Origin of the sequence: Enterobacter cloacae complex sp. P38RS (assembly GCF_014930775.1) — a bacterium.
Taxonomy (GTDB): Bacteria; Pseudomonadota; Gammaproteobacteria; order Enterobacterales; family Enterobacteriaceae; genus Enterobacter; species Enterobacter bugandensis.
Genome location: NZ_JADBRS010000001.1, coordinates 115,344 through 173,014 on the forward strand (window position 1 = coordinate 115,344; position 57,671 = coordinate 173,014).

The window sequence follows — 57,671 nt, forward strand, 5'->3', positions numbered from 1 at the left end:
TTAATTGGTCGCGGTGTGTTTTACGGCCTGCATATGACGGTCGGTATGGCTATCGCCAGCTAATTTCATTTTTCGTTATAAAAAGCCGGGACATAGCGCCCGGCTTTTCTTTTTTTCATTCATGAAATTTTTCGACTGTCGTTTTGTTTTAATTTCGGTCATTAATAAATAAAAACAGATACATAATTAATATCTATAGCAGGCGCTGCATTAGCAGGATAAGTTTTTTAAATCGACAGGGAACATATTGTGCGAGCCGGTTAAATCTGTGGATTGACTTTGTTTTTGCCAGTGGCATGATGCGCACGAAATCTGAACTTCCTCACGGTTTTTAATCCATGACCACCTATACCCGGCCAGTGCTCCTGTTGCTCTGTGGCCTGCTTCTGTTGACCCTGGCGATCGCCGTGTTAAACACGCTCGTCCCGCTGTGGCTCGCCCATGAAAACTTACCGACCTGGCAGGTGGGTATGGTCAGCTCGTCCTTTTTTACCGGGAACCTGTTGGGCACATTATTAACCGGTAGCCTGATTAAGCGTTTTGGCTTTAATCGCAGCTATTATCTGGCCTCGCTGATTTTCGCTGCCGGGTGCGCCGGTCTGGGTCTGATGGTGGGCTTCTGGAGCTGGATGGCATGGCGCTTTATCGCCGGCGTCGGCTGCGCGATGATTTGGGTGGTGGTTGAAAGCGCGCTGATGTGTAGTGGTACCTCCCGCAACCGCGGACGTCTTCTGGCGGCCTATATGATGGTTTACTACGTCGGTACCGTTCTGGGTCAACTGATGGTCAGCAAACTGCCAACCGACCTGATGAGCGTACTGCCGTGGGTAACCGGCATGGTGCTGGCCGCGATCCTGCCGCTGCTCTTTACGCGCATTGTGAACCAGAACAGCGAACATCAGGAAGCGACCCACGTCTGGCCGATGTTGAGACTCCGTCAGGCGCGTCTGGGCGTAAACGGATGCATTATTTCGGGAATTGTACTGGGCTCGCTCTATGGCCTGATGCCGCTCTACCTGAATCATCAGGGCGTCAGCGATTCCGGAATTGGTTTCTGGATGGCGGTGATGGTCAGTGCGGGTATTGTGGGGCAATGGCCGATTGGCCGCCTGGCAGACCGTTTTGGTCGTCTGCTGGTGCTGCGCGTTCAGGTCTTCGTGGTGATCATGGGATGCCTTGCGATGCTCAGCAACGCCGCGATGGCGCCTGCACTGTTTATTCTCGGGGCCGCAGGATTCACGCTTTACCCGGTCGCGATGGCGTGGGCCTGTGAGAAAGTAGAACATCACCAGCTCGTGGCAATGAACCAGGCGCTATTATTAAGCTATACCATCGGTAGCCTGCTGGGACCGACATTTACCGCGATGCTGATGCAGAATTATTCCGACAATTTGCTGTTTATCATGATTGCCAGCGTGTCGTTTATTTATCTCCTGATGCTGCTGCGCAAAGCGGGCGAGCATCCAACCCCTGTGGCGCACGCCTGATTAAATAAAAGCCTGTCGATGACAGGCTTTTTTGTCCCTGTCACATATAAGACTTTTACACATTGTTTGTTTTCCCCGCCTGGCGATAATTCAAATGAGTTCTACCACAATAGGCAACAATCATGTCTATACGTCGTTTTTCCACTACCGCACTTGCCGTAGTGTTGTCTTTAACGTTTGCAACGGCTCCGGTCATGGCTAATCCTGGAAACGGGAATGGCGGTGGTCATGGAAACAGTGGCGGACAAGGTAATGGCGGCAATCATGGTAACGGGAATTCTGGTAATTCCGGTAACCATGGTAATAAGCAAAATAGCGGAAAGGAAAACCCTGGAAAATCGGATAAGAGCTTCAAAAACAGCAAAGATGTCGGTAATGACGTCGACGCTCGCGTGAGCTTCGATCATGCCCGCCACCTGGCCCTGAATTATGGCTTAACGGGCTATGAGTCTCTGCCTCCGGGGATTGCGAAAAACCTCGCACGCGGTAAACCGCTTCCTCCGGGCATTGCGAAGAAGACTGTGCCAGCCTCTATGCTCGGCCAGCTTCCTTCCTACCCGGGCTATGAATGGCGCGTGGTCGGGGACGACCTGGTCTTAATTGCGCTGAGTACGGCGATTGTGACCTCCGTAATTAACGGCGTCTTTAAATAGAATATAAAAAGGCCCGGTTCTTACCGGGCCTTCTCTTTAATACATGACCTTGTGGCCGTACTGCTCAAGAATACCTTTCACGCGTTCCATCGTCTCTTTTTTCGGCGGCTTCACCCCATCAAGCTTGTACTCTTCGCCCATCGCCACCCATTTATGTTTACCCAGTTCGTGATAGGGCAGAAGCTCAATTTTCTCGACGTTGCCCATGTCGCGGGTAAATTCACCCAGGCGATGCGCGGAGTCATCGTCATCTGACCAGCCGGGAACAACAACGTAGCGGATCCAGGTTTTGATGCCTTTATCGGCGATGTATTTGGCAAACTCCAGCGTACGGTGGTTAGAAACGCCAACCAGATTCTGGTGGATCTCATCGTTCATCTGTTTGAGATCGAGCATCACCAGATCGGTCACGTCGAGCAGTTCATCAATGACCGGATCGTAGCGGCGCACAAAGCCGTTGGTGTCGAGACAGGTATGAATGCCTTCTTTATGGCAGGCGCGGAACCAGTCGCGGACAAACTCAGCCTGAAGAATAGCTTCACCGCCGGACGCGGTCACGCCACCGCCGGATGCGTTCATAAAGTGGCGGTAGGTCACCACCTCTTTCATCAGATCTTCCACGGTGACTTCTTTACCGCCGTGCGTGTCCCAGGTGTCGCGGTTATGGCAGTACAGGCAGCGCATCAGGCAGCCCTGGAAAAAGGTAATAAAGCGGATCCCCGGGCCATCGACGGTGCCACAGGATTCAAAGGAGTGAATGCGACCAATAGTTGACATTGCGGTGATATCTCCGAATTTGGCCCATCCGGGGGCCTGTGTAGTTGCACAGCTCAAAGGCTATGTCGAGTCTGTTTTGGCTGTTATCCATAAAGTATAGATAGCGGACAAAAGAGACTGGTGAAGCGAGGGTGTTAAAAAGGCCCCACTTGCGTGGAGCCTTTATTGTACGCTTTTTAACGCGTGATTTCAGTCAATTCCACTTACATGGACTGAGTGAAAGTACGGGTGATAACGTCCTGCTGCTGTTCTTTCGTCAGGGAGTTAAAACGTACTGCGTAGCCAGATACGCGGATGGTCAGCTGAGGATATTTCTCAGGATGTTCCATCGCGTCGAGCAGCATTTCACGGTTCATTACGTTCACGTTCAGGTGCTGACCACCTTCGATGGACGCTTCGTGGTGGAAGTAACCATCCATCAGACCCGCGAGGTTAGTTTTACGCACTTCGTCGTCTTTACCCAGCGCGTTTGGCACGATAGAGAAGGTGTAAGAGATACCATCTTTCGCGTAAGCAAACGGCAGTTTAGCAACGGAGGTCAGAGAAGCTACAGCACCTTTCTGGTCACGACCGTGCATTGGGTTAGCACCTGGGCCAAATGGCGCGCCAGCACGACGACCGTCTGGGGTGTTACCGGTTTTCTTACCATACACAACGTTAGAGGTGATGGTCAGAACAGACTGAGTCGGGATAGCGTTACGGTAGGTAGTGAGTTTCTGAATTTTCTTCATGAAACGTTCTACCAGGTCAACCGCCATGTCATCAACGCGAGCGTCGTTGTTACCAAACTGCGGGTATTCGCCTTCTATTTCGAAGTCTACGGCCAGGCCGTCTTCGTCACGAATTGGTTTAACTTTCGCGTATTTGATTGCAGACAGGGAGTCAGCCGCAACGGACAGACCTGCGATACCACACGCCATGGTGCGGATAACATCACGGTCGTGCAGCGCCATCAGAGAGGCTTCGTAGCTGTACTTGTCGTGCATGTAGTGGATAACGTTCAGCGCGGTCACGTACTGCTTAGCCAGCCAGTCCATGAAGTGGTCCATGCGCTCCATGACTTCGTCATAGTTCAGCACGTCGCCTTTGATTGGCTCAGACTTAGGACCAACCTGCATTTTCAGTTTTTCATCAACGCCGCCGTTGATAGCGTACAGCATGGTTTTCGCCAGGTTTGCACGCGCACCGAAGAACTGCATTTGTTTACCAACAACCATTGGGCTTACGCAGCAAGCGATAGCGTAGTCGTCGTTGTTGAAGTCCGGACGCATCAGGTCATCGTTCTCGTACTGCAGAGAAGAGGTGTCGATGGACACTTTAGCGGCGAATTTCTTGAAGTTCAGAGGCAGTTTTTCAGACCACAGAACGGTGATGTTCGGCTCCGGAGAAGGACCCATGGTGTACAGGGTGTTCAGGAAGCGGAAGCTGTTTTTGGTAACCAGCGTACGACCGTCAACGCCCATACCACCGATAGATTCGGTTGCCCAGATTGGGTCACCAGAGAACAGTTCATCATATTCTGGGGTACGCAGGAAGCGAACCATACGCAGTTTCATGACCAGGTGGTCAATCATTTCCTGAGCGTCTTGCTCGGTGATTTTGCCTGCTTTCAGGTCACGTTCGATGTACGCATCCAGGAAGGTGGATACGCGGCCGAAGGACATTGCTGCACCGTTCTGAGACTTAACAGCGGCCAGGTAGCCGAAGTAGGTCCACTGAATAGCTTCCTGAGCGTTGGTCGCAGGACCAGAGATATCGCAGCCGTATTTAGCCGCCATCTCTTTGATCTGACCCAGCGCGCGGTGCTGTTCAGCAATTTCTTCACGCAGACGGATAGTCGCTTCCAGGTTTACGCCGTTTTCCAGGTCAGACTGCAGGGAAACGAACTGCGCGTATTTGTCTTTCATCAGGAAGTCGATACCGTACAGCGCAACGCGACGGTAGTCACCGATGATACGGCCACGGCCATAGGCATCTGGCAGACCAGTCAGAACGCCAGATTTACGGCAGTTCAGAATGTCTTTGGTATAAACATCGAATACGCCCTGGTTATGGGTTTTACGGTATTCGGTGAAGATTTTTTTCAGCATTGGGTCCAGCTCGCGGTTATACGCTTTGCAGGAACCTTCAACCATTTTGATACCACCGAACGGGATGATTGCGCGTTTCAGTGGTGCTTCAGTCTGCAGACCAACAATTTTCTCAAGGGCTTTGTTGATGTAGCCAGCATCGTGAGAAGTGATGGTGGATGCAACGGAGGTGTCAAAATCAACTGGCGCGTGAGTGCGGTTTTCCAGTTTAACGCCTTCCATTACGCTGTCCCACAGCTTGGTGGTCGCGTCAGTTGCGCCAGCCAGGAAGGATTCGTCACCTTCATACGGGGTATAGTTTTTCTGAATGAAGTCACGGACGTTGACTTCATTCTGCCAGTCACCTTTCGCAAAACCTTCCCAGGCTGTGGCTAACTTTTCATTAAGCTCGGACATGTAACACCTACCTTCTTAAGTGGATTTTTTATTTACTGCCTGAGACAACCATTAATGATGGTCGCCGCCACGCAGGTAAATGACCCAGTATGTCAACCCAACTAACAGACCCCCACCGATAATGTTCCCGATAGTGACGGGGATCAGGTTATCAGTAATGAAATTCATAATAGTCAGGTGAGAGAAACTTTCCGGGGATGAACCAACTGCGGTCCAGAACTCCGGGCTTGCAAAGTTGCGGATAACAATCCCCATCGGGATCATGAACATATTCGCAATACTGTGCTCGAAGCCGCTGGCAACAAACATCGCAACCGGCAGAACCATAATCATGGCTTTATCCATCAGGCTACGGCCAGAGTAGCTCATCCAGACCGCCAGGCAGACCATCAGGTTTGCGAGGATGCCGAGAGCAACGGCTTCGATAAATGTGTGATGCATTTTGTGGTCAGCGGTTTGCAGGACATTAAGCCCCCAGCCACCGTTGGCGGTCATATACTCGCCAGAGAGCCACATCAACAGAACAAAGAGCAGACAGCCAATCAGGTTACCAACGTAGACGTTAAGCCAGTTGCGCGCCAGTTGACCCCAGGTAATTCTTCCGCTGGCTTTCGCCACAACAATCAGCACCGTTGAGGTGAAGAGGTCGGCGCCGCAAATGACGCAGAGAATCAGACCCAGTGAGAAGCAAATGCCGCCAATCAGTTTGGCCATGCCGAAAGGCATTCCGGCAGTACCGGTGGTGGCGGTGATGTAGAAGACGAAAGCGATAGAGATGAACACACCTGCGGTGATCGCCAGATAGAACGTCTTCATCGGGTGTTTCGTTGCTTTATAGACACCCGCTTCTTCGGCAACTTTTGCCATCGCGGCGGGGAGTAAAAGATCAAAAGGGTTGTCAGCTTTCACACTAACTCTCTCTTTATTAAGTCGGCGACGAGATACTAACAAAGCATTATAGAAGAGAAATTGATATAGATCATATCTCGCCTGGCTTATAGGCCCGCAGTATGTATGGTTTTACAACAAATGCGGAGTAAGTAGTTGATTATCCGTATAAAAATAAATTTTAAAAGTTATGAAAAGAGTTGAATTTTTTCGTTCGGCCCCCTTCGAAACAGTTAATTAATATGGAGTATTTACCATAAAAAGTAACAATAAAGCCCAGGCAAATATTATTATATTTACCCGTGTTTAACTTTATTATTACAATCAACAATCATTGCCGAAGAGAATAAAAAACGGGGCAATGAAATTGCCCCGTAATATAGCCCAGACGATTGAATACGCCTACTGCCGTTAATGTTATATGCGCTTATTTTGACCAGTAAGCGGCTTTTGCTTTCTGCAGCTTTTCATAGGCCTTCAGCAGAGACTGATGCGCCGGGAAGGCTTTCAGATCGCTGTCAACCGCCTGCAGACCGTAGAACGGCTCTTCACCGCTCAGCGCCGCGCTGGCGGCTTCAACCGCTTCAGCACCGTACATACGTACGAAAGCGTTCAGGTACTGCAGTGGCTCGCGATCGTCTTCCTGTGCAAGCAGCAGCAGGGTTTGCAGGCAGCGGTAATAGTTGGTGCGCTCGGCGGAGAAGACCGACTGGTTAAACTCCATGGTCCATTCTGTCCAGGCCAGAGCCTGATCCAGATCGCCGCCCGCGAGGGCCAGCATCGCTTTCAGTTCACCGATGCGCAGCGTGTACCAGCCGTTGTCTTTCCCGGTCGCCAGACCCAGCAGCTCGCGCACGCGGGTAAAGTCATCGTGGCCTTCATCGTCCAGCTGGGCTATCAGGTTGAGATAATCTTCTTTTTCCCACTCGCTGCCCGGCAGGGAGAGTAGGGTTTCACGCAGGTGCGCGCCCATGCTGTTGTTTGCGAGCCACAGATCTTCCGCCGGGTAGATATCGGACATGCCAGGTACGATGATACGGCACGCGTAAACGCCCAGGTGTTCGTAGTCGGCAATGTAGACTTCCTGATCTTCGGCGTCGAAGATTGCCATCAATGTAGCGAACTCTTCTTCGGTGGTACCGGCAAAGCTCCAGTCCACGAACGGATAGTCCGCGTCCTGCTTGAACATATCCCAGGAAATCAAACCGCTGGAGTCGATGAAGTGGGTTTCGAGGTTGGTGTGCTCGGCTACTTCTTCATCGTCAAACGTTGGCGGGGTGAATACGTCGAGATCTTTCAGGCTACGGCCCTGCAGCAGCTCGGTCACGGTACGCTCCAGCGCCACGCCGAAGTCAGGGTGCGCACCGAAGGAGGCGAAGCAGGTTCCGTTAGTCGGGTTAAACAGCACGACGCAGATAACCGGATATTTACCGCCCAGCGAGCCGTCATACGCAAAGATTGGGAAACCTTCCGCTTCCAGTTTGGCGATGGATTCCACCACGCCCGGGTAGCGCGCCAGCACGTCCGCCGGGATCTCCGGCAGGCTGATGGATTCAGCGATGATACGGTTTTTAATGTGACGCTCGAACACTTCAGACAGGCCCTGCACGCGCGCTTCATTGCGGGTATTACCGGCGGACATACCGTTGGACACATACAGGTTGCCGACGATGTTCATCGGAATATACACGGTCTGCTCGTCAGACTGACGGGTGAACGGCAGGGCGCAGATCCCACGCTCTTCATTCCCAGATTGCAGATCGATCAGCATGCTGGCGGTCAGTTCGTTTTCCGGATCGTAGAAGGCACGCAGACGGCCATCCAGAATGCCTTCCGGCAGTTCATCGTCTTCGGTCAGCGGGAACCATTTTTCGTTCGGATAGTGAACGAAAGGGCCGTTGGCGATGGTTTCACCCAGCCAGAAGTCAGCGAAGAAGTAGTTGGTGGACAGACGCTCAAAATACTCACCCAGCGCAGAGGCCAGTGCCGCTTTTTTCGTCGCACCTTTACCGTTGGTAAAGCAGAGCGCGCAGTCTTTGTCGCGAATGTGCACGGACCAGACGTGAGGCACCGGGTTCAGCCAGGAGGCTTCTTCGATGTTAAAGCCCAGGTCGGTCAGTTTCTGCTGGAAGCGAGCGATGGAATCTTCCAGAGCGGCGTCTTTGCCGGGGATAAACGTTTGAGTCATGGCGTTCACTTTTATCGTACGTAAAGCGCGCAATGATACGGGTTTTGCGTGACGGGTGCTATCTCCGACGAAAATAAATGGCTGAGCTATGCTTAGTAGCAGTAACTGACTGTTAAGGCATAGAAAAATGAAAGCATTTGATCTCCAGCGGATGGCGTTTGATAAAGTTCCACCTGAATTTCTGGGCGAAGTGGCGCTGCGCAGCCTGTATACCTTCGTACTCGTCTTCCTGTTTCTCAAAATTACTGGCCGTCGTGGCGTTCGTCAGATGTCTCTGTTTGAAGTGCTGATCATCCTGACGCTGGGCTCGGCGGCGGGGGACGTCGCGTTTTATGACGACGTGCCGATGGTGCCGGTGTTTATCGTTTTTGTTTCCCTCGCCTTGCTTTACCGGCTGGTGATGTGGCTGATGTCAAAAAGTGAAAAGCTGGAAGATCTGCTTGAAGGGAAACCGGTCGTTATTGTTGAGGACGGTCAGCTGGCCTGGGAAAATGTGCAAAGCGCCAATATGACCGAGTTTGAGTTCTTTATGGAGCTGCGCCTGAATAGCGTTGAACAGCTCGGACAGGTGCGGCTGGCGATCATGGAAACCAATGGGCAAATCAGCGTCTATTACTATGCTGATGACGACGTTAAGCCCGGCCTGTGTATCCTGCCGGATATGTTAGTAGAACGGTTCAGGGTGATACCTGAAACCGGGGAGTATGCATGTATAAAATGTAGTCATGTTGTGGGGATGCATGCGGGCGATCATCAATTATGCCCTCGTTGTGCAAATCCGGAATGGACAAAGGTTAGCCGGGCTAAACGCCTCGTCTGACAGCGATTTTGTCGGTTTTGTGACGACGAGGCGGCAGATTGTTTTGTGTGACGAAGGGCACATTTCCCCGGTCATAAGTTTTAGACATTGCGGCGCGTGTCACTGAATGATAAAACCGATATCCACAGTTATAACTTATGGCTTTTAGCGTGGTGAGGGGAAATGGCTCAAGTTTTTAATTTCAGTTCAGGTCCGGCAATGTTACCGGCAGACGTGCTCAAACAGGCTCAACAGGAACTGTGTGACTGGAACGGTCTGGGTACGTCGGTGATGGAAATCAGCCACCGGGGTAAAGCGTTTATTCAGGTGGCGGAAGAGGCAGAAAAGGATTTTCGCGATCTGCTGAACATTCCCTCGAACTACAAAGTATTGTTCTGTCACGGCGGTGGACGCGGCCAGTTTGCGGGCATCCCGCTCAATCTGCTGGGCGACAAAACCACCGCTGATTACGTCGATGCCGGCTACTGGGCAGCCAGTGCGTTAAAAGAAGCGCACAAATACTGCACGCCGAACGTTATCGACGCCAAAGTGACCGTTGACGGTCTGCGCGCCGTGAAGCCGATGAGCGAGTGGCAGCTGTCTGACAACGCCGCGTATCTCCACTACTGCCCGAACGAAACCATCGACGGCATCGCCATTCACGAAGAGCCAGACTTTGGCGACAATGTCATTGTGACGGCGGACTTCTCTTCAACCATTCTGTCCACTCCGCTGGACGTCAGCCGCTACGGCGTCATTTACGCAGGTGCTCAGAAAAACATCGGTCCTGCTGGGCTGACTATTGTCATCGTCCGTGAAGACCTGCTGGGGAAAGCCCATAAGTCCTGCCCGTCAATCCTGGATTACACCATCCTGAATGACAACGACTCCATGTTCAACACCCCACCAACGTTTGCCTGGTACCTTTCCGGCCTGGTCTTCAAATGGCTGAAGCAAAACGGCGGCGTGGCGCAGATGGACAAGATCAATCAGCAAAAAGCCGAGCTGCTGTACGGCACGATCGACAAGAGCGATTTCTACCGTAACGATGTAGCGAAAGCGAACCGTTCGCGCATGAACGTACCGTTCCAGCTGGCAGACAGCAGCCTGGACAGCGTGTTCCTGGAAGAGTCGTTCGCAGCGGGTCTGCACGCGCTGAAAGGCCATCGTGTGGTTGGCGGGATGCGTGCTTCCATTTATAACGCCATGCCGCTGGAAGGCGTTAAGGCCCTGACCGATTTCATGATCGACTTCGAACGTCGTCACGGTTAATTTGCTGTTTTTCACCCCCGCAGCGTCCCTGCGGGGTTTTTATTATGTTGAGTTGAGAGTTTAGTTTTCATGGAATCCCTGACGTTACAACCTATCGCGCGGGTAGATGGCACCATCAATCTGCCTGGTTCAAAAAGTGTCTCGAACCGCGCTCTGCTGCTGGCAGCTCTGGCAAACGGCACCACCGTCCTCACCAACCTGCTGGACAGCGATGACGTGCGCCATATGCTCAATGCGCTGAAAGCGTTGGGCGTTCATTACACACTCTCTGACGATCGTACCCGCTGCGAAGTGACCGGCAACGGCGGCGCGCTGCAGGCGAGTGACGAGCTTGAGCTGTTTCTGGGTAACGCGGGTACCGCGATGCGTCCGCTGGCGGCAGCCCTGTGCCTCGGGAGCAATAACATCGTGCTGACCGGCGAGCCGCGCATGAAGGAACGTCCGATCGGCCATCTGGTAGATGCCCTGCGTCAGGGCGGCGCGCAGATTGAGTATCTGGAGCAGGAAAATTACCCGCCACTGCGTCTGCGCGGGGGCTTTACCGGCGGTACCGTCGAGGTTGACGGCAGCGTCTCCAGCCAGTTCCTGACGGCGCTGCTGATGACCGCGCCGCTGGCCCCGCAGGATACGGTTATCACGATTAAAGGTGAGCTGGTCTCCAAACCGTATATTGATATTACGCTGCATCTGATGAAAACCTTCGGCGTTGAGGTTGAAAACCAGTCTTATCAGCGTTTCGTGGTTCGCGGCGCGCAGCAGTACCAGTCGCCGGGCAACTACCTGGTTGAAGGCGATGCTTCATCCGCATCCTATTTCCTTGCCGCTGGCGCGATTAAAGGCGGTACGGTAAAAGTGACCGGCATTGGCCGCAACAGCGTGCAGGGCGATATTCGTTTTGCTGACGTGCTGGAAAAAATGGGCGCGGTTGTCACCTGGGGGGATGATTTCATCTCCTGTACCCACGGTGAGCTGAACGCCATCGACATGGACATGAACCATATCCCGGATGCGGCGATGACCATTGCCACGGCGGCGCTGTTTGCCAAAGGCACCACCACGCTGCGCAACATTTATAACTGGCGCGTAAAAGAGACGGACCGCCTGTTCGCGATGGCAACCGAGCTGCGTAAAGTTGGCGCTGAGGTAGAAGAGGGCGAAGATTACATTCGCGTTACCCCTCCGGCAAAACTGCAGTTTGCTGAAATCGGGACCTATAACGATCACCGTATGGCGATGTGTTTCTCGCTGGTGGCGCTGTCCGATACCCCTGTGACCATTCTCGATCCGAAATGTACGGCGAAAACCTTCCCGGACTATTTCGAACAGCTGGCGCGCATTAGCACCCTGGCATGATGAAGTCTTGCCGCATCACCTGATGCGGCATTTCCTTACGCTTCCTGACGATCTTTCCCGCTCATTTCTTCTACACTCTGCTTCTATCATTCCGTAATTTGCACGCAAAGGTAACAGTTGCGCACGTTGGCGCGTATAATGCGCGGCGTTCATGTTAACGGTATGCCTTATTTAAGGAGAAAAAGATGACGGCAGTTGCCCCGGTAATCACCATTGATGGGCCGAGTGGCGCAGGGAAAGGTACTCTGTGCAAAGCGATGGCGGAAGCATTGCAATGGCATCTTTTAGATTCGGGAGCAATCTATCGCGTGCTGGCGCTGGCTGCGCTGCATCATCACGTGGATGTCGCCTCTGAAGAAGCGCTGGTACCGCTGGCTGCGCATCTGGATGTGCGTTTTGTTTCCACCGATGGCAACCTGGAAGTGATCCTGGAAGGGGAAGACGTGAGCGGCGAAATCCGTACGCAGGAAGTCGCTAATGCGGCCTCCCAGGTGGCGGCTTTCCCACGCGTTCGCGAGGCGCTGCTGCGTCGCCAGCGAGCGTTTCGTGAAGCCCCGGGTCTGATCGCTGATGGACGCGACATGGGAACCGTGGTCTTCCCTGATGCGCCAGTAAAAATCTTCCTTGACGCCTCTTCGGAAGAACGTGCTCAACGCCGTATGCTTCAGTTGCAGGAAAAGGGGTTTAGTGTTAACTTTGATCGCCTTTTATCCGAGATAAAAGAGCGCGATGACCGCGATCGTAACCGCGCCGTCGCACCGCTTGTTCCTGCAGAAGATGCATTAGTTCTGGATTCAACCAGTTTAACTATTGAGCAAGTGATTGAAAAAGCGCTACAATATGCGCGCCAAAAACTGGCACTCGCGTAATCGCGACCGATTTAGCAGTACCCCCGCTGCAATGGATTGACGGCGGGTATGTGAAACAACCCCATCCGGCACGGAGCCAGGTGGACGTTAATATTAACCTGAAGATTAAACATGACTGAATCTTTTGCTCAACTGTTTGAAGAATCCTTAAAAGAAATCGAAACCCGTCCGGGTTCCATCGTTCGCGGTGTTGTTGTTGCTATCGACAAAGACGTAGTACTGGTTGACGCCGGTCTGAAATCTGAGTCCGCCATTCCGGCTGAGCAGTTCAAAAACGCCCAGGGCGAGCTGGAAATCCAGGTTGGTGACGAAGTTGACGTTGCTCTGGACGCAGTAGAAGACGGCTTCGGCGAAACCCTGCTGTCTCGTGAGAAAGCTAAACGTCACGAAGCATGGATCACGCTGGAGAAAGCTTACGAAGAAGCTGAAACTGTGGTCGGTGTTATCAACGGCAAAGTTAAAGGTGGCTTCACTGTTGAGCTGAATGGTATTCGTGCGTTCCTGCCAGGTTCACTGGTAGACGTTCGTCCAGTCCGTGACACCCTGCACCTCGAAGGCAAAGAGCTTGAGTTCAAAGTAATCAAGCTGGACCAGAAGCGTAACAACGTTGTTGTTTCCCGTCGTGCCGTTATCGAATCCGAAAACAGCGCAGAACGCGATCAGCTGCTGGAAAACCTGCAGGAAGGCATGGAAGTCAAAGGTATCGTTAAGAACCTCACTGACTACGGCGCATTCGTTGACCTGGGCGGCGTTGATGGCCTGCTGCACATCACCGACATGGCGTGGAAACGCGTTAAGCACCCAAGCGAAATCGTGAACGTGGGCGACGAAATCACTGTTAAAGTGCTGAAGTTCGACCGCGAGCGTACTCGTGTATCCCTCGGCCTGAAACAGCTGGGCGAAGATCCATGGGTAGCTATCGCTAAGCGTTACCCAGAAGGTACTAAACTGACTGGTCGCGTAACCAACCTGACCGACTACGGCTGCTTCGTTGAAATCGAAGAAGGCGTTGAAGGCCTGGTGCACGTTTCCGAAATGGACTGGACCAACAAAAACATCCACCCATCCAAAGTTGTTAACGTTGGTGATGTAGTGGAAGTGATGGTTCTGGATATCGACGAAGAACGTCGTCGTATCTCCCTGGGCCTGAAGCAGTGCAAAAACAACCCATGGCAGCAGTTCGCGGAAACCCACAACAAGGGCGACCGTGTTGAAGGTAAAATCAAGTCTATCACTGACTTCGGTATCTTCATCGGCCTGGACGGCGGCATCGATGGCCTGGTTCACCTGTCTGACATCTCCTGGAACGTTGCAGGCGAAGAAGCAGTTCGTGAATACAAAAAAGGCGACGAAATCGCTGCAGTTGTTCTGCAGGTTGACGCAGAGCGTGAGCGTATCTCCCTGGGCGTTAAACAGCTCGCAGAAGATCCGTTCAACAACTGGGTTGCACTGAACAAGAAAGGCGCAATCGTAAACGGTAAAGTGACTGCAGTTGACGCTAAAGGCGCAACCGTAGAACTGGCTGACGGCGTTGAAGGTTACCTGCGCGCTTCTGAAGCTTCACGTGACCGCGTTGAAGATGCCACTCTGGTTCTGAACGTAGGCGACGACGTTGAAGCTAAGTTCACCGGTGTTGACCGTAAGAACCGTGCAATCAGCCTGTCTGTTCGTGCTAAAGACGAAGCTGATGAGAAAGATGCAATCGCAACTGTTAACAAACAGGAAGATGCAAACTTCTCTAACAACGCAATGGCTGAAGCTTTCAAAGCAGCTAAAGGCGAGTAATATCAGGTTCTCAGCATCATTTGAGCTGTAACGCATTTACAGCGCGAAGGATGAGGAGCAAACTTGACAGATTACAGGATTCGTCCTGTAATCAATAACAAAGGGCGGCTACGGCCGCCCTTGTTTAATGAGCTGTTCAGCTAATTGGTTTGAAAGGAACCGGAGGAATCATGACCAAGTCAGAATTGATTGAAAGACTTGCCAGTCAGCAACCGCATATCCCTGCCAAGGCAGTGGAAGATGCCGTAAAAGAGATGCTGGAGCATATGGCCTCCACTCTTGCCCAGGGCGAGCGCATTGAAATCCGCGGTTTCGGTAGTTTTTCTCTGCACTATCGTGCTCCACGTACCGGGCGTAACCCGAAAACTGGTGATAAAGTCGAGCTGGAAGGGAAGTACGTTCCACACTTTAAGCCGGGTAAAGAACTGCGCGATCGCGCCAATATTTACGGCAACTGAGTTTAGCCAGCCGGTTAAACTGGGTTCGAAAGAAAGCACCTGCGGGTGCTTTTTTTGTCTCCGTCACTTTCATTCTGAAGGTGTCTCGCATTTTAAGTTGCATTTTCTGCAACGCGCTAAAAACCTTGCAGCGCTTGCTATAGATTGCATTTTTCACACCTGACACCCCGCTCGATCTGCCCGCATACTGCCACCCAGAAACAGGGAGGTAGCAATGGGAATTCCCGCTTTAGGTATCAGCGCCATTCTGGCGATAGCCCCATTACTCTGGTTACCTGAACTGCCATCGCGTTATACCATCTGGATAATGATGGCTGGCGCAGTTGCACTGGCCGCACGCCAAAACGTACGGCTGAAGTATGTGGGGATGACGCTGTTATTTTGCGTGTGGGGCATTCTGGCCGCGCAAGAGAGCGTCTGGCCGATGCAGCATTTAACCGCAGGTGCCGTGCAGGCCGAGGTGGAGATCGCCGCGACTGATGGTGCAACTGTGCATCAGGGAAAAATACTCACCGTTGATGGCCAGCGCTGGTGGGCGTCAACAGGCGTAACGCTTTATGGTCATTATCTGCCGCAGAAAGCGTGTGCCGGTCAGCGCTGGGCGATGACGCTCCGGCTCAGGCCTGTACACGGCGAACTGAACGACGGAGGGTATGACCCCCAGCGCAGCGCTATTGCCCGCCATCAAACGCTAAGTGGGCGTTTTACCCATGCAGAACTCATCGATGGACGCTGCAGCCTGCGAGCGCAATACCTGACATCGCTGCAAAACCGACTTTCAGTTTATCGCTGGGGCGCGGTTATCCTCGGGCTGGGCATGGGAGAACGTCTGGATGTCCCCAGGGAAATAAAAGACCTGATGCGTGAAACCGGCACGCTGCATCTGATGGCGATTTCTGGTCTGCATATCGCGCTGGCGGCCTCCATCGTCTGGTTTCTTGTGCGCGGGCTTCAGTTTTTATTACCTTGCCATCGGGTCAACTGGCAAATGCCTCTGCTGGCAGGGTTATTCTTTGCTGCTTTCTACGCCTGGCTGACCGGTCTGCAACCGCCCGCGCTACGCACGGTCATCGCACTTGCTGTACTGGCGGCGCTGCGGATCGGTTCCCGGCAATGGTCTCCATGGCAGGTGTGGATCTGCTGTGTCGCGGCGATCCTGATAAGCGATCCCTTAGCCATACTTTCGCAGAGTCTGCTTTTGTCTGCATTTGCCGTCGCCGCGCTGATTTTCTGGTTTCAGTGGTTGCCGCTTCCTCACTGGCAGTGGGCTCGCCGGATACGTCCGCTGCTGAACCTGGTCTATCTGCAGGTCGGCATGCTGTTACTTCTCATGCCGCTACAGGTTCTGATTTTCCATGGCTTTAGCATTTCATCGTTGATCGCCAATTTCTTTGCCGTGCCGTTGGTGACGTTTGTCTGCGTACCGCTGATTTTACTCGGCATGCTGCTCCATCTGCTGCCGCTGGCGGGGCTGGAAAGCGGCATCTGGTATGCAGCCGATAAGACGCTTGCCGGGTTGTTCTGGTTGCTGATGCGCCTGCCAGACGGCTGGCAGAGTGTGGACCAGCGCTGGCAGTACATGACGTTACTGCCGTGGCTTATCCTCATCGGCTGGCGTTTCCGTGCCTGGAAAACCGTTCCTGCCGTTTGTCTGGCGGGATGTGTCTTGCTGGCTTCTCCCCTCTGGCGGACGGCGAAAAGCGACGCCTGGACGCTCCATATGCTGGACGTGGGGCAGGGACTGGCAATGGTTATTGAACGACAGGGAAAAGCCATTCTTTACGATACCGGGCTTGCCTGGCCGGGCGGGGATAGTGCACAGCGGTTAATTATTCCATGGCTGCGCTGGCATCATCTGCAGCCGGAAGGCGTTATTCTCAGCCATGAGCATCTCGACCATGCGGGAGGCCTTGTATCGCTGCAAAAAACATGGCCCGAAATGTGGGTAAGAAGTCCGTTGCACCAGACCGGGCATCGTCCCTGCTTTCGCGGGCAAAGATGGCAATGGCAGGGGTTAACGTTCACCGTCCACTGGCCCACTGAAAATTATCCGGCTCAGGGTAACAATCACTCCTGCGTGGTAAAAATTGACGACGGCGAGCAGAGCGTTCTGCTGACGGGAGACATTGAAGCACAGGCAGAACAGGCTATGCTTAGCCATTACTGGCAGCATCTGACGTCCACCCTCATACAGGTACCTCATCACGGCAGCAATACCTCGTCGTCATTGCCGCTGGTACAGCGGGTTGAGGGGCTGATAGCTCTGGATTCAGCGGCCCGCTATAACGCATGGCGATTCCCGTCTGCTAAAGTAGTCTGGCGCTATCGAAAAGAGGGATATATCTGGCACGATACCCCCCATTCCGGGCAAATATCGGTGACATTTTCGCACCATCGCTGGCAAATCCGGCGCGTGCGGGATCAATTTTTACCCCCCTGGTATCATCAGTGGTTTGGCGCGCCCGTAGATAACGGGTAGAATATGCGGCTATTTCAACAAATGCTGGTTTTTTGAATGCATAACGACAAAGATCTCTCCACGTGGCAAACCTTCCGCCGACTCTGGCCGATGATTGCACCCTTTAAAGCAGGCCTGATCGTGGCGGGTGTAGCGTTAATCCTCAACGCAGCCAGCGATACTTTTATGTTATCGCTCCTCAAACCGTTACTGGACGACGGTTTTGGTAAAACGGATCGCTCAGTGTTGCTATGGATGCCTCTGGTGGTTATCGGGCTGATGATCTTACGTGGTATCACCAGCTATATCTCCAGCTACTGCATTTCCTGGGTTTCCGGGAAAGTGGTTATGACCATGCGCCGTCGTCTGTTCAGCCACATGATGGGCATGCCGGTCTCATTCTTTGACAAGCAATCCACCGGGACGCTGCTGTCTCGCATTACCTACGATTCAGAGCAGGTTGCCTCCTCCTCTTCAAGCGCGCTGATTACCGTCGTGCGCGAAGGAGCGTCGATCATCGGTCTGTTTGCAATGATGTTCTATTACAGCTGGCAGCTGTCGCTGATCCTTATCGTGCTGGCACCGGTCGTGTCCATTGCTATCCGCGTCGTCTCAAAGCGCTTCCGCAATATCAGTAAGAATATGCAGAACACCATGGGGCAGGTGACGACCAGCGCAGAACAGATGCTGAAAGGGCACAAAGAAGTGTTGATCTTCGGCGGTCAGGAAGTTGAAACCAAACGCTTTGACAAAGTCAGCAACAAAATGCGTCTGCAGGGGATGAAGATGGTCTCGGCCTCTTCCATCTCTGACCCGATCATTCAGCTGATTGCCTCACTGGCGCTGGCGTTCGTTCTTTATGCGGCAAGCTTCCCGAGCGTAATGGAGACGCTGACGGCGGGTACTATCACCGTAGTCTTCTCCTCGATGATTGCCCTGATGCGCCCGCTGAAATCCCTGACCAACGTGAACGCCCAGTTCCAGCGCGGGATGGCCGCCTGCCAGACGCTGTTCAGCATTCTGGATTCTGAACAGGAAAAAGACGAAGGTACACGCGAGGTAGAGCGCGCGCGTGGCGACGTGGAGTTCCGCAACGTGACCTTCACCTATCCAGGCCGCGAAACGCCGGCTCTGCGCAATATCAACCTGACGATTCCGGCAGGTAAAACCGTTGCGCTGGTAGGCCGCTCCGGCTCCGGTAAATCCACCATTGCGAGCCTCATCACTCGTTTCTACGATATTAACGAAGGTGAGATCCTGCTGGATGGTCACGATCTGCGGGAGTACACCCTGCAGTCGCTGCGTAACCAGGTTGCGCTGGTTTCTCAGAACGTGCATCTCTTCAACGATACGGTTGCCAACAACATTGCTTATGCACGCACTGACGAGTACAGCCGTGAGCAGATTGAGAACGCCGCGCGTATGGCGTATGCAATGGACTTTATCAACAAGATGGATAACGGTCTGGACACGATCATCGGTGAAAACGGGGTACTGCTCTCCGGCGGTCAGCGCCAGCGTATCGCCATTGCGCGCGCGCTGCTGCGCGATAGCCCGATACTGATCCTGGACGAAGCAACCTCTGCACTGGATACGGAATCTGAACGCGCGATTCAGTCGGCGCTGGATGAACTGCAAAAGAACCGTACGTCGCTGGTGATTGCGCACCGTCTGTCCACTATTGAGCAGGCAGATGAGATCGTCGTGGTTGAGGACGGCATCATTGTTGAACGCGGAAGCCATGCCGATCTGCTGGAACATCGTGGCGTTTACGCCCAGCTTCATAAGATGCAGTTCGGCGAATGATTGCACGCATCTGGTCCGGTGAATCCCCGCTGTGGCTGCTGCTTTTGCCGCTCTCCTGGCTGTACGGCCTGGTGAGCGGCATTATTCGCCTGTTTTACCGTCTGGGGATCAAGCGTGCCTGGCGCGCGCCGGTTCCGGTTGTCGTGGTGGGTAACCTCACGGCGGGCGGCAACGGCAAAACGCCAGTGGTGATCTGGCTGGTGGAGCAGTTGCAAAAACGCGGCATCCGCCCCGGCGTGGTGTCGCGTGGGTATGGTGGTAAAGCGGCGCACTACCCATTGCTGCTGTCGGCGGAAACCACGACCGCAGAAGCGGGTGATGAGCCAGTATTGATTTTCCAGCGTACCGGTGCGCCGGTTGCGGTCTCCCCGGTGCGCAGCGACGCCGTGCAGGCCCTGCTTGCTGAACACGCGGCACAAATCATCATCACTGACGACGGCCTGCAGCATTACGCTCTGGCGCGTGATAAAGAGATTGTAGTTATCGACGGCGTTCGCCGTTTCGGCAACGGCTGGTGGCTGCCCGCTGGCCCCATGCGTGAACGCGCTTCGCGTCTGAAGTCCGTTGATGCGGTGATTGTTAACGGCGGTGAAGCAAAGTCGGGTGAAATTCCTATGCGTCTGTTACCGGGAATGGCGGTCAACCTGGTGACGGGTGAACGCCGGGCGGTTGCAGAACTGCCTTCGCTGGTGGCAATGGCGGGTATTGGTCATCCGCCGCGCTTCTTCGCGACGCTGGAGCAGTATGGCGCCCGGCTGGAAAAACGCGTTCCGCTGGCTGACCATCAGGCGCTGGTGGCAGAGCAGGTTGAGGCGCTTACCGCGCCTGGCCAGACGCTCATTATGACCGAAAAAGATGCGGTGAAATGCCGTGCCTTTGCGAAAGAAAACTGGTGGTATCTGCCGGTTGACGCTGAACTCAGCGGCGAACAGCCGGAACAATTGCTTAAGGAACTGATTGCGTTGGTGCAGTAGAGGCTTACGCGGTTCTGGTGGCGCTTTGACTGACAGGAAAACGCATGTCTTTACCGCAACTCTCGCTTTCAGCCGCACGTCATTTACACCTTGCCGCGCAGGGGCTGCTCAAAAAGCCCCGTTGCCGCGCGCAGCCTGCCGATATCCTCTCTACCGTCCAGCGCATGTCGCTGCTCCAAATCGACACCATTAACATTGTCGCCCGTAGCCCTTACCTGGTGCTGTTTAGCCGCCTGGGGAGTTATCCTCCGCAGTGGCTGGATGAGGCGCTCTCCAAAGGGGAGCTGATGGAGTACTGGGCTCACGAAGCCTGCTTCCTGCCCCGTAGCGATTTCGCCCTGGTGCGTCACCGTATGCTTGCTCCGGAAAAGATGGGATGGAAATACCGGCAGGCGTGGATGGAGGAACATGAGGCCGAAATAGAGCAGCTTATCAGCCATATTGAGGAAAACGGCCCCGTTCGATCCGCCGATTTTGAACATCCGCGCAAAGGTGCAGGCGGATGGTGGGAGTGGAAGCCGCACAAGCGTCATCTTGAAGGGTTGTTCACGTCAGGCAAAGTCATGGTCATTGAACGGCGTAATTTTCAGCGCGTTTATGATCTGACGCATCGCGTGATGCCTCACTGGGACGACGATCGGGATCTGCTTACTCAGGAGGCGGCCGAGGCCATCATGCTGGAGAACAGCGCCCGCAGCCTGGGCATTTTCCGTCCGCAATGGCTGGCAGACTATTACCGCCTCCGTCAGCCTGCGCTGAAGCCTCTGCTGGAGATGTGGCAGCGTGAACAGCGAGTTATTCCCGTTATGGTGGAAACGCTGGGCGAAATGTGGCTGCACGCGGAACTCCTCCCGTTATTGCCTCAGGCCCTGGAGGCCAAACTTCAGGCGACCCACAGCGCGGTATTGTCGCCGTTCGACCCGGTTGTCTGGGACAGAAAACGCGCCGAGCAGCTGTTTGACTTCAGCTACCGGCTGGAATGCTATACCCCGGCGCCAAAGCGGCAATACGGCTACTTTGTTTTACCGCTGCTGCACAAGGGACAACTGGTCGGACGCATGGATGCCAAAATGCACCGCAAGACCGGCACGCTTGAAGTCATTGCCCTTTATCTGCAAGAGGGCATCAGGGTCACGGCGAGCCTGGAAAAAGGGTTAACGTCCGCCATTAGCGAGTTCGCGCGCTGGCAGGAGGCTCGCGACGTAACGCTTGGCCGGGTACCTGACGGGTTATTCACATCCTGTCGAAGTGGCTGGGAAACAGGCACGCCCTGAAAAGGGAATGTGTTAAGCTTTAGCGATTACCCATACGGAGGAACTATGGATCACCGTTTACTTGAAATTATTGCCTGCCCGGTATGCAACGGCAAACTTTACTACAGCCAGGACAAACAGGAGCTGATCTGCAAGCTGGACAGTCTGGCCTTCCCGCTGCGTGACGGCATTCCGGTACTGCTGGAAAATGAAGCCCGTTCCCTGGTGGCAGAAGAGAGCAAACCATGAGTTTTGTTGTCATTATTCCTGCACGTTATGCCTCAACGCGTCTGCCGGGTAAACCGCTGGTAGATATCAACGGCAAGCCGATGATTGTGCATGTCCTTGAGCGGGCGCGTGAGACCGGTGCCGACCGCATTATCGTTGCAACCGATCATCCTGATGTCGCCCGTGCGGTTGAGACCGCAGGCGGTGAGGTGTGCATGACCCGCGCCGATCACCAGTCCGGCACCGAGCGTCTGGCGGAAGTGGTTGAGAAATGTGGTTTCAGTGACGATACGGTCATCGTCAACGTGCAGGGCGACGAGCCGATGATCCCGGCCGTTATTATCCGTCAGGTGGCGGAAAACCTGGCGCAGCGTCAGGTCGGTATGGCGACGCTCGCGGTGCCTATTCACCATGCTGAAGAGGTATTCAATCCGAATGCGGTGAAGGTGGTGATGGATGCCGAAGGCTATGCGCTCTATTTCTCCCGCGCTACGATTCCATGGGATCGCGATCGCTTTGCGCTCTCTAAAGAGACCATCGGTGATTCTTTCCTGCGTCATATTGGGATCTACGGCTATCGCGCCGGCTTTATTCGCCGCTATGTAGCCTGGGCGCCGAGCCCGCTGGAGCATATCGAAATGCTGGAGCAGCTTCGCGTGCTCTGGTATGGCGAAAAAATCCACGTTGCCGTTGCCCGCGAAGTACCGGGAACGGGCGTTGATACCCCGGAAGATCTTGAGCGCGTCCGCGCCGAGTTGCGCTAATCCCGCCTGCATCCCTCCTTTCGGAGGGATGTCCTCTCCCCGCAAATTCCCCTTTCTTTACCCTAATTGATCTCTTCCGGGTGACATCTTCACGCTGTGCGCTCATTATAAAAGCAGTAGTCTTAATGGGGGTAATCTCATATGGAACAGCTGCGTGCCGAACTTAGCCATCTGCTGGGTGAGAAGTTAAGCCGGGTCGAATGCGTGAGTGAAAAGGTCGATACCGCGCTCTGGTCGTTGTATGACGGCCAGGGCAACCCGATGCCGTTGATGGCACGAAGCTTCTCGTCGCCGGGCGTCGCCAGGCAGCTTGCCTGGAAAATGTCGATGCTGGCACGGGAGGGAACCGTCCGTATGCCGACCGTGTACGGCGTGATGACCCACGAGGAACATCCCGGCCCGGACGTACTGCTGATTGAGCGTTTACGCGGTGTGCCGGTTGAAGCGCCCGCGCGTACGCCGGAACGCTGGGAACAGCTGAAAGATCAGATTGTTGAGGCGCTGCTGGCCTGGCACCGACAGGATAGCCGCGGGCTTGTTGGTCCGGTTGACAGCACCCAGGAAAACCTGTGGCCGCTGTGGTATCGCCAGCGGGTGGAAGTGCTGTGGGGGACGCTTAACCAGTTCAACAATACCGGTTTGACCATGCAGGACAAACGTATTCTGTTCCGCACCCGCGAGTGCTTACCGGCGCTGTTCGACGGCTTTAACGACAACTGCGTGCTGATCCACGGCAATTTTACTCTGCGCAGTATGCTCAAAGACTCCCGCAGCGATCAGCTCCTGGCGATGCTAGGGCCGGGGATCATGCTCTGGGCACCGCGGGAATATGAGCTGTTCAGGCTCAGCGACAGCGGGGCGGCGGAAGGTTTACTGTGGCACTACCTTCAACGCGCGCCCGTTGCAGAGGCGTTTCTCTGGCGCCGCTGGCTTTATCTGCTCTGGGACGAAGTGGCGCAGCTGGTCAACACCGGACGTTTCAATCGCGCCAACTTCGATCTGGCGGCTAAATCACTCTTGCCCTGGCTCGCCTGACGAGCCTTTCAGCCACTGCCAGAGGCGTCCGAGCGTCTCGTAGCCGACGCGATCGCTATGCATCAACCACATCGGAGAGGGGATCACCCGTTCCCATGGGTTGAGCGGCGCGCTGATGGCCATCTGGTTTGCCGGTGCGGGAAGCGGGTGCAAACCTTGCTTCTCGAAGAAAATCATCGCTCTTGGCAGGTGCGAGGCGGAGGTCACCAGTAAGAACGAAACATCGCCAATCGCCTGCTTCACCGCGGCAGCCTCTTCCTCGGTATCCTTTGGGCTGTCCAGCGTGATGATAGAGGAACGCGGTACGCCGAGCGATTCCGCGATTCTGGCCCCCGCTTCAGCCGTGCTCACCGGGTTGGTTTTGGCCGCCGCGCCGGTGAAGATCATTTTTGATCCCGGATTCGCCAGCCACAGACGAATACCTTCGTTTAGCCGCGGCAGGCTGTTGTTGATCAGGTTCGAACTGGGGGCCCAGTCAGGGTCCCAGGTATACCCGCCGCCCAGCACAACGATGTAATCAACTTTCTGGTTTCCCTGCCACGTAGGGTACCTGTTTTCGATGGGGCGCAGCAGTCCATCCGCCACTGGCTGCAGGCTCAGCAGCAGCAGGACCAGCCAGCCGAACGTAATAAGCGTTTTGCCACTCTTCTGAAAGCGACTAAACCACACCAGCGCCAGCCCCAGCGCGATGATGATAAGCAGTAGCGGAAGGGGAAGCATCATCCCTCCAACGTATTTCTTAAGGGTAAAAAGCATCCTTTTTGGTTCCTTTTTTGACCATACAGCAGATGATTACCGGTGATATTACACCAGAGAGGTTCATTCTCCGCGCGGGTGTGACAAAATAGCGGTTTTGCAGTTAGCGAGTGGAACTCTCCCAATGCGGGATCGCAATTTTGATGACATCGCGGAAAAGTTTTCGCGCAACATTTATGGCACCACGAAAGGACAGCTCCGTCAGACGATCCTGTGGCAGGATCTGGACACTATTCTGGCGACGTTCGGTGGTCAAACGTTGCGCGTGCTGGACGCCGGTGGTGGTGAAGGGCAGACGGCGATAAAAATGGCTGAACGCGGTCATCACGTCACGCTTTGCGATCTTTCTGCTGAAATGGTCGCCCGCGCGACGCGTGCGGCAGAAGAGAAAGGTGTGAGCGACAACATGCATTTTATACAATGCGCCGCTCAGGACATCGCGCAGCATTTGGAAACCCAGGTTGATCTGATATTGTTTCATGCGGTGCTGGAATGGGTTGCCGATCCGCAAAGCGTGTTACAAACCCTGTGGTCAATGTTACGTCCGGGCGGTACGCTGTCGCTGATGTTCTACAATGCTAACGGCTTCCTGATGCACAACATGGTGGCAGGGAACTTCGACTATGTTCAGGTCGGGATGCCGAAAAAGAAAAAACGCACGCTTTCCCCGGACTATCCGCGCGATCCGCAGCAGGTTTACGGCTGGCTGGAAGAGATTGGCTGGCAGATCGTCGGGAAGACGGGCGTCAGGGTGTTTCATGATTATCTGCGTGAAAAACACAAACAGCGTGACTGTTTTGACACCTTAACAGAATTAGAAACGCGGTATTGCCGCCAGGAGCCGTTCGTCAGCCTTGGCCGCTATATTCACGTCACCGCGCACAAGCCGCAGATGCAAGGATAACCTATGAGTGAATTTTCCCAGACAGTCCCCGAACTGGTTGCCTGGGCCAGGAAAAACGATTTCTCCATCTCGCTGCCGGTAGACAGACTCTCTTTCCTGCTGGCGGTTGCCACGCTGAACGGCGAACGGCTGGATGGTGAAATGAGCGAGGGTGAACTGGTGGATGCGTTCCGCCACGTCAGTGATGCGTTTGAGCAAACCAGCGAAACCATTAGCGTGCGTGCCAATAACGCAATCAACGATATGGTGCGTCAACGTCTGCTGAACCGCTTTACCAGCGAGCAGGCGGAAGGAAACGCCATCTATCGCCTGACGCCGCTGGGCATCGGCATCACCGATTACTACATTCGCCAGCGCGAATTTTCCACGCTGCGTCTCTCCATGCAGCTCTCGATCGTGGCGGGTGAGCTTAAACGTGCCGCCGACGCGGCCGATGAAAACGGTGACGAATTCCACTGGCACCGCAACGTTTACGCGCCGCTGAAATACTCGGTGGCCGAGATTTTCGACAGTATCGATCTCACTCAGCGTCTGATGGACGAGCAGCAGCAGCAGGTGAAAGACGATATCGCGCAGCTGCTGAACAAAGACTGGCGTGCCGCCATCTCCAGCTGTGAACTTTTATTGTCAGAAACCTCCGGTACGCTGCGTGAGCTGCAGGATACGCTGGAGGCCGCAGGGGACAAGCTGCAGGCCAACCTGCTGCGCATCCAGGACGCGACCCTGGCGCACGACGATCTGCATTTTATCGACCGTCTGGTGTTTGATCTGCAGAGCAAACTTGACCGCATTATCAGCTGGGGCCAGCAGTCGATCGATCTGTGGATCGGCTATGACCGCCACGTACATAAATTTATCCGTACCGCGATTGATATGGATAAAAACCGCGTCTTTGCTCAGCGTCTTCGTCAGTCGGTACAGACCTACTTTGATGCACCGTGGGCGCTGACCTATGCCAATGCCGATCGTCTGTTGGATATGCGCGACGAAGAGATGGCGCTGCGCGATGAAGAGGTCACCGGTGAACTGCCGCCGGATCTGGAGTACGAAGAATTCAACGAAATTCGTGAGCAACTTGCGGCGATGATCGAAGAACAGCTCGCAGTCTACAAAACCAGACAAGCGCCGCTGGATCTTGGGCTCGTGGTGCGCGACTATCTGGCGCAATATCCGCGCGCGCGCCACTTCGACGTTGCCCGCATTGTGGTAGACCAGGCGGTGCGCCTGGGTATTGCGCAAGCAGACTTCACCGGACTGCCGCCGAAGTGGCAGCCAATTAACGATTACGGAGCCAAGGTACAGGCGCATGTCATTGACAAATATTGAACAAGTGATGCCAGTTAAGCTGGCACAGGCGCTGGCGAATCCGTTATTTCCGGCGCTGGACAGCCAGCTGCGTGCCGGTCGTCACATTGGCCTGGACGAGCTGGATAATCACGCCTTTTTGATGGACTTCCAGGAGTACCTGGAAGAGTTTTACGCCCGCTATAACGTGGAGCTTATCCGCGCGCCGGAAGGCTTTTTCTATCTGCGCCCGCGTTCCACGACCCTGATCCCGCGCTCCGTGCTCTCCGAGCTGGACATGATGGTTGGCAAAATTCTTTGCTATCTCTACCTCAGCCCGGAACGCCTGGCAAATGAAGGCATCTTCACCCAGCAGGAGCTGTACGATGAACTGCTGACGCTGGCGGATGAGAGCAAGCTGCTTAAGCTGGTGAATAACCGTTCGACGGGGTCGGATCTTGACCGTCAGAAATTACAGGAAAAGGTTCGCTCTTCCCTGAACCGTCTGCGCCGTCTGGGGATGGTCTGGTTTATGGGCCACGACAGCAGCAAATTCCGCATCACGGAATCGGTCTTCCGCTTCGGCGCCGACGTGCGTGCGGGCGATGATGCGCGTGAAGCGCAGCTTCGCATGATCCGCGACGGTGAAGCGATGCCGGTGGAAAACCATTTGCAGCTCAATGATGAGCATGAAGAGAATCTGCCGGATAGCGGGGAGGAAGAGTAATGATTGAACGCGGTAAATTTCGCTCACTGACGCTGATTAACTGGAACGGCTTCTTTGCCCGAACCTTCGATCTGGATGAGCTGGTCACGACGCTCTCCGGTGGTAACGGGGCAGGTAAATCCACCACCATGGCGGCGTTTGTAACGGCGCTGATCCCCGACCTGACGCTGCTTCACTTCCGTAACACCACCGAAGCGGGCGCGACAAGCGGCTCCCGCGATAAAGGCCTGCACGGTAAGCTGAAAGCGGGCGTCTGTTATTCCGTGCTGGACGTCATCAACTCTCGTCACCAGCGCGTGGTGGTGGGCGTACGTCTGCAACAGGTTGCCGGCCGCGACCGTAAAGTGGATATCAAACCGTTCGCCATTCAGGGGCTGCCAACCTCCGTACAGCCGACCGCGCTGCTGACGGAAACGCTGAATGAACGCCAGGCGCGCGTCCTGACGCTGCAGGAGCTGAAGGACAAGCTTGAAGCCATCGAAGGGGTGCAGTTTAAGCAGTTCAACTCCATTACCGACTACCACTCCCTGATGTTCGATCTGGGCGTGGTGGCGCGCCGTCTGCGCACCGCTTCAGACCGTAGTAAATACTACCGTCTGATCGAAGCGTCCCTGTACGGCGGTATCTCCAGCGCCATTACCCGTTCCCTGCGTGACTACCTGCTGCCGGAAAACAGCGGCGTGCGTAAGGCCTTCCAGGACATGGAAGCGGCACTGCGTGAAAACCGCATGACGCTGGAAGCGATTCGCGTTACCCAGTCTGACCGCGACCTGTTTAAACACCTGATCAGTGAAGCGACCAACTACGTGGCGGCGGACTACATGCGCCACGCCAACGAGCGCCGCGTCCATCTCGATCAGGCATTAGAATATCGCCGCGAGCTGTTTACCTCCCGTAAACAGCTGGTGGCCGAGCAGTACAAGCACGTCGAAATGGCGCGCGAGCTGGGTGAGCACAACGGTGCCGAAGGCGATCTGGAAGCCGACTACCAGGCCGCCAGCGATCACCTGAACCTGGTGCAGACCGCGCTGCGTCAGCAGGAAAAGATCGAACGCTACGAAGCGGACCTCGATGAGTTGCAAATTCGTCTCGAAGAGCAGAATGAAGTGGTGGCCGAAGCCGCCGAGATGCAGGAAGAGAACGAAGCCCGTGCCGAAGCCGCCGAGCTGGAAGTGGACGAGCTGAAAAGCCAGCTTGCGGACTACCAGCAGGCGCTGGACGTACAGCAGACGCGTGCGATTCAGTACAACCAGGCGCTACAGGCGCTACAGCGTGCGAAAGAGCTGTGCCATCTGCCAGACCTGACGCCGGAAAGTGCCGAAGAGTGGCTGGACACCTTCCAGGCCAAAGAGCAGGAAGCCACCGAGAAACTGCTCTCGCTTGAACAGAAAATGAGCGTCGCGCAAACGGCGCACAGCCAGTTTGAACAGGCTTATCAGCTGGTAGTTGCGATTAACGGCCCGCTGGCGCGTAGCGAAGCCTGGGACGTTGCCCGTGAACTGCTGCGCGACGGCGTCAACCAGCGCCATCTGGCCGAGCAGGTGCAGCCGCTGCGTATGCGCCTGAACGAGCTGGAACAGCGTCTGCGCGAGCAGCAGGAAGCCGAGCGTCTGCTGGCCGAGTTCTGCAAGCGTCAGGGTAAACATTACGATTTCGACGAGCTTGAGGCCCTGCATCAGGAGCTGGAAGCGCGTATTGCGGCCCTGTCCGATACCGTATCAAATGCCAGCGAACAGCGTATGACGCTGCGTCAGGAGCTGGAGCAGCTTCAGTCCCGTTCGAAGGCGCTCCTGCAGCGTGCGCCGGTCTGGCTGGCAGCGCAAAGCAGCCTGAACCAGCTCAGCGAACAGTGCGGCGAGCAGTTCGAGTCCAGCCAGGAAGTGACCGAATACCTGCAACAGTTGCTGGAGCGCGAGCGCGAAGCCATTGTTGAACGTGACGAAGTGGGTGCCCGCAAGCGTGACGTCGATGAAGAAATCGAGCGCTTAAGCCAGCCGGGCGGGTCAGAAGATCCGCGTCTGAACGCCTTAGCCGAGCGTTTTGGCGGCGTACTGCTGTCTGAGATTTACGATGACGTTGGCCTGGACGATGCGCCGTACTTCTCCGCGCTGTACGGTCCGTCCCGCAACGCAATTGTGGTGCCGGATTTGTCGCTGATTTCTGAGCAGCTCGCAGGGCTGGAAGATTGCCCGGAAGATCTCTACCTGATCGAAGGGGATCCGCAGTCGTTCGATGACAGCGTCTTCAGCGTTGACGAGCTGGAAAAAGCGGTGGTGGTGAAAATCGCCGATCGCCAGTGGCGTTACTCCCGCTTCCCGGAGCTGCCGCTGTTTGGCCGCGCCGCGCGTGAAAGCCGCATCGAGAGCCTCCACGCCGAGCGTGAAACGCTGTCTGAACGCTTTGCCACTCTGTCGTTTGACGTACAGAAAACCCAGCGTCTGCACCAGGCGTTCAGCCGCTTTATCGGCAGCCATCTGGGCGTGGCGTTTGAAGCCGACCCGGAAGCGGAAATCCGCAAGCTCAACACCCGCCGTGGCGAGCTTGAGCGCGCGATTGCCAGTCATGAAAGTGACAACCAGCAGAGCCGCGTCCAGTTCGAACAGGCGAAAGAGGGCGTCGCTGCCCTTAACCGCATTCTGCCGCGCCTGAACCTGCTGGCGGATGACACGCTGGCCGACCGCGTGGATGAGATCCAGGAACGTCTGGATGAAGCCCAGGAAGCCGCGCGCTTCGTGCAGCAGCACGGCAACCAGCTGGCGAAGCTGGAGCCCGTCGTGTCTGTACTGCAGAGCGACCCGGAACAGTTCGAGCAGTTAAAAGAAGATTACGCCTGGTCGCAGCAGGTGCAGCGCGAAGCGCGTCAGCAGGCGTTTGCCCTGACGGAAGTGGTGCAGCGTCGTGCGCACTTCGGCTACTCCGATTCGGCTGAAATGCTGAGCGGTAACAGCGACCTGAATGAAAAACTGCGCCAGCGCCTTGAGCAGGCGGAAGCGGAACGTACCCGCGCTCGCGAAGCGATGCGCAGCCACTCCGCTCAGTTGAACCAGTACAACCAGGTGCTGGCTTCGCTGAAAAGCTCCTTCGACACCAAGAAAGAGCTGTTAAACGACCTGCAGAAAGAGCTGCAGGACATTGGCGTTCGTGCCGACAGCGGGGCGGAAGAGCGCGCGCGCATTCGTCGTGATGAGCTGCATAGCCAGCTCAGCAATAACCGCGCGCGTCGTAATCAGCTGGAAAAAGCGCTCACCTTCTGCGAAGCGGAAATGGATAACCTGACCCGCCGCCTGCGCAAGCTGGAGCGCGACTATCATGAAATGCGCGAGCAGGTCGTGACGGCGAAAGCGGGCTGGTGCGCTGTGATGCGGATGGTGAAAGACAACAACGTTGAACGTCGCCTGCACCGTCGCGAGCTGGCATACCTTTCTGCCGATGAGCTGCGTTCGATGTCGGATAAGGCGCTGGGTGCGCTGCGTCTGGCGGTGGCGGATAACGAACACCTGCGCGATGTGCTGCGCATGTCAGAGGATCCGAAACGTCCTGAACGTAAAATTCAGTTCTTCGTTGCGGTTTATCAGCACCTGCGCGAGCGTATTCGTCAGGACATTATCCGTACCGACGATCCGGTCGAAGCCATCGAACAGATGGAAATTGAGCTGGGCCGCCTGACGGAAGAGCTGACCTCCCGCGAGCAGAAGCTGGCGATCAGCTCCCGCAGCGTGGCGAATATCATTCGCAAAACCATTCAGCGCGAGCAGAACCGTATCCGCCAGCTGAACCAGGGGCTGCAGAGCGTCTCGTTTGGTCAGGTCAACAGCGTGCGTCTTAACGTCAACGTGCGTGAAGCCCACGCGACGCTGCTGGAAGTGCTCTCTGAGCAGCACGAGCAGCATCAGGATCTGTTCAACAGCAACCGTCTGACCTTCTCCGAAGCGCTGGCGAAGCTGTATCAGCGCCTGAATCCGCAGATTGATATGGGCCAGCGTACGCCGCAAACCATCGGTGAAGAGCTGCTGGACTATCGTAACTACCTGGAAATGGAAGTTGAGGTAAACCGTGGTTCAGACGGCTGGCTGCGTGCGGAATCCGGAGCGCTGTCGACCGGTGAAGCGATTGGTACCGGGATGTCGATTCTGGTGATGGTGGTGCAGAGCTGGGAAGATGAAGCGCGCCGCCTGCGCGGGAAAGACATCTCCCCATGCCGACTGCTGTTCCTCGATGAAGCGGCGCGTCTTGATGCCCGCTCGATTGCCACGCTGTTTGAGCTTTGCGAACGTCTCGATATGCAGCTCATCATTGCGGCACCGGAAAACATCAGCCCTGAAAAAGGCACCACCTATAAGCTGGTGCGTAAAGTGTTCCAGAACAGCGAACACGTGCACGTTGTCGGGCTGCGTGGCTTTGCGCCGCAGCCGCCGGAATCATTGCCGGAAACCACGGCGGACGCTTCCTGAGGCGTTTTGTTACAAAGAGCGGCGCAGAAGCGCCGCTTTTTTTATTCTCTTAACTTGTGTTCAGGGCTGCGTTATCTTTAAACTTCTTTACATAAGGTAAGGCAACAGAGTTGTCGTCTACCTATAATAAAAGAAAGCCCCACCGTGATGGGCATGTCGTGAAAACAGGGGGCAAGGGATGTTGCTAAAGAAAGAATGTGGTCGTCAGCTGTCAGCGCTGAGTTTATGTCTGGCAGTGATGTTTGCTCCACTGTTAACCGCCCAGGCCGACGAGCCTGAAATTGTGCCGACTGACAGCACCGCAACGACAGGCGCGCAGCCGACGTCATTGTCTCAGCCGCTGGAACAGTCTACGGCTACGGCCATCATGGCCGGGATTAAGCCGCTGCCGGAAGGCATCGACGTTGAATCGCTCAGCCAGCAGCTCCAGACAGGCCTGCCTGCAGGCTACACGCCTGCCTATATCAATCAGCTCACGCTGCTTTATGCTGCCCGCGATATGAAACCCATGTGGGAAAATCGTGATGCCGTGCGCGCCTTCCAGCAACAGCTGGCGGAAGTGGCGATTGCGGGATTCCAGCCGCAGTTTACGAAGTGGGTTGAGCTGTTAACCGATCCTGCCGTCACCGGTCAGGCGCGGGACGTGGTCCTTTCCGATGCCATGATGGGTTACCTGCAGTTTGTGGCGGGTATTCCGGTCAATGGCAACCGCTGGCTGTACAGCGATAGGCCCTATAAGCTGGCGACGCCAGCCCTGTCGGTGATTAACCAGTGGCAATTAGCGCTGGATAACGGCGATCTGCCGCGCTTCATTGCCAGCCTCGCGCCGGCGCATCCACAGTATGCCACTATGCACCAGTCGCTCCTCGCGCTGGTGGGGGACTCGCGTCCATGGCCGCAAATGCGGGGGACCGCAACGCTGCGTCCGGGTCAGTGGAGCAGCGATGTGCCAGCCCTGCGCGAGATCCTTAAACGCTCCGGTATTCTTGATGGCGGGCCGAACATTGCCCTGCCGGGCGACGATCCGCAAAGCGCGGTGGTCAGCCCGTCAGCGCCCATAAAAGAGAACAAGGCCACTACCCTGAGCAATAAGCCCGAGGCTTACGATCGCGAGCTGGTCGCCGCGGTTAAACAGTTCCAGGCCGCTCAAGGGCTGGGAGCCGATGGCGTCATTGGACCTTCAACGCGTGACTGGCTTAACGTATCGCCTGCGCAGCGGGCCGGGGTGCTGGCGCTTAATATTCAGCGTTTGCGTTTGCTGCCGGGCACGCTGTCTACCGGCATTATGGTCAATATCCCTGCCTATTCACTGGTTTATTATCAGGATGGTAGCGAGAAGCTGGCCTCGCGCGTGATTGTCGGGCGTCCGGATCGCAAAACGCCGATGATGAGCAGCGCGTTAAATAACGTGGTGGTTAACCCGCCGTGGAACGTGCCGCCGACGCTGGCGCGTAAGGACATTCTGCCTAAGGTCTGGAACGATCCGGGTTATCTGGAACGTCACGGCTATACGGTCATGCGTGGCTGGAACAGTAAAGAGGCGATCGATCCTTACATGGTCGACTGGTCGACGATCACTGCCTCCAACCTGCCGTTCCGCTTCCAGCAGGCTCCCGGAGCGCATAACTCGCTGGGGCGCTACAAATTCAACATGCCAAGTTCAGATGCTATCTATCTGCACGATACGCCGAACCACAATCTGTTCCAGAAAGATACCCGGGCACTGAGTTCAGGCTGCGTGCGCGTGAATAAAGCCTCGGAGTTGGCCAACATGCTGCTGCAGGATGCGGGCTGGAACGATACGCGTATTTCTGACGCCCTGAAGCAGGGTGATACGCGCTACGTGAATATTCGCCACAACATTCCGGTTAATCTTTATTATCTGACAGCGTTTGTGGGTGAAGACGGTCGCACTCAGTACCGTACAGATATTTACAATTATGATCTCACCGCGCGATCCGGCGCACAAATTTTGCCAAAAGCGGAACAATTAATCAGGTAAATGAAGTAGTTCGGGAAAAATGATTGTCGTAAGTTATGGTGAATCGGGGCCAATATCGCTGTAAGCCGCGTATTCACTGGGGTTGGGCGCCTTGACGTACCCTGTTTTGCCAGTTAAGGTGCCCTTCGTGCGCTAAGCATATTACGATTTCTTTGACCTGTAGACCTGATTATCATGGACAAATTTGACGCTAATCGCCGCAAGCTGCTGGCGTTAGGTGGTGTTGCGCTTGGCGCAGCGGCCATCTTACCGACGCCAGCATTTGCCACCCTCTCGACACCTCGTCCGCGCGTTTTAACGCTCAGCAATCTTCACACCGGTGAGTCGCTAAAAGCGGAGTTTTTCGATGGCAGAGGCTATATTCAGGATGAATTAGCAAGACTCAACCATTTTTTCCGTGATTTCCGCGCGAATAAAGTAAAAGCCATCGACCCAGGACTGTTTGATCAGCTTTTCCGCCTTCAGGGCCTGCTGGGCACCAGCAAGCCGGTGCAGCTTATTTCTGGTTATCGCTCAATTGATACCAACAATGAACTGCGCGCCCATAGCCGTGGGGTAGCGAAAAAAAGCTACCACACGAAGGGACAGGCAATGGATTTCCACATTGAAGGCGTTTCGTTAGCCAATATTCGCAAAGCCGCGTTATCTATGCGCGCGGGTGGTGTAGGATATTACCCCAGCAGCAACTTTGTGCATATTGATACCGGGCCGGTTCGGCACTGGTAATAACGAAACACAGGAGCAGTATGAACTATCGTATTATTCCGGTTACCGCGTTCTCCCAGAACTGTTCATTAATCTGGTGCGAGCAAACCAAACTGGCCGCGCTTGTCGATCCCGGCGGTGACGCTGAGAAAATCAAGCAGGAAGTCGCAGCAAGCGGCGTGACGCTGATGCAGATTTTGCTGACGCATGGTCACCTCGACCACGTAGGCGCAGCGGCTGAACTGGCTAAACACTACGGTGTGCCGATTATTGGCCCGGAAAAAGAAGATGAGTTCTGGCTGCAGGGGTTACCCGCCCAAAGCCGCATGTTTGGCCTTGATGAGTGTCTGCCATTGACGCCCGATCGCTGGCTGAACGAAGGAGAGCGCGTTAACGTAGGGAATGTGACTTTACAGGTGTTGCATTGTCCTGGGCATACGCCAGGCCATATCGTCTTCTTTGACGACCAGTCCCGTCTGCTGATTTCCGGCGATGTGATTTTCAAAGGTGGCGTAGGACGCAGCGATTTTCCGCGCGGCGATCACGGGCAGCTGATTCAGTCGATTAAACAGAAGTTATTGCCGCTGGGTGATGACGTAACGTTTATCCCTGGACACGGTCCGATGTCGACGCTGGGCTATGAACGGCTCCATAACCCGTTCCTTCAGGATGAAATGCCTGTCTGGTAACCAGCATAAAAAAAGCCTGCTTAACGCAGGCTTTTTTGTGGGCGCAAATTACAGGACGGCGACAATCGCTTCGCACAGTGGCGCCATGTTGTCAGGGGTCATGCCTGCAACGTTTACGCGGCCAGAGGCTACGGCGTATACGCCAAACTCTTCACGCAGACGCAGAACCTGCTCTTTGGTCAGGCCGCTGAACGAGAACATACCGTTCTGTTTGATGATGAAGCTGAAGTCGCGGTCAGCGCCTTTCTCAGCCAGGGTGTTCACAAACAGCAGGCGCATGCGCTGGATACGCTGGCGCATATCGTTCAGCTCTTGTTCCCAAATCGCGCGCAGCGCATCGTTGCTCAGAATGGTCGCAACAACAGACGCACCGTGTGCCGGCGGGTTGGAGTAGTTCGCGCGGATCACGGATTTCATCTGGCTGAAGGCGCGATCGACGGTTTCATCGTTCGCCGCAACCAGCGTACAGGCACCTACTCGCTCATTGTACAGACCAAAGTTCTTGGAGTAGGAGCTTGCAACGATCAGCTCCTGATGAACGGCGGCGAACGCGCGCAGGCCTTCTGCATCTTCTTCCAGACCGCGGGCGAAGCCCTGGTAAGCAAAGTCAAACAGCGGCAGCCAGCCTTTTTCTACGGACAGCTTCGCCAGGTGTTCCCACTGCTCAAGCGTTGGATCGATACCGGTTGGGTTGTGGCAGCAGCCGTGGAACAGCACCACGTCACCCGCCTGCGCTTCGCTCAGGCTTGAGAGCAGGCCGTCAAAGTCGAGAGCGTGGTTTGCCGCGTCGTAGTAAGCATATTCGCGCACTTCCAGACCTGCAGAGTTAAAGACGCTCTTGTGGTTCGGCCAGCTTGGGTTGCTCACCCAGACGCGCTTAACAGAGGTGTTTTTAGCAAGGAAATCCGCCGCCACGCGCAGCGCGCCGGTACCGCCAGGGGTCTGCGCCGTGCGCGCACGTTTGTCACTCACAATTGCGCTGCCTTTACCGAACAGCAGCTCCTGGGTGCAGCGACCAAATTCAGGAATACCATCAATACCGAGGTAGTTTTTGGTGGTTTCATTTTCCAGCAGATACTGCTCCGCTTTCTTAACGCTGGTCAGTACCGGAGTTTTGCCGGTTTCATCTTTATATACACCAATACCCAGGTTGATTTTGCCAGGGCGGTCGTCGGCACGAAACAGATCGGCCAGGCCCAGAATAGGGTCGGCAGGAGCGGCGGTAATGTTCTCAAACATGACGAAGTTCCATTGTGATTACAGAAGTGAAATCCGCTATCAGGTTAACGGGAGATTTACAAAATGCCAACCGTTTGCGACGAAAAGCGTGCGGCTTTTCAAAAGTCGCCATTATTTTCTGTCAGGCATAAAAAAACAGGGCCGAAGCCCTGTTCATTATGCATATAACAACGTGGTGTTCTGATTAGAACTGGTAGGTTACACCCACAGCAGCCATATCGTCGTTGCCGTTCAGACCGCCAACCACTTTCGCGTAGTCGGTGTCTTTGTCCAGCAGGTTGATGTAGTAGTCAGCCCACACGTTGAAGTTTTTGTTGAAGTAGTAAGTCGCGCCAACCTGGATGAATTTAGCCAGGTCTGCATCGCCGCCTGAGAAGGTGCCGTTAGCATTGGTTACGCCAACCAGGTCTTTACCTTTGGTCTGCACGTAAGAGATTGCCGGACGCAGGCCGAAGTCGAACTGGTACTGAGCAACCACTTCGAAGTTCTGCGTTTTGTTAGCAAAACCAGCATCGCCGCTGGAACCGGTACGGGTGGTGTTACGGGTTTCAGCATAGGTGGTTGCCAGGTAGATGTTGTTGGCGTCGTATTTCAGACCCACGCCCCATGCTTCAGCTTTATCGCCCAGGCCGTCAGCTTTCTGATTCAGAGTACGGTTTGCGTTGCTGTAAGATGCGATTGCACCGAAGCCTTCGCCGAAGTCGTAACCCAGTGAGTAACCTACGCCGTCACCGTTGGAGGTTTTAACGTCAGTACGGTCGTTTTTGCCCTGGTACTGTACGCCCATGCTCAGACCGTCAACCAGACCGAAGAAGTCGGTGTTACGGTAGGTCAGCAGGCCGGTGCTGCGGCTGGTCATGAAGTTATCAACGTAGTTACCGCCCCAGGTCATCCCGGAGAAGGACGGCGCCATATCGGTGTAAGATTCTACGTCGTAAACGATACCGTAGTTACGACCGTAGTCGATGCTGCCAGCATCGCCCGCTTTCAGGCCCGCAAAGGCCAGACGGTTTTTGTTAGCCTGAGCGGTGTTCTCAGCCTGGTTAGCCATGAAGCGGTATTCCCACTGGCCGTAACCGGTCAGCTGATCGTTGATCTGGGTTTCGCCTTTAAAACCGATCTGCGCGTAAGTTGCGTCGTTGTTGTTAGTGTCATCGCCAGAGGTCACAAAATCGTGCTCGGCGTTAACTTTCCCGTAGAAGTCCAGTTTGTTGCCGTTCTTGTTATAGATTTCTGCAGCGTTTGCTGCACCGGCTACCAGCAGGGCAGGGATTACCACTGCCAGAATATTGCGCTTCATCATTATTTATTACCCTCATTGGTTTTTTTATGACACTCGCCACTGCCGTCAATAAATTCTGTCAATAAATATTTCCGGAACTATTGATGAGAGTTAGGTGTCTTTATGTATCTGACAGGCATCTTTCCATTCACCGAAGCGTTTCGCTAGCCTGAAAGTGCTACAATTCTCAAGATTAAGTTACAGAAAGAAAATATGTGTAACTAAATGTGTAAATTCAGGAACTTTGTGAACCATCTCAAATTTCAGAGTGCCCTGGTGAATTAAGCAGCAGCTCTTTTCCTATATATATGAATTCCTTATGTTTAATTTGGATAAAGGCAATTCCTATAAACGGATGTTAAACGACTCGCTTTTTCTTATGACGGCAGAAAGACGTCCGGATGGCTGAAAAAATGGTTGAAATTTGTGCTATTACTTCAGGATGTAAAAAGCGCAATAAGAGCAGGGTTTATTTTTTGTGGCTGGATATTTCGCGGAAACAAAACGTAACAGGTAGTGGTTGTGACGGGGGGATGATTTAAAAAGGCTGACTTTACGCTGACAAAAACTGACACGACAGAATAAAATAATGGCCAGCTTGCGCTGGCCATTGATGGTTTTGTAACTCAGAAACTGGCGTTACGTGGCGTACGTGGGAATGGAATCACGTCACGTACGTTCTGAACACCGGTCACGTAGGCGATCAGACGCTCGAAGCCCAGACCGAAACCGGCATGCGGTACGGTACCGTAACGGCGCAGATCGCGATACCAGCTGTAGTCGGCCGGGTTGAGGCCCATCTCTTCCATGCGCGCGTCCAGCACGTCAAGACGCTCTTCACGCTGAGAACCACCGATGATTTCACCGATGCCCGGCGCCAGGACGTCCATTGCTGCCACGGTTTTACCGTCTTCGTTAAGGCGCATATAGAAGGCCTTAATGTCTTTCGGGTAGTTTTTAACGACAACCGGCGCTTTGAAATGCTTCTCGGCCAGATAGCGCTCGTGCTCGGACGCCAAGTCAACGCCCCAGTAAACCGGGTTCTCAAACTTCTCACCGCATTTCTCAAGGATCGCTACCGCATCGGTATAGTCCACCTGCGCAAAGTCGGCAGAGACGAAACGCTCCAGACGCGCTACAGCATCGCTGTCTACGCGTTCGGCGAAGAACTTCATGTCGTCAGGACGCTCTTCCAGCACCGCTTTGAAGACGTATTTCAGCATCGCTTCTGCGAGACCTGCTACGTCATTCAGATCGGCAAACGCCACTTCCGGCTCCAGCATCCAGAACTCCGCCAGGTGGCGGCTGGTGTTGGAGTTTTCGGCGCGGAAGGTTGGGCCGAAGGTATAGATCTTAGACAGCGCACAGGCGTAGGTTTCGCCGTTGAGCTGGCCGGATACCGTCAGGAAGGCTTCTTTACCAAAGAAGTCTTTGTCGTAGTCGACTTTACCTTCCGGCGTGCGCGGCAGGTTTTCCATGTCCAGCGTCGAGACGCGGAACATTTCGCCTGCGCCTTCCGTATCGGACGCGGTGATCAGCGGGGTAGACACCCAGAAATACCCCTGCTCATCGAAGAAGCGATGCAGCGCCTGGGCCAGCGTATGACGCACGCGAGCCACCGCACCAATCAGGTTGGTACGCGGACGCAGGTGTGCGACTTCACGCAGGTATTCAATGCTGTGACGTTTTGCCGCCATCGGGTAGGTGTCCGGATCTTCAACCCAGCCAGTCACTTCAATGGCAGAAGCCTGGATCTCGAAACTTTGGCCCTGGCCCGGGGATGCCACAACCACACCGGTGACGATAACGGAACAACCCGTTGTCAGGCGCAGAACGTCATCATTGTAATTGGGCAGAGAATTATTAATGACGGCCTGTACAGGATCAAAGCAGGAACCGTCATAGACGGCAAGGAAGGAGATGCCAGCTTTAGAATCTCGGCGAGTACGCACCCATCCGCGCACGGTGACCTCCTGGTCAACGGCGACACGGCCCTGGAGTACGTCGGCTACAGGCACAACGCTCATAATATTCTCTCTGTTAATAGTCGGAAAAAATAAACACTTGTCCACCCCAAGACGGGGGGATATCTATGTTACCTGCCAACCGCTATCAGACAAGTAAATTTCGCAGTCAAAAGAGAAGAATTGAGAAATAAATAAGGGAAGGGAGCCCTGAAGGCTCCCGTAAGCGCTTAACTGGCTTTTTTGATCTGGGGGAGATCGAACGCTTTGCGCAATGCGCGAACAAACGCTTTGTCATGGCAGATGGTTTTACCCGGACTGTCGGAGAGCTTTGCCACCGGCTTGCCGTTACATTCCACCAGCTTTATCACGATATTCAGAGGTTTTACCTGAGGAATGTCGCAGGTCAACCGGGTACCGATCCCGAAGCCCAGATTAATTCTGGCATTGAAATGACGATACAGTTCGACGGCTTTTGCCAGGTCGAGATTATCGGAGAAGACCAGCACCTTGCTCATCGGGTCAATGCCGAGTTTTTGGTAATGAGCAATCGCCTTTTCGCCCCATTCAACCGGATCCCCTGAGTCGTGGCGTAACCCCTGGTAACGCTCAGCGAACTCGGGACCAAAGTCGCGCAGGAAGGCATCCATCGTAATACAGTCGGTCAGGGCGATCCCGAGTTGATTCGGGTACTCTTCAAGCCACGCAGCCAGCGCCGCACGCTGGCTGTTAGCCAGGTCCGGGCTAATTTGCTGATGCGCCTGGAACCACTCGTGCGCCTGAGTGCCCATTGGCGTCAGGTTGAGGCGACGCGCCAAATCGTAGTTGCTGGTACCCACGAACCACGGCTCCTGCTGCAGACGTTCAACGATAGCCTGCTGAACCTCGCGAGAGAAGCGGCGACGGGTACCGAAATCCATCAGGCGGAAGCGGGACATATCCAGCCCTTCGGTCAGCGTAGAGAATGCCTCAAGTTTGTTCTCCAGCGAGGCGACCGCCTGTTCGACGCCCGTTTCAGGCGAACGGTAGCGGTGAGCCAGCTCGCTGATGACGGCCAAAAGCGGCACTTCCCACATGATCACTTCCCGCCACGGACCTTCAAGACGAATATCCAGCTTGCCGTTCTCGTTGGTCACGGTGACCTGTTCAGGCTTATAGCGGAAGTCGCGCAGCCAGTTCAGATAGTCCGCTTTAAAGAAAGGCAGGCCAGAAAGCCACTGATATTCGTCATCGGTGAGCGCCAGATGCTGCATCGCATCGACCTGTTCACGAATGGAATCTGCGTAGATACCGAGCAAGTCGTCACCACGGCAGCGGAATTCCGCCGCGACGTGAACGTCATAGTAATGGTGGAAAACGGCTTGCTGCATATGCAGTTTATACGCGTCGGTATCCAGCAACGTATGCAGAACCGGAGAAGCGAATTGAGTCATAGGTGCGCTGTAGCATCCTCTCACGGGAGCGTTTAGTACAATAAACAACTCCGGAGTATACCTTGTTTAGTGATTTATTGAACCCCGATCACAACATAAGCACACTTTATGGTCGAGAGCATTTCGTGCCCCGTGTTATACAAATGTAGCGAAAAAGGTGTTTAAGCCTGAAAAGATGAACATTCTGCATAGCGCGTTTTACGCAACAGGAATATATTGAAACGTTACTCGACAAACGATGCATAAGGTTTTCTATGACACAACAGCCACAAGCCAAATACCGCCACGACTACCGTGCGCCGGAATACCTGATTAGCGATATCGACCTGACTTTTGACCTGGATGCCACAAAAACCGTTGTGACGGCGGTAAGCCAGGTGACGCGCCACAGCGCGACTGCCGTACCGCTGCGTCTGGATGGCGAAGACCTGACGCTGGTCTCCCTGCACATTAACGATGAAGCCTGGTCAGATTATAAAGAAGAAGGCAACCAGCTGGTCATCGACAACCTGCCGGAACGCTTTACGCTGCGCATCGTGAATGAAATCAGCCCTGCCGCCAACACGGCGCTGGAAGGGCTCTACCAGTCAGGCGTGGCGCTCTGTACCCAGTGTGAAGCCGAAGGCTTCCGCCACATTACCTGGTACCTGGACCGCCCGGACGTGCTGGCGCGCTTTACCACCAAAATCATTGCCGATAAAACCCTCTATCCGTTCCTGCTCTCCAACGGTAACCGCGTGGGTGAGGGCGAGCTGGAAAATGGCCGTCACTGGGTGCAGTGGCAGGATCCGTTCCCGAAACCGTGCTACCTGTTTGCGCTGGTGGCGGGTGATTTCGACGTGCTGCGCGATACCTTCAAAACCCGCTCTGGCCGCGAAGTGGCGCTGGAGCTGTTCGTTGACCGCGGCAACCTTGACCGCGCGCCGTGGGCGATGACTTCACTCATTAACTCCATGAAGTGGGATGAAGAGCGTTTCGGCCTCGAATACGATCTCGACATCTATATGATCGTCGCCGTCGACTTCTTCAACATGGGCGCGATGGAGAATAAAGGCCTTAACATCTTTAACTCCAAGTACGTGCTGGCGCGTACCGATACCGCCACCGATAAAGACTACCTCGATATCGAACGCGTTATCGGCCACGAGTATTTCCATAACTGGACCGGTAACCGCGTCACCTGCCGCGACTGGTTCCAGCTGAGCCTGAAAGAGGGGCTGACCGTCTTCCGCGATCAGGAGTTCAGCTCCGATCTGGGCTCGCGAGCGGTCAACCGCATCAACAACGTGCGCACCATGCGCGGCCTGCAGTTTGCGGAAGATGCCAGCCCAATGGCGCACCCGATCCGTCCGGATAAAGTCATTGAGATGAATAACTTTTACACCCTGACGGTGTACGAGAAGGGCGCTGAAATTATCCGCATGATCCACACCCTGCTGGGTGAAGAGAATTTCCAGAAAGGGATGCAGCTTTACTTCGAACGTCACGACGGCAGCGCGGCTACCTGCGACGACTTCGTGCAGGCGATGGAAGACGCGTCCAACGTTGATCTTTCTCACTTCCGCCGCTGGTACAGCCAGGCCGGGACCCCGATTGTCACCGTTAAGGACGACTACAACCCGGAAACCGAGCAGTACACTCTGACCATCAGCCAGCGCACGCCGCCAACCGCCGAGCAGGAAGAAAAATATCCGCTGCACATTCCGTTCAGCATTGAGCTGTACGACAACGAAGGCAACGTCATCCCGCTGCAGAAGGGCGGCCACCCGGTGCACCACGTGCTGAACGTGACCCAGGCAGAGCAGACCTTTATCTTCGATAACGTCTACTTCCAGCCGGTGCCTGCGCTGCTGTGCGAGTTCTCCGCGCCGGTGAAGCTGGAGTACAAGTGGAGCGACCAGCAGCTGACGTTCCTGATGCGTCACGCCCGCAACGATTTCTCCCGCTGGGACGCGGCGCAGAGCCTGCTGGCAACCTACATCAAGCTTAACGTGAACCGTTACCAGCAGGGCCAGCCGCTGACGCTGCCGGTGCATGTGGCAGACGCGTTCCGCGCCATCCTGCTGGACGAGAAGATTGACCCGGCGCTGGCGGCTGAAATTCTGACGCTGCCGTCCGCGACTGAAATTGCGGAGCTGTTCGACATTATCGACCCGATTGCCATCGTGGCAGTGCGCGAAGCGCTGACCCGCACGCTGGCGACCGAACTGGCGGATGAATTCCTGGCGCTCTACAACGCTAACAAGCTTGACGCGTATCGCGTGGAGCATGCGGATATCGGCAAGCGTACCCTGCGCAATACCTGCCTGCGCTATCTTGCGTTTGGTGAGGCCGAACTGGCGAACGCGCTGGTGAGCAAGCAGTATCACGAAGCGGATAACATGACTGATGCGCTCGCGGCCCTGGCAGCAAGCGTTGCCGCTGAACTGCCGTGCCGCGATGCGCTGATGCAGGAGTATGACGACAAGTGGCACCAGGATGGCCTGGTGATGGACAAGTGGTTTATTCTGCAGGCGACCAGCCCGGCGGCCGATGCGCTTAGTAAGGTTCGCAGCCTGCTGAAGCACCGTTCGTTCACCATGAGCAACCCGAACCGCGTTCGCTCGCTGATTGGCGCATTTGCCAGCAGTAACCCGGCCGCGTTCCACGCCGAAGACGGCAGCGGATACCAGTTTATGGTGGAAATGCTGACCGAGCTGAACAGCCGTAACCCGCAGGTTGCATCACGTCTGATTGAGCCGCTTATCCGCCTGAAACGCTATGATGCGCAGCGCCAGGCGAAGATGCGCGCCGCGCTTGAGCAGCTGAAAGGGCTGGAAAATCTGTCTGGCGATCTGTACGAGAAGATAGCTAAGGCGCTGGCCTGATGTAAAAAAGCCCGGTGGCGCTACGCTAACCGGGCCTACGTGGGGGCGCGGGGCATTGGTTTTCTCCCTCTCCCTGTGGGAGAGGGCCGGGGTGAGGGCATCAGGCATTGGCCTTTATCCGCTGAATCTCCGCTTCCCCACGTTTCATCACCCGATCCAGCACTTCGGCTTCCAGCTCCGCCAGTCTCGCCGAGCCCACGCGACGAGGGCGCGGGATGTCCACCGTCAGATCCAAACCGATTTTCCCGTCTTCTATAAGCAATACCCGGTCCGCCATCGCCACGGCTTCGCTGACGTCATGCGTCACCAGCAGTACCGTAAAGCCGTGCGCCTGCCAGAGGGATTCAATAAGATCCTGCATTTCTATCCGCGTCAGGGCATCAAGAGCGCCGAGCGGCTCATCAAGCAGCAGCAGGCCGGGACGGTGAATCAACGCTCGCGCCAGCGCCACGCGCTGCTTCTGGCCGCCCGACAACGCCGCAGGCCATTCACCTGCACGGTTTTCCAGCCCGACGGCGGCCAGCGCCTGACGGGCCTCATCCCGCCAGTTGCCTTTGAGCCCCAGCCCGACGTTATCAATCACCGTTTTCCACGGCAGAAGGCGCGCATCCTGAAACATCATGCGCGTATCGTCCTGAATATTGGCCAGCGGCGTGGTTCCTGCCAGAATCTCTCCTCCGTTGGGGGCTTCCAGCCCGGCTAAAAGACGCAGGAGTGTGCTTTTTCCGCCGCCGCTGCGCCCGACTACAGCCACAAACTGGCCGGCGGGAATGTGCAGATCCAGCCCGTTAAGGATGGTGTTTTCGCCGTAGCGTTTGGTTACGCCGTTCAGCAGCAGCGGCGTGCCCTGATTTAGTCGTGCGGTATTCATGCTTTCGCCTCCTGAAGGGTATAGGCCGGGTTCCAGCGCAGCCAGCTGCGCTCCAGCCACTGTGCGCTGACGTCGGCGAGTTTGCCGAGCAGTGCATACAGAATGATGGCGACCACCACCACGTCCGTTTGCAGGAATTCGCGGGCGTTCATCGCCAGGTAGCCAATACCGGAGTTGGCTGAGATGGTTTCCGCCACTATCAGCGTCAGCCACATCAGGCCGAGCGCAAAGCGCACCCCGACCATAATGGAGGGCAGGGCGCCCGGCAGAATCACGTGAGCAAAGAGGGAAAAACCCGATAAGCCGTAGCTGCGCGCCATCTCCACCAGACCGCGATCGATATTGCGGATGCCGTGCCAGGTGTTGATGTATATCGGGAACAGCGTGCCCAGCGCCACGAGGAAGATTTTGGCGCTCTCATCGATCCCAAACCACAAAATGACCAGCGGGATCAGCGCCAGATGCGGCACGTTGCGCAGCATCTGGATGGAGGTATCCAGCAGCCTTTCCCCCCAGCGTGAAAGGCCGCTGATCAGACCCAGCACCAGACCGATGCTGCCGCCGATGGAAAACCCAATCACCGCGCGCCAGGAGCTGATCGCCAGATGTTGCCACAGCTCTCCGCTGACGCTCAGCGACCAGAACGCTTCGATAACGCCCTCCGGAGAGGGCAAAATGCGGCTCGACAGCCAGCCGGTAGACGATGCGAGCTGCCAGAGCGCCACAATGCCGACGGGTAAAAACCACGGCGCGGCGCGCAGCAGCCATTTTTGTGAGGTGGCAGACATGGTCACTCCTTAGCTCTGTGCGGCTTTACGGGGAATGAATTCGTTCGCCACGGCTTCGCCCTGAAGCTGGAGCCGCTGCGGCTGAGGAATTTCCGGAACGGCGACATCCAGATGCGGGAATAACAGCTCGCCCACCCTGTAGGCCTCTTCCAGGTGCGGATAGCCGGAGAGAATAAAGCTGTCGATGCCCAGGTCAGCGTATTCATTAATACGTGCAGCCACGGTTGGCCCGTCGCCGACCAGCGCCGTGCCCGCGCCGCCGCGTACCAGACCCACGCCCGCCCACAGGTTCGGGCTGATTTCCAGGTTCTCGCGCTTGCCGTTGTGCAGAGAGGCCATGCGGTGCTGCCCGACGGAGTCGGTTTTGGCAAACGCAGCCTGCGCCTTCGCAATGGTCTCATCGTCCAGATGGGAGATCAGACGGTCTGCCGCCTGCCAGGCTTCTTCATTGGTTTCGCGCACAATCACGTGCAGACGAATCCCGAAGCGCACCTTGCGGCCATGGGCGGCGGCTTTGGCGCGGACCTGGGCAATTTTCTCTTTCACCAGCTCGGGCGGCTCGCCCCAGGTCAGATAGAGATCGACCTGCTCGGCGGCCAGATCCTGGGCCACATCCGACGATCCGCCAAAATAGAGCGGAGGGCGCGGCTGCTGCACCGGCGGGAAGTAGAGCTTTGCGTCGCGAACGTGAATATGCTTACCTTCAAAGGTGACGGTTTCGCCTTCCAGCAGGCGTCGCCAGACGCGGGTAAATTCGGCGGAGGCTTCATAGCGCTCGGTATGGTCGAGGAACACGCCGTCACCCGCCAGCTCCTGCGGATCGCTGCCCGTCACCAGGTTAAACAGAGCGCGGCCGTTGGAGAGCCTGTCAAGCGTTGCTGCCTGACGCGCCGCCACGGTGGGTGAAACGACGCTCGGACGCAATGCAACCAGGAATTTAAGGCGCTGGGTGACCGGGATCATCGACGCGGCCACCAGCCAGGCATCCTCGCACGAGCGTCCGGTCGGGATCAGCACGCCGGTAAAACCGATTCGGTCCGCCGCCTGGGCAATCTGCTGAAGATAGCCATGGTCAACCGGGCGCGAGCCCTCTTCTGTACCAAGATAGTGTCCATCACCGTGGGTGGGTAAAAACCAGAAAAGATTCAGACTCATGATTTAGCTCCTTCTTTGCCAGCGGGCTGCCAGATGCGTTCGCGAATATCGACCTGTTTTGGTACCAGGCGGTTTTGATAGAAGAGGTCAGCAGTCTGTTGCTGAAGCGCGGCGACGTGCGCGTCGACAGGCGCAATGGTGGTGGGCGGACGGTGACTGAGGTAGCTCGCGATCACCGGCTCAGGTAAGCCCATAGTTTTTGCCAGCAGGGCGATGCTCGCCTGACGCTGGCTCTGGGTCAGGGCATCTGCCTGCGTAAAGGTATCCAGTACGCCCTGAATAAACGCGCCGTTTTTTTCGGCGTAAGGGCGTGAGGCGAGGTAGAACGAACCGGTTTGCTTCAGCGTGGTACCGTCTTTCAGCACCCGTACGCCACCCTGCAGTAATGCCGCGGAGTAGTAAGGATCCCAGATAGCCCAGGCATCAACGTTCTTCTGCTGGAACGCGGCGCGCGCGTCAGCGGGCGTCAGGTAAACGGGCTGAATGTCGGTGAACTTGAGCCCGGCTTCCTGTAAGGCGCGCAGCAGCAGGTTGTGCGAACTTGAACCTTTCTGGAAAGCGACCTTGCGCCCTTTAAGGTCGGAGACGCTTTTAATGTCACTGTTTTCAGGTACCAGGATGACTTCGGCTTTCGGCTTAGCGGGTTCTACACCGACGTATACCAGGTCTGCCCCGGCAGCCTGAGCGAAAATAGGCGGGATGTCGCCCGTACTGCCCAGATCGATACTGCCGACGTTCAGGGCTTCAAGCATCTGCGGCCCTGCCGGGAACTCCACCCATGAGAATTTGGTGTCCGGGAAGCGTTTTTCCAGCAGCTGGTGGCTTTTTGCCAGCACCATACTGACGCTGCCTTTTTGGTAGCCAATCCGTAAACTGTCCGGTGCGGTTTCTGCGGCATGTGCCAGCGCGGTAAACGCCATCAGGCCAGCCAGTCCGAGGCGGATTAAGGTTTTAAACATGTGCGACTCCCTGCGGCGGATTAAAAGAAGGAACCTGGATATCCCGGCGATGCAGCGCGTGCCAGAAAGTTTCCAGCGAGGCATCAAGGCGCGTTTGCAGATTCGGCGTGAAGTGCGGCTTATGCTGGTAGTCAATGACCTGCGAATCATCCGCGAAAACGCCGTGAAGGATCTCCTGCGCCTTCAGGGCGTTCAGCACCGGCTTCAGGGCGTAATCCACCGCCAGTAAATGGGCCACCGTGCCGCCCGTTGCCAGCGGCAGAACCACTTTGCCGTCCAGTGCGCGCTCGGGGAGAAGATCGAGCAGCGTTTTCAGCGCGCCCGAAAAAGAGGCTTTATAAATCGGGGTCGCAACGATGAGGCCGTCCGCTTCCTTGAGCTGCTCAGTGAGGGTTTTCAGCGCGGGGCTGTCGAAGCGGGCATACAGCAAATCTTCAGGTTCGAAGTTATGCAGATTCCAGTGGCACACTTCCACGTCCAGGGCATTGAGCTTGTCGCGGGCATATTCCAGCAGGGCGCTGGAACGCGAAGGGAATCGTGGACTTCCGGCCAGGGTAATGACGCGCATACTTCCTCCTTATAACTAATTGTTTGCTTTTGTCTAACATTCATAACAATTTTCAGGAGTGTGACACCGCGCGGTTATTCCACTAAATGATTTATCCGCAATTAAACTGCGAAAAACTGCATAAGAAAGAGAGTGGGAGGTAAACGATTGCGTTTTACGCCGATTTTTTTGCCGCAGGTCAATTCCCTTTCGTGACGGGATCGCCCATAATCCCCTCCCGGTTTGCACACCGGGAATCCAGGAGAGTTCATGTACTACCCCTTCGTTCGTAAAGCCCTTTTCCAGCTCGACCCCGAGCGCGCTCATGAATTTACATTCCAGCAATTACGTCGTATTACAGGAACGCCTCTGGCGGCCCTGGTGCGTCAAAACGTGCCGGAAAAGCCTGTGCAGTGCATGGGGCTGACCTTTAAAAATCCGCTGGGTCTGGCGGCCGGTCTGGACAAAAATGGCGAGTGCATTGATGCCCTGGGCGCGATGGGCTTTGGCTCCATCGAAATTGGTACCGTCACGCCGCGCCCGCAGCCGGGAAATGACAAGCCGCGCCTGTTCCGCCTGGTCGAAGCCGAAGGGTTGATCAACCGCATGGGCTTTAATAACCTCGGCGTTGATCATCTGGTAGAGAACGTGAAGAAAGCCCATTTTGATGGGGTGTTAGGCATCAATATTGGCAAGAATAAAGATACGCCGGTTGAGCAGGGTAAAGATGACTACCTGATTTGTATGGAAAAAGTCTACGCCTATGCCGGGTATATCGCGGTGAATATTTCCTCACCCAATACCCCGGGGCTGCGCTCCTTACAATATGGCGAAGCGCTGGACGATCTTCTGAGTGCCATTAAAAATAAACAAAATGAACTCCAGGCGATCCACCATAAATATGTTCCGGTCGCGGTGAAGATCGCGCCGGATCTTTCTGTCGAAGAATTGATCCAGGTTGCCGACAGTTTGGTTCGCCATAATATTGACGGGGTGATTGCAACGAATACCACGCTCGATCGTTCGCTCGTTCAGGGAATGAAAAACTGTGACGAAGCGGGTGGGTTAAGTGGCCGTCCGGTACAATTAAAAAGCACCGAAATTATTCGCGCGCTGTCTGCGGAATTAAAAGGCCGTTTACCGATTATTGGCGTCGGCGGTATCGACTCGGTGATTGCTGCGCGCGAGAAGATGGCGGCCGGTGCGTCACTGGTGCAAATCTATTCCGGCTTTATTTTTAAAGGCCCGCCTTTGATTAAAGAAATCGTTACGCATATCTAATCTTTTTTCTTAATCAGACAACCAGGGCTTTATTTCCAGCCCTGGTTGTTTTATATTCCGTCACTGTTGCTTATTTAGACATTATCGTCTTTTATTACTAGTGTTATAAACGAAGCGGCGAACAGGACATTTTTAGTACAGGACGTTTGGGGACGGGAGAGACACATGCGAATTAAACCTGACGATAACTGGCGCTGGTATTTTTGCGATGAGCATGACCGTATGATGCTCGATTTAGCCAATGGCATGTTGTTTCGTTCTCGTTTTGCCCGCCGAATGTTAACCCCGGACGCGTTTTCTCCATCGGGCTTTTGCGTTGACGATGCGGCGCTTTATTTCTCCTTTGAAGAAAAATGCCGCGACCTGATGCTCTCTAAAGAGCAGCGTGCCGAACTGGTATTAAATGCGCTGGTGGCTATCCGTTTCCTGAAACCGCAAATGCCGAAAAGCTGGCATTTCCTGCCTCACGGCATGGACTGGACGCCAGCAACGGGCGATGCGGCCAGCGTTAACCTGAGCGATACCGCCGAAGAGGTGAGTTTGTTAGTGGTTGAACCGGGCGAAAACGCCGCACTCTGTCTGCTGGCGCAGCCCGGCGTGACGATTGCCGGGCGCGTAATGCAGTTAGGTGATGCGATCAAAGTCATGAATGACAGGTTGAAACCACAGCTGCGCGTCGATGCCTTCAGCCTCGAACAAGCGGTTTAAGCTTCCAGTTGTACCGACGTTTTCGGTACGCAGCTACAGCACAGGATTGTGCCGTCATTTCTAATTGCAGATTTTTTCAGCGCACTCACTTCTCCCTCCAGCAGCTTGATGCGGCAGCATCCGCAAATTCCCGCGCGGCAGGAATACGGTACGCGAATACCGGCTTGCTCCAGCTGCTCCAGTAAAACCTGCTGATTGTTGCCACGAATAACCTTGCCCTGCCAGTGAATATCTACCGCAGTGGCGACATTCGTCTCAACCTCGACCATTTCTTCTTCCTGGCCTGAGCCGTACACTCGCGCCGGCCCGCGGGCGAGAATTTCAACCTCATCGCCTACGCGGATTGCGCCGCTGGATCGCGGGATCAGGTTCTGGCCGAAATCGACATCGCCGATGTCCTTCGCGGTACGGAACGATTGCAGCGTTTTCAGCGGCTCGCCGGATGGATGTTTTTGGCCTTTCTCAGGGCTTACCGTGGTGAAAATGCAGCGGCTGCAGGGTTTGACGACATCAAAGATGACGCTGCCAATGCGGATGACTTTCCAGGTGTCTTCATCCCAGGCGTCCGCTCCGGTCACGACCAGATTCGGGCGGAACTGTTCCATCTGTACGCTGGCTTTACAGCGATTCTGTAAATCACGCAGAGACGCTTCGTTGGTGAGCAGGAACGGGAAGCCATCCGCGAAGGAGAGGGGAACGGCGTCGTGGCGCTTTACGCGACGCGTCAGTTCCGGCCCAACCCACCGCAGCTGCACGTCGCGGGAGAAGAAGCCGCTCAGCCAGCGGTTAATTTCATCCGGCGCGATGCGCGCGGTAAAATGGTTGCCCCATACTTCCGTTGGCGCGTCGACAGCCGCAAAATCCGCAAAGCGAATCACCGCGCTCGAACCGTCCGGCGCGGTAAGGTGCAAACCGTCGTGAAGCGGGGAAGGGGTAAAACGAACCATCTGAGGGAACTGGCGTGCGGTGATAAACGTACCGTCAGGCTCGGTGACCATAAAAATACGATCGAAGGCGAACCCGCTCATGTCTGCCAGCGCGTGAGTGACGCCGATGCCGCGCATGGATTTCACCGGATGAATAAAAAGCCTGGATAACGTCGCCACTGCACACTCCCTCGAATGAAAATAAGCCTTCAACTTTATGACATACACGCCATATTAGCTATAATGCGCGACAATTTTCTAAGAGTAAAAGTGACGATATGAATTATCTGTTTGCCAGTACGGCCCGTGGGCTGGAAGAGCTGTTAAAAACTGAACTGGAAAGCCTGGGCGCGCAAGAGTGCCAGGTGGTTCAGGGTGGTGTCCATTTTGAGGGCGACACGCGGCTTATTTACCAGAGCCTGATGTGGAGCCGTCTGGCGTCGCGCATTATGCTGCCGATGAAAGAATGCAAGGTCTATAGCGACCTGGATCTCTACACCGGCGTACAGATGATCGACTGGACAGAGATCTTCACGCCTAACGCCACCTTCGCGGTGCATTTCAACGGCGTGAACGACGAGATCCGCAACAGCCAGTACGGCGCCCTGCGCGTAAAAGACGCCATTGTGGACTGCTTCACGCGTAAAAATAAGGAACGTCCGAACGTCGATCGCGAAAACCCGGACCTGCGTATCAACGTCTGGCTGAACGGCGACACGGCGAGCATCTCCCTCGATCTGAGCGGCGCGGGTCTGCACCTGCGTGGCTACCGCGATCGCACCGGTATGGCACCGATCAAAGAAACCCTGGCCGCCGCCATCGTGATGCGCTCCGGCTGGCAGCCGGGCACGCCGCTGCTCGACCCAATGTGTGGCTCCGGTACGCTGCTGATTGAGGCTGCAATGCTGGCAACCGACCGTGCGCCGGGGCTGCACCGCGGCCACTGGGGCTTCAAAGGCTGGGCGCAGCACGACGAAGCGCTCTGGAAAGAGGTTAAAGACGACGCGCAGACCCGCGCGCGTAAGGGGCTGGCGGAGTATACCTCTCACTTCTACGGTTCGGATAGCGACCCGCGCGTAATAGAACGCGCGCGCAGCAACGCCCGTCGCGCCGGTATCGGCGAGCTGGTCACCTTCGAGGTGAAAGACGTAGCGAACCTGACCAACCCGCTGCCGAAGGGCCCGTACGGGACCGTAATCAGCAACCCGCCATACGGTGAGCGTCTCGACAGCGAGCCTGCGCTGATTGCCCTGCACAGCCTGCTGGGCCGCAATATGAAGGACTACTTCGGCGGCTGGAACCTGTCTCTGTTCAGCGCCTCGCCGGAGCTGCTGAGCTGCCTGCAGCTGCGTGCCGATCGCCAGTTTAAAGCGAAAAACGGCCCGCTGGACTGCGTGCAGAAAAACTACCATCTGGCAGAGAAATCGGCGGACAGCAAGCCAACCGGCGTGGCAGAGGATTACGCCAACCGCCTGCGCAAAAACCTGAAGAAATTTGAAAAATGGGCGAAGCAGGAAGGGATCGAGTGCTATCGCCTGTACGATGCCGACCTGCCGGAGTACAACGTAGCGGTTGACCGCTATGCGGACTGGGTGGTGATTCAGGAATATGCTCCGCCGAAAACCATCGATGCGCAAAAAGCGCGCCAGCGCATGCTGGACGTCATTGCGGCCACCATTGCCGTGCTGGGGATTGCGCCGAACAAGCTGGTGCTGAAAACCCGCGAGCGTCAGAAGGGTAAAAACCAGTACCAGAAGATGGGCGAAAAGGGCGACTTTATCGAAGTGGGCGAATACAACGCTCGCCTGTGGGTGAACCTGACCGACTATCTTGATACCGGCCTGTTCCTCGACCACCGCATCGCCCGCCGTATGCTCGGCCAGATGAGCAAGGGCAAAGATTTCCTCAACCTGTTCTCCTACACCGGGAGCGCCAGCGTGCATGCCGGTCTCGGCGGTGCGCGCAGCACTACCACGGTGGATATGTCCCGCACCTATCTGGAGTGGGCCGAGCGTAACCTGCGTCTGAACGGCTTAACCGGACGTCAGCATCGCCTGATGCAGGCCGACGTGCTGGGCTGGCTGCGCGATACCGACGAGCAGTTCGACCTGATCTTTATCGATCCGCCGACCTTCTCTAACTCCAAGCGCATGGAGGATAGCTTTGACGTTCAACGCGATCACCTGCGCCTGATGACCGACCTGAAGCGCCTGCTGCGCAAAGGCGGCACCATTATGTTCTCGAACAACAAACGCGGCTTCCGTATGGATCATGACGGCCTCGCAGCCCTGGGACTGAAAGCACAAGAAATCAGTCAAAAAACGCTGTCTCAGGACTTCGCCCGTAACCGTCAAATTCATAACTGCTGGTTGATTACCGCGGTCTGAAAGGAAAAATAAATGTCATTAATTAGTATGCACGGCGCGTGGCTCTCTTTCAGCGACTCACCGCTTCTCGATAATGCGGAACTGCATATCGAAGATAACGAGCGCGTCTGTCTGGTGGGCCGTAACGGCGCGGGTAAATCCACGCTGATGAAAATCCTCAACCGCGAGCAGGGGCTGGATGACGGGCGCATCGTATACGAGCAGGATCTGATCGTCTCCCGCCTCCAGCAGGATCCGCCGCGTCATGTGACCGGCAGCGTGTACGATTTCGTGGCGGAAGGCATCTCCGAGCAGGCGGAGTACCTGAAGCGCTATCACGAGATTTCGCATCTGGTGATGACCGACCCGAGCGACAAGAATCTCAACGAACTGGCGAAAGTGCAGGAGATGCTCGATCACCACGGTTTGTGGCAGCTGGAAAACCGCATTAACGAGGTGCTGGCGCAGCTCGGGTTGGAACCCGACATGGAGCTGTCGGCGCTCTCCGGCGGCTGGCTGCGTAAAGCGGCGCTGGGGCGCGCGCTGGTCAGCGGCCCTAAGGTACTGCTGCTGGACGAACCAACCAACCACCTGGATATCGAAGCGATTGACTGGCTGGAAGGTTTCCTGAAAACCTTCAGCGGCACCATCATCTTCATCTCGCACGACCGTTCGTTTATTCGCAATATGGCGACGCGCATTGTCGACCTCGACCGCGGCAAGCTGGTCACCTATCCCGGCGATTACGACACCTATCTGCTGGAGAAAGAAGAAAACCTGCGCGTGGAAGAGCTGCAGAACGCCGAGTTCGACCGCAAGCTGGCGCAGGAGGAGGTCTGGATCCGCCAGGGCATCAAAGCCCGTCGTACCCGTAACGAAGGCCGCGTGCGTGCCCTGAAGGCGATGCGTCGCGAGCGCAGCGAGCGCCGCGAAGTCATGGGCAGCGCCAAAATGCAGGTGGAAGAGGCATCCCGCTCCGGCAAGATTGTCTTCGAAATGGAAAACGTTAACTACCAGGTTGACGGCAAGGTGCTGGTGAAAGATTTCTCCGCGCAGGTTCAGCGCGGGGACAAAATTGCGCTCATCGGCCCGAACGGCTGCGGCAAAACCACGCTGCTGAAGCTGATGCTGGGCCAGCTGCAGGCCGACAGCGGCCGCATTCACTGTGGCACCAAGCTGGAAGTGGCCTACTTCGACCAGCACCGCGCGGAGCTGGATCCGGACCGCACGGTGATGGACAACCTCGCCGAAGGTAAACAGGAAGTGATGGTAAACGGCAAGCCGCGTCACGTTCTGGGCTACCTGCAGGACTTCCTGTTCCACCCGAAACGCGCCATGACACCGGTACGCGCGCTGTCCGGCGGGGAACGTAACCGTCTTCTGCTGGCTCGTCTGTTCCTGAAGCCAAGCAATCTGTTGATCCTCGATGAACCGACGAACGATTTGGATGTCGAAACGCTGGAATTACTCGAAGAGCTGATCGATGGGTATCAGGGAACCGTGATGCTGGTTAGCCACGATCGTCAGTTCGTGGATAACACCGTGACCGAGTGCTGGATCTTCGAAGGTGAAGGGCGAATTGGCCAGTACGTGGGCGGTTATCACGACGCAAAAGGGCAGCAGTCGCAGTCTCTGGCGCAGAAACAGTCGAAGTCCAGAACGAGTTCTGAACCTGCTGTAACAAAAGCAGAAACTGTCAAGAAAACCTCGGCTAAACTAAGCTATAACCTGCAGCGCGAGCTGGAGGGGCTACCTCAGCGTCTTGAAGAGCTGGAGGCCGCGCTTGAGGAGCTGCAAGCGCAGGTTGCTGATGCCTCATTCTTTACCCAATCGCATGACTATACTCAGAAAGTACTGGCTGAAATGTCCGCGGCTGAAAAAGCCCTGGAAGAAGCATTTGAGCGCTGGGAGTACCTTGAGTCTCTGAAAAACGGCGCATAACAGGGATTAAATATGTGTGACCAGCACCATGCCGACAGGCATATATTATGCTCGCAATGCGATATGCTCGTGGCGTTGCCAGAGCTTGGTCACGGACATAAAGCCCAGTGTCCACGCTGTGGCGCGACGTTGACAACCGAGTGGGACGCGCCGCGGCAGCGTCCCACCGCTTACGCGCTGGCAGCACTGTTCATGCTGCTGCTCTCCAATCTCTTCCCCTTCGTCTATATGAAGGTAGGCGGGATGACAAGCCAGGTGGATCTGCTTGAAATCCCGGGCGTGATGTTCTCGGAAGATTACGCCAGCCTCGGCACCTTTTTTCTGCTATTCGTCCAGATAGTCCCGGCGTTTTGCCTGGTCGTCATCCTGCTGCTGGTTAACCGCGTCAGGATGCCGTCATCGCTGAAAATCCGGCTCGCGCGCATCCTTTTTCAGCTCAAAAGCTGGGGGATGGCCGAGATCTTTCTCGCAGGGATACTGGTCAGTTTCGTGAAGCTGATGGCGTACGGCGACGTGGGGATAGGCAGCAGCTTTATTCCCTGGTGTCTGTACTGTGTCCTGCAGCTGCGTGCTTTCCAGTGCGTGGACAGGCGCTGGGCCTGGGACGATATCGCCCCGGCACCGACGCTCGCGCAGACGGTGAAGGTCGGCGTGCCGGGTATCCGCCAGGGGCTCCGTTCTTGTCCGTGCTGTACCGCCGTGCTGCCCGCCGATCTTGAGGTTTGTCCGCGCTGCGAAACGAAGGGCCATGTTCGCCGTAAAAATAGCCTGCAGTGGACGATGGCGCTGCTGGTCACGTCCGTCATGCTGTATCTGCCCGCTAATATTCTGCCGATTATGATCACCGATTTGCTCGGCGATAAAATGCCCTCGACGATCCTCGCCGGGGTCATACTGCTGTGGAGCGAAGGATCCTATCCTGTCGCCGGCGTGATTTTCATCGCCAGTATCATGGTGCCCACTTTAAAAATGATCGCCATTGCCTGGCTCTGTTGGGATGCAAAAGGCCACGGAAAACGCGACAGCGAACGCATGCATCTGATTTACGAAGTGGTCGAATTTGTCGGTCGTTGGTCAATGATCGACGTGTTTGTGATTGCCGTTCTCTCTGCGCTGGTGCGGATGGGCGGTTTGATGAGTATTTATCCCGCGATGGGGGCTTTAATGTTTGCACTGGTGGTGATTATGACCATGTTTGCGGCCATGACCTTCGACCCTCGTTTATCGTGGGATCGTGAGCCTGAATCAAGCCATGAGGAAGAGTAAGAGCATGGAAAATAAGAGTGGAGAGGCGAAAGTGCAGAAGGTCAAAAACTGGTCGCCGGTGTGGATTTTCCCCATCGTGACCGCGCTGATCGGTGCATGGATCCTGTTTTATCACTACAGCCATCAGGGACCGGAAGTGACGCTGATTACCACCAATGCAGAAGGAATTGAGGGCGGTAAAACGACCATCAAAAGCCGCAGCGTGGATGTGGGCGTGGTGGAAAGCGCAACCCTGACCGACGATTTAACCCATGTGGAGATTAAGGCGCGTCTTAATGCCGGCATGGAAAAACTCCTGCACGGCGATTCTGTTTTCTGGGTGGTTAAACCGCAGGTGGGACGTGAAGGGATCAGCGGCTTAGGTACGCTGCTCTCAGGTGCCTACATCGAACTGCAGCCGGGTGCAAAAGGCAGCCAGCCGGCGCAGTACCAGCTTCTGGATTCACCGCCGCTCGCACCGCCTGATGCAAAAGGTATCCGCGTGATCCTCGACAGTAAAAAAGCGGGACAGCTCACGGCAGGCGACCCGGTACTTTTCCGCGGCTATCGCGTGGGTTCGGTGGAGAAAAGCACCTTCGATCCTCAGAAAAGAGCCATCAGCTATCAGCTGTTCATCAATGCGCCTAACGATCGTCTGGTTACCAGCAACGTCCGCTTCTGGAAAGACAGCGGCATCGCGGTGGATCTGACCTCGGCGGGCATGCGTGTAGAAATGGGCTCGCTGACAACACTGTTTGGCGGCGGCGTGAGTTTTGACGTACCCGAAGGTCTGGACCTGGGACAGCCGGTTGCGGAGAACACCGCTTTCCGCCTGTTCGACGATCAAAAAAGCATTCAGGATGCACTCTATACCGATCACATCGACTACCTGATGTTCTTTAAGGACTCTGTTCGCGGCCTGCAGCCTGGGGCGCCCGTTGAGTTCCGCGGTATTCGTCTGGGGACGGTGGGACAAGTGCCTTACTTTGTTCCAGGCCTTAAGCAGATGCTTGATGATGATTATCGTATTCCGGTGCTGATCCGCATT

Annotated in this window: 45 protein-coding genes (2 of these 45 cut by a window edge); 30 read left to right on the top strand and 15 right to left on the bottom strand. The window is 55.5% G+C overall.

Annotation, left to right across the window (positions count from 1 at the left end; translation table 11 throughout):
* From IM303_RS00510 to IM303_RS00520, 3 genes are all read left to right on the top strand, one after another.
* Positions 1-63 carry the 3' end of a dimethyl sulfoxide reductase anchor subunit family protein gene (locus IM303_RS00510; RefSeq protein WP_048999366.1) on the top strand. Its footprint begins 801 nt before the window's first position, so only the last 63 of its 864 coding nucleotides appear in the window; its start codon lies off the left edge, out of view; the stop codon is at positions 61-63.
* Positions 64-338: 275 nt separating this feature from the next.
* Positions 339-1,487, top strand: a complete 1,149-nt coding sequence (locus IM303_RS00515) for an MFS transporter (protein WP_045261768.1) — start codon at positions 339-341, stop codon at positions 1,485-1,487.
* A gap of 122 nt (positions 1,488-1,609) precedes the next feature.
* Positions 1,610-2,140: an anti-virulence regulator CigR family protein gene (locus tag IM303_RS00520; RefSeq protein ID WP_047368209.1), complete on the top strand. Its 531-nt coding sequence runs from the start codon at positions 1,610-1,612 to the stop codon at positions 2,138-2,140.
* A gap of 36 nt (positions 2,141-2,176) precedes the next feature.
* Here IM303_RS00520 and pflA read toward each other — a convergent pair whose 3' ends face one another.
* The 4 genes from pflA to ycaO all read right to left on the bottom strand — a co-directional run bounded on the left by pflA (position 2,177) and on the right by ycaO (position 8,479).
* Positions 2,177-2,917, bottom strand: coding sequence for a pyruvate formate lyase 1-activating protein (gene pflA, locus IM303_RS00525; protein WP_028012563.1), 741 nt, complete (start codon positions 2,915-2,917; stop codon positions 2,177-2,179).
* 203 nt (positions 2,918-3,120) lie between these two features.
* Positions 3,121-5,403, bottom strand: a complete 2,283-nt coding sequence (gene pflB, locus IM303_RS00530) for a formate C-acetyltransferase (protein WP_023338210.1) — start codon at positions 5,401-5,403, stop codon at positions 3,121-3,123.
* Between the two features lie 51 nt (positions 5,404-5,454).
* Positions 5,455-6,312, bottom strand: coding sequence for a formate transporter FocA (gene focA, locus IM303_RS00535; RefSeq protein ID WP_028012564.1), 858 nt, complete (start codon positions 6,310-6,312; stop codon positions 5,455-5,457).
* A 406-nt stretch (positions 6,313-6,718) separates the two neighbouring features.
* The gene (gene ycaO / locus IM303_RS00540; RefSeq protein WP_049136587.1) at positions 6,719-8,479 is read right to left on the bottom strand and encodes a 30S ribosomal protein S12 methylthiotransferase accessory factor YcaO; all 1,761 of its coding nucleotides are present in this window, start codon (positions 8,477-8,479) and stop codon (positions 6,719-6,721) included.
* A 127-nt stretch (positions 8,480-8,606) separates the two neighbouring features.
* On the opposite strand from ycaO, the gene IM303_RS00545 reads away from it, so the two are divergent.
* From IM303_RS00545 to IM303_RS00605, 13 genes are all read left to right on the top strand, one after another.
* On the top strand, positions 8,607-9,299 hold the full coding sequence (locus tag IM303_RS00545; RefSeq protein WP_028012566.1) for a DUF421 domain-containing protein: 693 nt from the start codon (positions 8,607-8,609) through the stop codon (positions 9,297-9,299).
* 162 nt (positions 9,300-9,461) lie between these two features.
* Entirely contained in the window at positions 9,462-10,550 is a 1,089-nt protein-coding gene (serC, locus tag IM303_RS00550) for a 3-phosphoserine/phosphohydroxythreonine transaminase (protein WP_048999368.1), read from the top strand.
* 69 nt (positions 10,551-10,619) lie between these two features.
* Complete coding sequence (gene aroA / locus IM303_RS00555; protein ID WP_048999369.1) at positions 10,620-11,903, top strand: 3-phosphoshikimate 1-carboxyvinyltransferase; 1,284 nt, start codon at positions 10,620-10,622, stop codon at positions 11,901-11,903.
* 185 nt (positions 11,904-12,088) lie between these two features.
* Positions 12,089-12,772 carry a (d)CMP kinase gene (gene cmk / locus IM303_RS00560; protein ID WP_013097305.1) on the top strand — a complete coding sequence of 228 codons (684 nt, stop codon included), beginning with the start codon at positions 12,089-12,091 and terminating at the stop codon, positions 12,770-12,772.
* 111 nt (positions 12,773-12,883) lie between these two features.
* Entirely contained in the window at positions 12,884-14,557 is a 1,674-nt protein-coding gene (gene rpsA, locus IM303_RS00565) for a 30S ribosomal protein S1 (protein ID WP_008499966.1), read from the top strand.
* A 170-nt stretch (positions 14,558-14,727) separates the two neighbouring features.
* The gene (gene ihfB, locus IM303_RS00570; protein WP_008499965.1) at positions 14,728-15,015 is read left to right on the top strand and encodes an integration host factor subunit beta; all 288 of its coding nucleotides are present in this window, start codon (positions 14,728-14,730) and stop codon (positions 15,013-15,015) included.
* A 214-nt stretch (positions 15,016-15,229) separates the two neighbouring features.
* Positions 15,230-17,494: a ComEC family protein gene (locus tag IM303_RS00575; protein WP_193359489.1), complete on the top strand. Its 2,265-nt coding sequence runs from the start codon at positions 15,230-15,232 to the stop codon at positions 17,492-17,494.
* A gap of 36 nt (positions 17,495-17,530) precedes the next feature.
* Entirely contained in the window at positions 17,531-19,279 is a 1,749-nt protein-coding gene (gene msbA / locus IM303_RS00580) for a lipid A ABC transporter ATP-binding protein/permease MsbA (RefSeq protein WP_028012570.1), read from the top strand.
* Complete coding sequence (lpxK, locus tag IM303_RS00585; protein WP_193359490.1) at positions 19,276-20,253, top strand: tetraacyldisaccharide 4'-kinase; 978 nt, start codon at positions 19,276-19,278, stop codon at positions 20,251-20,253. The genes msbA and lpxK overlap by 4 nt, the downstream gene beginning before the upstream one ends.
* A gap of 44 nt (positions 20,254-20,297) precedes the next feature.
* Entirely contained in the window at positions 20,298-21,527 is a 1,230-nt protein-coding gene (locus tag IM303_RS00590; RefSeq protein WP_193359491.1) for a winged helix-turn-helix domain-containing protein, read from the top strand.
* Positions 21,528-21,572: 45 nt separating this feature from the next.
* Positions 21,573-21,755, top strand: a complete 183-nt coding sequence (gene ycaR / locus IM303_RS00595; protein WP_006174474.1) for a protein YcaR — start codon at positions 21,573-21,575, stop codon at positions 21,753-21,755.
* Positions 21,752-22,498 carry a 3-deoxy-manno-octulosonate cytidylyltransferase gene (kdsB, locus tag IM303_RS00600; protein WP_193359492.1) on the top strand — a complete coding sequence of 249 codons (747 nt, stop codon included), beginning with the start codon at positions 21,752-21,754 and terminating at the stop codon, positions 22,496-22,498. The genes ycaR and kdsB overlap by 4 nt, the downstream gene beginning before the upstream one ends.
* A gap of 141 nt (positions 22,499-22,639) precedes the next feature.
* On the top strand, positions 22,640-23,533 hold the full coding sequence (locus tag IM303_RS00605; RefSeq protein WP_028012574.1) for a YcbJ family phosphotransferase: 894 nt from the start codon (positions 22,640-22,642) through the stop codon (positions 23,531-23,533).
* Here IM303_RS00605 and elyC read toward each other — a convergent pair.
* Positions 23,510-24,289 carry an envelope biogenesis factor ElyC gene (gene elyC / locus IM303_RS00610; RefSeq protein ID WP_048999374.1) on the bottom strand — a complete coding sequence of 260 codons (780 nt, stop codon included), beginning with the start codon at positions 24,287-24,289 and terminating at the stop codon, positions 23,510-23,512. The two genes, IM303_RS00605 and elyC, sit on opposite strands and share 24 nt — an antisense overlap.
* 124 nt (positions 24,290-24,413) lie before the next feature.
* Here elyC and cmoM point away from each other — a divergent pair, with 124 nt between their 5' ends.
* The 7 genes from cmoM (at position 24,414) to IM303_RS00645 (ending at position 35,051) form a co-directional block, all read left to right on the top strand.
* A complete protein-coding gene (gene cmoM, locus IM303_RS00615) occupies positions 24,414-25,193 on the top strand; it encodes a tRNA uridine 5-oxyacetic acid(34) methyltransferase CmoM (protein WP_028012576.1) in 780 nt (259 codons plus the stop codon).
* 3 nt (positions 25,194-25,196) lie between these two features.
* On the top strand, positions 25,197-26,519 hold the full coding sequence (gene mukF / locus IM303_RS00620) for a chromosome partition protein MukF (RefSeq protein WP_041910621.1): 1,323 nt from the start codon (positions 25,197-25,199) through the stop codon (positions 26,517-26,519).
* Positions 26,500-27,204: a chromosome partition protein MukE gene (gene mukE / locus IM303_RS00625; RefSeq protein ID WP_008499954.1), complete on the top strand. Its 705-nt coding sequence runs from the start codon at positions 26,500-26,502 to the stop codon at positions 27,202-27,204. The genes mukF and mukE overlap by 20 nt, the downstream gene beginning before the upstream one ends.
* Positions 27,204-31,655, top strand: a complete 4,452-nt coding sequence (gene mukB / locus IM303_RS00630; protein WP_193359493.1) for a chromosome partition protein MukB — start codon at positions 27,204-27,206, stop codon at positions 31,653-31,655. The genes mukE and mukB overlap by 1 nt, the downstream gene beginning before the upstream one ends.
* Positions 31,656-31,833: 178 nt before the next feature.
* Positions 31,834-33,657: a L,D-transpeptidase gene (gene ldtD / locus IM303_RS00635; RefSeq protein ID WP_192985903.1), complete on the top strand. Its 1,824-nt coding sequence runs from the start codon at positions 31,834-31,836 to the stop codon at positions 33,655-33,657.
* Positions 33,658-33,831: 174 nt separating this feature from the next.
* Positions 33,832-34,383, top strand: coding sequence for a YcbK family protein (locus tag IM303_RS00640; RefSeq protein WP_048999377.1), 552 nt, complete (start codon positions 33,832-33,834; stop codon positions 34,381-34,383).
* A 20-nt stretch (positions 34,384-34,403) separates the two neighbouring features.
* Positions 34,404-35,051 carry an MBL fold metallo-hydrolase gene (locus IM303_RS00645; protein WP_048999378.1) on the top strand — a complete coding sequence of 216 codons (648 nt, stop codon included), beginning with the start codon at positions 34,404-34,406 and terminating at the stop codon, positions 35,049-35,051.
* Positions 35,052-35,099: 48 nt separating this feature from the next.
* Here the strand turns inward: IM303_RS00645 and aspC are convergent, their stop codons facing one another.
* The 4 genes from aspC to pncB form a co-directional block, all read right to left on the bottom strand.
* Complete coding sequence (aspC, locus tag IM303_RS00650) at positions 35,100-36,290, bottom strand: aspartate transaminase (protein ID WP_045261757.1); 1,191 nt, start codon at positions 36,288-36,290, stop codon at positions 35,100-35,102.
* A 184-nt stretch (positions 36,291-36,474) separates the two neighbouring features.
* Positions 36,475-37,593: a porin gene (locus tag IM303_RS00655; RefSeq protein ID WP_048999379.1), complete on the bottom strand. Its 1,119-nt coding sequence runs from the start codon at positions 37,591-37,593 to the stop codon at positions 36,475-36,477.
* A gap of 605 nt (positions 37,594-38,198) precedes the next feature.
* Positions 38,199-39,599 carry an asparagine--tRNA ligase gene (asnS, locus tag IM303_RS00660; protein WP_048960458.1) on the bottom strand — a complete coding sequence of 467 codons (1,401 nt, stop codon included), beginning with the start codon at positions 39,597-39,599 and terminating at the stop codon, positions 38,199-38,201.
* A gap of 167 nt (positions 39,600-39,766) precedes the next feature.
* Positions 39,767-40,969: a nicotinate phosphoribosyltransferase gene (gene pncB, locus IM303_RS00665; protein ID WP_045630030.1), complete on the bottom strand. Its 1,203-nt coding sequence runs from the start codon at positions 40,967-40,969 to the stop codon at positions 39,767-39,769.
* Between the two features lie 254 nt (positions 40,970-41,223).
* On the opposite strand from pncB, the gene pepN reads away from it, so the two are divergent.
* Positions 41,224-43,836 carry an aminopeptidase N gene (gene pepN / locus IM303_RS00670; protein ID WP_048960456.1) on the top strand — a complete coding sequence of 871 codons (2,613 nt, stop codon included), beginning with the start codon at positions 41,224-41,226 and terminating at the stop codon, positions 43,834-43,836.
* Between the two features lie 100 nt (positions 43,837-43,936).
* Here pepN and ssuB read toward each other — a convergent pair whose 3' ends face one another.
* Genes ssuB through ssuE form a run of 5 tightly spaced genes read right to left on the bottom strand, consistent with a single transcriptional unit; the run spans position 43,937 to position 48,177 of the window.
* Positions 43,937-44,707 carry an aliphatic sulfonates ABC transporter ATP-binding protein gene (gene ssuB, locus IM303_RS00675; protein WP_048999383.1) on the bottom strand — a complete coding sequence of 257 codons (771 nt, stop codon included), beginning with the start codon at positions 44,705-44,707 and terminating at the stop codon, positions 43,937-43,939.
* Positions 44,704-45,495: an aliphatic sulfonate ABC transporter permease SsuC gene (ssuC, locus tag IM303_RS00680; RefSeq protein WP_047368223.1), complete on the bottom strand. Its 792-nt coding sequence runs from the start codon at positions 45,493-45,495 to the stop codon at positions 44,704-44,706. The genes ssuB and ssuC overlap by 4 nt, the downstream gene beginning before the upstream one ends.
* 9 nt (positions 45,496-45,504) lie before the next feature.
* A complete protein-coding gene (gene ssuD, locus IM303_RS00685) occupies positions 45,505-46,650 on the bottom strand; it encodes an FMNH2-dependent alkanesulfonate monooxygenase (protein ID WP_028012589.1) in 1,146 nt (381 codons plus the stop codon).
* Entirely contained in the window at positions 46,647-47,609 is a 963-nt protein-coding gene (locus IM303_RS00690) for a sulfonate ABC transporter substrate-binding protein (RefSeq protein ID WP_048999384.1), read from the bottom strand. The genes ssuD and IM303_RS00690 overlap by 4 nt, the downstream gene beginning before the upstream one ends.
* Entirely contained in the window at positions 47,602-48,177 is a 576-nt protein-coding gene (ssuE, locus tag IM303_RS00695) for an NADPH-dependent FMN reductase (protein WP_028012591.1), read from the bottom strand. The genes IM303_RS00690 and ssuE overlap by 8 nt, the downstream gene beginning before the upstream one ends.
* Positions 48,178-48,426: 249 nt before the next feature.
* Between ssuE and pyrD the strand changes: the two genes are divergently transcribed.
* Entirely contained in the window at positions 48,427-49,437 is a 1,011-nt protein-coding gene (gene pyrD / locus IM303_RS00700; RefSeq protein ID WP_045261711.1) for a quinone-dependent dihydroorotate dehydrogenase, read from the top strand.
* Positions 49,438-49,602: 165 nt separating this feature from the next.
* On the top strand, positions 49,603-50,145 hold the full coding sequence (zapC, locus tag IM303_RS00705) for a cell division protein ZapC (protein ID WP_028012593.1): 543 nt from the start codon (positions 49,603-49,605) through the stop codon (positions 50,143-50,145).
* On the opposite strand, the gene IM303_RS00710 is transcribed toward zapC, so the two are convergent.
* Entirely contained in the window at positions 50,142-51,251 is a 1,110-nt protein-coding gene (locus IM303_RS00710) for a YcbX family protein (RefSeq protein WP_048999385.1), read from the bottom strand. The two genes, zapC and IM303_RS00710, sit on opposite strands and share 4 nt — an antisense overlap.
* A gap of 98 nt (positions 51,252-51,349) precedes the next feature.
* Here IM303_RS00710 and rlmKL point away from each other — a divergent pair, with 98 nt between their 5' ends.
* The 4 genes in view from rlmKL to pqiB are tightly spaced (at most 12 nt apart) and all read left to right on the top strand, a layout consistent with a single transcriptional unit that may run on beyond the window.
* Complete coding sequence (gene rlmKL, locus IM303_RS00715) at positions 51,350-53,458, top strand: bifunctional 23S rRNA (guanine(2069)-N(7))-methyltransferase RlmK/23S rRNA (guanine(2445)-N(2))-methyltransferase RlmL (RefSeq protein WP_048999386.1); 2,109 nt, start codon at positions 51,350-51,352, stop codon at positions 53,456-53,458.
* Positions 53,459-53,470: 12 nt separating this feature from the next.
* The gene (locus IM303_RS00720) at positions 53,471-55,378 is read left to right on the top strand and encodes an ABC transporter ATP-binding protein (protein ID WP_028012596.1); all 1,908 of its coding nucleotides are present in this window, start codon (positions 53,471-53,473) and stop codon (positions 55,376-55,378) included.
* 12 nt (positions 55,379-55,390) lie between these two features.
* The gene (gene pqiA / locus IM303_RS00725) at positions 55,391-56,644 is read left to right on the top strand and encodes a membrane integrity-associated transporter subunit PqiA (protein WP_028012597.1); all 1,254 of its coding nucleotides are present in this window, start codon (positions 55,391-55,393) and stop codon (positions 56,642-56,644) included.
* Positions 56,645-56,648: 4 nt separating this feature from the next.
* On the top strand, positions 56,649-57,671 hold the 5' portion of the coding sequence (pqiB, locus tag IM303_RS00730; RefSeq protein WP_193359494.1) for an intermembrane transport protein PqiB. The gene runs 618 nt beyond the window's last position; 1,023 of the gene's 1,641 nt are visible here — the first part of the coding sequence; the start codon lies at positions 56,649-56,651; the stop codon falls past the right edge of the window.

Excerpts from the sequence above, each read along its gene's own strand:
- pflA (WP_028012563.1), bottom strand. The coding sequence starts at position 2,917 with ATGTCAACTATTGGTCGCATTCACTCCTTTGAATCCTGTGGCACCGTC.
- ycaR (WP_006174474.1), top strand. The coding sequence starts at position 21,573 with ATGGATCACCGTTTACTTGAAATTATTGCCTGCCCGGTATGCAACGGC.
- cmoM (WP_028012576.1), top strand. The coding sequence starts at position 24,414 with ATGCGGGATCGCAATTTTGATGACATCGCGGAAAAGTTTTCGCGCAAC.
- IM303_RS00720 (WP_028012596.1), top strand. The coding sequence starts at position 53,471 with ATGTCATTAATTAGTATGCACGGCGCGTGGCTCTCTTTCAGCGACTCA.
- IM303_RS00645 (WP_048999378.1), top strand. The coding sequence starts at position 34,404 with ATGAACTATCGTATTATTCCGGTTACCGCGTTCTCCCAGAACTGTTCA.
- IM303_RS00590 (WP_193359491.1), top strand. The coding sequence starts at position 20,298 with ATGTCTTTACCGCAACTCTCGCTTTCAGCCGCACGTCATTTACACCTT.
- msbA (WP_028012570.1), top strand. The coding sequence starts at position 17,531 with ATGCATAACGACAAAGATCTCTCCACGTGGCAAACCTTCCGCCGACTC.
- ssuC (WP_047368223.1), bottom strand. The coding sequence starts at position 45,495 with ATGTCTGCCACCTCACAAAAATGGCTGCTGCGCGCCGCGCCGTGGTTT.
- kdsB (WP_193359492.1), top strand. The coding sequence starts at position 21,752 with ATGAGTTTTGTTGTCATTATTCCTGCACGTTATGCCTCAACGCGTCTG.
- rpsA (WP_008499966.1), top strand. The coding sequence starts at position 12,884 with ATGACTGAATCTTTTGCTCAACTGTTTGAAGAATCCTTAAAAGAAATC.
- pqiA (WP_028012597.1), top strand. The coding sequence starts at position 55,391 with ATGTGTGACCAGCACCATGCCGACAGGCATATATTATGCTCGCAATGC.
- aroA (WP_048999369.1), top strand. The coding sequence starts at position 10,620 with ATGGAATCCCTGACGTTACAACCTATCGCGCGGGTAGATGGCACCATC.
- IM303_RS00690 (WP_048999384.1), bottom strand. The coding sequence starts at position 47,609 with ATGTTTAAAACCTTAATCCGCCTCGGACTGGCTGGCCTGATGGCGTTT.
- IM303_RS00575 (WP_193359489.1), top strand. The coding sequence starts at position 15,230 with ATGGGAATTCCCGCTTTAGGTATCAGCGCCATTCTGGCGATAGCCCCA.
- ssuD (WP_028012589.1), bottom strand. The coding sequence starts at position 46,650 with ATGAGTCTGAATCTTTTCTGGTTTTTACCCACCCACGGTGATGGACAC.
- ldtD (WP_192985903.1), top strand. The coding sequence starts at position 31,834 with ATGTTGCTAAAGAAAGAATGTGGTCGTCAGCTGTCAGCGCTGAGTTTA.
- ssuE (WP_028012591.1), bottom strand. The coding sequence starts at position 48,177 with ATGCGCGTCATTACCCTGGCCGGAAGTCCACGATTCCCTTCGCGTTCC.
- pepN (WP_048960456.1), top strand. The coding sequence starts at position 41,224 with ATGACACAACAGCCACAAGCCAAATACCGCCACGACTACCGTGCGCCG.
- IM303_RS00655 (WP_048999379.1), bottom strand. The coding sequence starts at position 37,593 with ATGATGAAGCGCAATATTCTGGCAGTGGTAATCCCTGCCCTGCTGGTA.
- serC (WP_048999368.1), top strand. The coding sequence starts at position 9,462 with ATGGCTCAAGTTTTTAATTTCAGTTCAGGTCCGGCAATGTTACCGGCA.
- elyC (WP_048999374.1), bottom strand. The coding sequence starts at position 24,289 with ATGCTTTTTACCCTTAAGAAATACGTTGGAGGGATGATGCTTCCCCTT.
- lpxK (WP_193359490.1), top strand. The coding sequence starts at position 19,276 with ATGATTGCACGCATCTGGTCCGGTGAATCCCCGCTGTGGCTGCTGCTT.
- pflB (WP_023338210.1), bottom strand. The coding sequence starts at position 5,403 with ATGTCCGAGCTTAATGAAAAGTTAGCCACAGCCTGGGAAGGTTTTGCG.
- IM303_RS00545 (WP_028012566.1), top strand. The coding sequence starts at position 8,607 with ATGAAAGCATTTGATCTCCAGCGGATGGCGTTTGATAAAGTTCCACCT.
- asnS (WP_048960458.1), bottom strand. The coding sequence starts at position 39,599 with ATGAGCGTTGTGCCTGTAGCCGACGTACTCCAGGGCCGTGTCGCCGTT.
- ssuB (WP_048999383.1), bottom strand. The coding sequence starts at position 44,707 with ATGAATACCGCACGACTAAATCAGGGCACGCCGCTGCTGCTGAACGGC.
- IM303_RS00640 (WP_048999377.1), top strand. The coding sequence starts at position 33,832 with ATGGACAAATTTGACGCTAATCGCCGCAAGCTGCTGGCGTTAGGTGGT.
- IM303_RS00605 (WP_028012574.1), top strand. The coding sequence starts at position 22,640 with ATGGAACAGCTGCGTGCCGAACTTAGCCATCTGCTGGGTGAGAAGTTA.
- zapC (WP_028012593.1), top strand. The coding sequence starts at position 49,603 with ATGCGAATTAAACCTGACGATAACTGGCGCTGGTATTTTTGCGATGAG.
- ihfB (WP_008499965.1), top strand. The coding sequence starts at position 14,728 with ATGACCAAGTCAGAATTGATTGAAAGACTTGCCAGTCAGCAACCGCAT.
- mukB (WP_193359493.1), top strand. The coding sequence starts at position 27,204 with ATGATTGAACGCGGTAAATTTCGCTCACTGACGCTGATTAACTGGAAC.
- IM303_RS00515 (WP_045261768.1), top strand. The coding sequence starts at position 339 with ATGACCACCTATACCCGGCCAGTGCTCCTGTTGCTCTGTGGCCTGCTT.
- aspC (WP_045261757.1), bottom strand. The coding sequence starts at position 36,290 with ATGTTTGAGAACATTACCGCCGCTCCTGCCGACCCTATTCTGGGCCTG.
- IM303_RS00520 (WP_047368209.1), top strand. The coding sequence starts at position 1,610 with ATGTCTATACGTCGTTTTTCCACTACCGCACTTGCCGTAGTGTTGTCT.
- ycaO (WP_049136587.1), bottom strand. The coding sequence starts at position 8,479 with ATGACTCAAACGTTTATCCCCGGCAAAGACGCCGCTCTGGAAGATTCC.
- mukE (WP_008499954.1), top strand. The coding sequence starts at position 26,500 with ATGTCATTGACAAATATTGAACAAGTGATGCCAGTTAAGCTGGCACAG.
- pyrD (WP_045261711.1), top strand. The coding sequence starts at position 48,427 with ATGTACTACCCCTTCGTTCGTAAAGCCCTTTTCCAGCTCGACCCCGAG.
- pncB (WP_045630030.1), bottom strand. The coding sequence starts at position 40,969 with ATGACTCAATTCGCTTCTCCGGTTCTGCATACGTTGCTGGATACCGAC.
- mukF (WP_041910621.1), top strand. The coding sequence starts at position 25,197 with ATGAGTGAATTTTCCCAGACAGTCCCCGAACTGGTTGCCTGGGCCAGG.
- cmk (WP_013097305.1), top strand. The coding sequence starts at position 12,089 with ATGACGGCAGTTGCCCCGGTAATCACCATTGATGGGCCGAGTGGCGCA.
- rlmKL (WP_048999386.1), top strand. The coding sequence starts at position 51,350 with ATGAATTATCTGTTTGCCAGTACGGCCCGTGGGCTGGAAGAGCTGTTA.